The sequence below is a fragment of the Novosphingobium sp. CECT 9465 genome (assembly GCF_920987055.1).
Taxonomy (GTDB): domain Bacteria; phylum Pseudomonadota; class Alphaproteobacteria; order Sphingomonadales; family Sphingomonadaceae; genus Novosphingobium.
Map to the genome: position 1 here is coordinate 3,000,412 of NZ_CAKLBX010000001.1, position 55,737 is coordinate 3,056,148.

Annotated in this window: 57 protein-coding genes (2 of these 57 cut by a window edge); 24 read left to right on the forward strand and 33 right to left on the reverse strand. The window is 60.3% G+C overall.

The window, feature by feature from the left end:
- From recQ to LUA85_RS14670, 5 genes are all read right to left on the reverse strand, one after another.
- Positions 1-235: the start of a DNA helicase RecQ gene (recQ, locus tag LUA85_RS14650; RefSeq protein ID WP_256448251.1), read on the reverse strand. 1,664 nt of this gene lie to the left of the window's left edge; the window shows 235 of its 1,899 coding nt (coding positions 1-235); its start codon is at positions 233-235; its stop codon lies off the left edge, out of view.
- 307 nt (positions 236-542) lie between these two features.
- A complete protein-coding gene (metH, locus tag LUA85_RS14655; RefSeq protein ID WP_231471009.1) occupies positions 543-3,182 on the reverse strand; it encodes a methionine synthase in 2,640 nt (879 codons plus the stop codon).
- A gap of 145 nt (positions 3,183-3,327) precedes the next feature.
- Positions 3,328-4,392 carry a homocysteine S-methyltransferase family protein gene (locus LUA85_RS14660; RefSeq protein WP_231471010.1) on the reverse strand — a complete coding sequence of 355 codons (1,065 nt, stop codon included), beginning with the start codon at positions 4,390-4,392 and terminating at the stop codon, positions 3,328-3,330.
- Complete coding sequence (metF, locus tag LUA85_RS14665) at positions 4,389-5,330, reverse strand: methylenetetrahydrofolate reductase [NAD(P)H] (RefSeq protein ID WP_231471011.1); 942 nt, start codon at positions 5,328-5,330, stop codon at positions 4,389-4,391. The genes LUA85_RS14660 and metF overlap by 4 nt, the downstream gene beginning before the upstream one ends.
- Positions 5,331-5,336: 6 nt before the next feature.
- Entirely contained in the window at positions 5,337-6,344 is a 1,008-nt protein-coding gene (locus tag LUA85_RS14670; protein ID WP_231471012.1) for a metalloregulator ArsR/SmtB family transcription factor, read from the reverse strand.
- A gap of 204 nt (positions 6,345-6,548) precedes the next feature.
- On the opposite strand from LUA85_RS14670, the gene LUA85_RS14675 reads away from it, so the two are divergent.
- Both LUA85_RS14675 and LUA85_RS14680 read left to right on the forward strand, forming a co-directional pair.
- Positions 6,549-6,845, forward strand: a complete 297-nt coding sequence (locus LUA85_RS14675) for a hypothetical protein (RefSeq protein ID WP_231471013.1) — start codon at positions 6,549-6,551, stop codon at positions 6,843-6,845.
- A 41-nt stretch (positions 6,846-6,886) separates the two neighbouring features.
- Positions 6,887-7,087 (forward strand): hypothetical protein, encoded by a 201-nt coding sequence (locus LUA85_RS14680; protein ID WP_231471014.1) that lies wholly within the window; start codon positions 6,887-6,889, stop codon positions 7,085-7,087.
- Here the strand turns inward: LUA85_RS14680 and LUA85_RS14685 are convergent.
- The 3 genes from LUA85_RS14685 to LUA85_RS14695 form a co-directional block, all read right to left on the reverse strand.
- Entirely contained in the window at positions 7,057-7,317 is a 261-nt protein-coding gene (locus LUA85_RS14685) for a ribbon-helix-helix domain-containing protein (protein ID WP_231471015.1), read from the reverse strand. The two genes, LUA85_RS14680 and LUA85_RS14685, sit on opposite strands and share 31 nt — an antisense overlap.
- Positions 7,318-7,380: 63 nt before the next feature.
- Positions 7,381-8,103, reverse strand: coding sequence for an acetoacetyl-CoA reductase (gene phbB, locus LUA85_RS14690; RefSeq protein ID WP_231471016.1), 723 nt, complete (start codon positions 8,101-8,103; stop codon positions 7,381-7,383).
- 140 nt (positions 8,104-8,243) lie between these two features.
- Complete coding sequence (locus LUA85_RS14695; protein ID WP_231471017.1) at positions 8,244-9,074, reverse strand: hypothetical protein; 831 nt, start codon at positions 9,072-9,074, stop codon at positions 8,244-8,246.
- Between the two features lie 405 nt (positions 9,075-9,479).
- Between LUA85_RS14695 and LUA85_RS14700 the strand changes: the two genes are divergently transcribed.
- The 5 genes from LUA85_RS14700 (at position 9,480) to LUA85_RS14720 (ending at position 15,573) form a co-directional block, all read left to right on the forward strand.
- Positions 9,480-9,875 carry a DUF3576 domain-containing protein gene (locus LUA85_RS14700; protein ID WP_231471898.1) on the forward strand — a complete coding sequence of 132 codons (396 nt, stop codon included), beginning with the start codon at positions 9,480-9,482 and terminating at the stop codon, positions 9,873-9,875.
- Positions 9,876-9,929: 54 nt separating this feature from the next.
- The gene (gene leuS / locus LUA85_RS14705; protein WP_231471018.1) at positions 9,930-12,461 is read left to right on the forward strand and encodes a leucine--tRNA ligase; all 2,532 of its coding nucleotides are present in this window, start codon (positions 9,930-9,932) and stop codon (positions 12,459-12,461) included.
- A 58-nt stretch (positions 12,462-12,519) separates the two neighbouring features.
- The gene (gene lptE / locus LUA85_RS14710) at positions 12,520-12,951 is read left to right on the forward strand and encodes an LPS assembly lipoprotein LptE (RefSeq protein ID WP_231471899.1); all 432 of its coding nucleotides are present in this window, start codon (positions 12,520-12,522) and stop codon (positions 12,949-12,951) included.
- 10 nt (positions 12,952-12,961) lie between these two features.
- A complete protein-coding gene (gene holA / locus LUA85_RS14715; RefSeq protein WP_231471019.1) occupies positions 12,962-13,984 on the forward strand; it encodes a DNA polymerase III subunit delta in 1,023 nt (340 codons plus the stop codon).
- Between the two features lie 185 nt (positions 13,985-14,169).
- Entirely contained in the window at positions 14,170-15,573 is a 1,404-nt protein-coding gene (locus tag LUA85_RS14720) for a sugar transferase (RefSeq protein WP_231471020.1), read from the forward strand.
- 41 nt (positions 15,574-15,614) lie between these two features.
- Here the strand turns inward: LUA85_RS14720 and LUA85_RS14725 are convergent, their stop codons facing one another.
- Positions 15,615-16,505 carry a M48 family metalloprotease gene (locus LUA85_RS14725; RefSeq protein ID WP_231471021.1) on the reverse strand — a complete coding sequence of 297 codons (891 nt, stop codon included), beginning with the start codon at positions 16,503-16,505 and terminating at the stop codon, positions 15,615-15,617.
- A 259-nt stretch (positions 16,506-16,764) separates the two neighbouring features.
- Between LUA85_RS14725 and LUA85_RS14730 the strand changes: the two genes are divergently transcribed.
- The 6 genes from LUA85_RS14730 (at position 16,765) to LUA85_RS14755 (ending at position 24,339) form a co-directional block, all read left to right on the forward strand.
- Complete coding sequence (locus LUA85_RS14730; RefSeq protein ID WP_231471022.1) at positions 16,765-18,030, forward strand: nucleotide sugar dehydrogenase; 1,266 nt, start codon at positions 16,765-16,767, stop codon at positions 18,028-18,030.
- On the forward strand, positions 18,027-19,280 hold the full coding sequence (locus LUA85_RS14735) for a glycosyltransferase family 4 protein (protein ID WP_231471023.1): 1,254 nt from the start codon (positions 18,027-18,029) through the stop codon (positions 19,278-19,280). Before LUA85_RS14730 ends, LUA85_RS14735 begins: the two co-directional genes overlap by 4 nt.
- Positions 19,281-19,395: 115 nt before the next feature.
- Entirely contained in the window at positions 19,396-20,070 is a 675-nt protein-coding gene (locus LUA85_RS14740) for a hypothetical protein (RefSeq protein ID WP_231471024.1), read from the forward strand.
- Entirely contained in the window at positions 20,063-20,776 is a 714-nt protein-coding gene (locus LUA85_RS14745; RefSeq protein WP_231471025.1) for a polysaccharide biosynthesis/export family protein, read from the forward strand. Before LUA85_RS14740 ends, LUA85_RS14745 begins: the two co-directional genes overlap by 8 nt.
- A gap of 43 nt (positions 20,777-20,819) precedes the next feature.
- Positions 20,820-23,018, forward strand: coding sequence for a polysaccharide biosynthesis tyrosine autokinase (locus LUA85_RS14750; RefSeq protein ID WP_231471026.1), 2,199 nt, complete (start codon positions 20,820-20,822; stop codon positions 23,016-23,018).
- Positions 23,019-23,136: 118 nt separating this feature from the next.
- Positions 23,137-24,339 (forward strand): glycosyltransferase, encoded by a 1,203-nt coding sequence (locus LUA85_RS14755; RefSeq protein ID WP_231471027.1) that lies wholly within the window; start codon positions 23,137-23,139, stop codon positions 24,337-24,339.
- A 39-nt stretch (positions 24,340-24,378) separates the two neighbouring features.
- Here LUA85_RS14755 and LUA85_RS14760 read toward each other — a convergent pair whose 3' ends face one another.
- From LUA85_RS14760 to LUA85_RS14775, 4 genes are read right to left on the reverse strand one after another with little or no spacing between them, the layout of a single operon-like run.
- Positions 24,379-24,966: a DapH/DapD/GlmU-related protein gene (locus LUA85_RS14760; RefSeq protein ID WP_231471028.1), complete on the reverse strand. Its 588-nt coding sequence runs from the start codon at positions 24,964-24,966 to the stop codon at positions 24,379-24,381.
- A complete protein-coding gene (locus LUA85_RS14765) occupies positions 24,948-25,904 on the reverse strand; it encodes a glycosyltransferase family 2 protein (RefSeq protein WP_231471029.1) in 957 nt (318 codons plus the stop codon). The genes LUA85_RS14760 and LUA85_RS14765 overlap by 19 nt, the downstream gene beginning before the upstream one ends.
- 43 nt (positions 25,905-25,947) lie before the next feature.
- The gene (locus LUA85_RS14770) at positions 25,948-27,021 is read right to left on the reverse strand and encodes an acyltransferase (RefSeq protein WP_231471030.1); all 1,074 of its coding nucleotides are present in this window, start codon (positions 27,019-27,021) and stop codon (positions 25,948-25,950) included.
- Positions 27,022-28,365 (reverse strand): O-antigen ligase, encoded by a 1,344-nt coding sequence (locus tag LUA85_RS14775; RefSeq protein ID WP_231471031.1) that lies wholly within the window; start codon positions 28,363-28,365, stop codon positions 27,022-27,024.
- Between the two features lie 157 nt (positions 28,366-28,522).
- On the opposite strand from LUA85_RS14775, the gene LUA85_RS14780 reads away from it, so the two are divergent.
- The gene (locus LUA85_RS14780) at positions 28,523-28,789 is read left to right on the forward strand and encodes a hypothetical protein (RefSeq protein WP_231471032.1); all 267 of its coding nucleotides are present in this window, start codon (positions 28,523-28,525) and stop codon (positions 28,787-28,789) included.
- On the forward strand, positions 28,789-30,834 hold the full coding sequence (locus LUA85_RS14785) for a hypothetical protein (protein ID WP_231471033.1): 2,046 nt from the start codon (positions 28,789-28,791) through the stop codon (positions 30,832-30,834). The genes LUA85_RS14780 and LUA85_RS14785 overlap by 1 nt, the downstream gene beginning before the upstream one ends.
- An 84-nt stretch (positions 30,835-30,918) precedes the next feature.
- Here LUA85_RS14785 and LUA85_RS14790 read toward each other — a convergent pair whose 3' ends face one another.
- Positions 30,919-32,193, reverse strand: a complete 1,275-nt coding sequence (locus LUA85_RS14790; RefSeq protein WP_371823694.1) for a hypothetical protein — start codon at positions 32,191-32,193, stop codon at positions 30,919-30,921.
- Positions 32,194-32,242: 49 nt separating this feature from the next.
- Complete coding sequence (locus LUA85_RS14795; RefSeq protein ID WP_231471035.1) at positions 32,243-33,715, reverse strand: flippase; 1,473 nt, start codon at positions 33,713-33,715, stop codon at positions 32,243-32,245.
- A 223-nt stretch (positions 33,716-33,938) separates the two neighbouring features.
- Between LUA85_RS14795 and LUA85_RS14800 the strand changes: the two genes are divergently transcribed.
- Positions 33,939-35,066 carry a glycoside hydrolase family 99-like domain-containing protein gene (locus LUA85_RS14800; protein ID WP_231471036.1) on the forward strand — a complete coding sequence of 376 codons (1,128 nt, stop codon included), beginning with the start codon at positions 33,939-33,941 and terminating at the stop codon, positions 35,064-35,066.
- A 122-nt stretch (positions 35,067-35,188) separates the two neighbouring features.
- Here the strand turns inward: LUA85_RS14800 and LUA85_RS14805 are convergent, their stop codons facing one another.
- The gene (locus LUA85_RS14805) at positions 35,189-35,932 is read right to left on the reverse strand and encodes an SGNH/GDSL hydrolase family protein (RefSeq protein ID WP_231471037.1); all 744 of its coding nucleotides are present in this window, start codon (positions 35,930-35,932) and stop codon (positions 35,189-35,191) included.
- Between the two features lie 44 nt (positions 35,933-35,976).
- Entirely contained in the window at positions 35,977-36,432 is a 456-nt protein-coding gene (locus LUA85_RS14810) for a DapH/DapD/GlmU-related protein (protein ID WP_231471038.1), read from the reverse strand.
- A gap of 138 nt (positions 36,433-36,570) precedes the next feature.
- Here LUA85_RS14810 and LUA85_RS14815 point away from each other — a divergent pair, with 138 nt between their 5' ends.
- A complete protein-coding gene (locus LUA85_RS14815) occupies positions 36,571-36,879 on the forward strand; it encodes a DapH/DapD/GlmU-related protein (protein WP_231471039.1) in 309 nt (102 codons plus the stop codon).
- 83 nt (positions 36,880-36,962) lie between these two features.
- Here LUA85_RS14815 and rfbB read toward each other — a convergent pair whose 3' ends face one another.
- From rfbB to rfbA, 4 genes are read right to left on the reverse strand one after another with little or no spacing between them, the layout of a single operon-like run.
- The gene (rfbB, locus tag LUA85_RS14820) at positions 36,963-38,021 is read right to left on the reverse strand and encodes a dTDP-glucose 4,6-dehydratase (RefSeq protein ID WP_231471040.1); all 1,059 of its coding nucleotides are present in this window, start codon (positions 38,019-38,021) and stop codon (positions 36,963-36,965) included.
- On the reverse strand, positions 38,014-38,871 hold the full coding sequence (gene rfbD, locus LUA85_RS14825) for a dTDP-4-dehydrorhamnose reductase (protein ID WP_231471041.1): 858 nt from the start codon (positions 38,869-38,871) through the stop codon (positions 38,014-38,016). Before rfbD ends, rfbB begins: the two co-directional genes overlap by 8 nt.
- Entirely contained in the window at positions 38,868-39,413 is a 546-nt protein-coding gene (gene rfbC / locus LUA85_RS14830; protein WP_231471042.1) for a dTDP-4-dehydrorhamnose 3,5-epimerase, read from the reverse strand. The genes rfbD and rfbC overlap by 4 nt, the downstream gene beginning before the upstream one ends.
- A 5-nt stretch (positions 39,414-39,418) precedes the next feature.
- Positions 39,419-40,315 carry a glucose-1-phosphate thymidylyltransferase RfbA gene (rfbA, locus tag LUA85_RS14835; protein ID WP_231471043.1) on the reverse strand — a complete coding sequence of 299 codons (897 nt, stop codon included), beginning with the start codon at positions 40,313-40,315 and terminating at the stop codon, positions 39,419-39,421.
- Between the two features lie 549 nt (positions 40,316-40,864).
- Here rfbA and LUA85_RS14840 point away from each other — a divergent pair.
- From LUA85_RS14840 to LUA85_RS14855, 4 genes are all read left to right on the forward strand, one after another.
- Positions 40,865-41,047 (forward strand): hypothetical protein, encoded by a 183-nt coding sequence (locus LUA85_RS14840; protein ID WP_231471044.1) that lies wholly within the window; start codon positions 40,865-40,867, stop codon positions 41,045-41,047.
- Positions 41,048-41,148: 101 nt separating this feature from the next.
- Entirely contained in the window at positions 41,149-41,406 is a 258-nt protein-coding gene (locus tag LUA85_RS14845) for a hypothetical protein (protein WP_231471045.1), read from the forward strand.
- 256 nt (positions 41,407-41,662) lie between these two features.
- A complete protein-coding gene (locus tag LUA85_RS14850; RefSeq protein ID WP_231471046.1) occupies positions 41,663-43,006 on the forward strand; it encodes an O-antigen ligase in 1,344 nt (447 codons plus the stop codon).
- Entirely contained in the window at positions 43,003-43,713 is a 711-nt protein-coding gene (locus LUA85_RS14855) for a hypothetical protein (protein ID WP_231471047.1), read from the forward strand. Before LUA85_RS14850 ends, LUA85_RS14855 begins: the two co-directional genes overlap by 4 nt.
- A gap of 28 nt (positions 43,714-43,741) precedes the next feature.
- Here the strand turns inward: LUA85_RS14855 and LUA85_RS14860 are convergent, their stop codons facing one another.
- The 3 genes from LUA85_RS14860 to LUA85_RS14870 are packed head-to-tail and all read right to left on the reverse strand — an operon-like array spanning position 43,742 to position 45,576.
- Entirely contained in the window at positions 43,742-44,293 is a 552-nt protein-coding gene (locus LUA85_RS14860) for an LptA/OstA family protein (protein ID WP_231471048.1), read from the reverse strand.
- Positions 44,290-44,934 (reverse strand): LPS export ABC transporter periplasmic protein LptC, encoded by a 645-nt coding sequence (locus LUA85_RS14865; protein ID WP_231471049.1) that lies wholly within the window; start codon positions 44,932-44,934, stop codon positions 44,290-44,292. The genes LUA85_RS14860 and LUA85_RS14865 overlap by 4 nt, the downstream gene beginning before the upstream one ends.
- 24 nt (positions 44,935-44,958) lie before the next feature.
- Complete coding sequence (locus LUA85_RS14870; RefSeq protein WP_231471050.1) at positions 44,959-45,576, reverse strand: ribonuclease D; 618 nt, start codon at positions 45,574-45,576, stop codon at positions 44,959-44,961.
- A 172-nt stretch (positions 45,577-45,748) separates the two neighbouring features.
- Here LUA85_RS14870 and LUA85_RS14875 point away from each other — a divergent pair, with 172 nt between their 5' ends.
- Together LUA85_RS14875 and ung are read left to right on the forward strand one after the other, a co-directional pair.
- On the forward strand, positions 45,749-46,033 hold the full coding sequence (locus LUA85_RS14875) for a DUF2061 domain-containing protein (protein WP_231471051.1): 285 nt from the start codon (positions 45,749-45,751) through the stop codon (positions 46,031-46,033).
- Between the two features lie 46 nt (positions 46,034-46,079).
- The gene (gene ung, locus LUA85_RS14880) at positions 46,080-46,763 is read left to right on the forward strand and encodes a uracil-DNA glycosylase (protein WP_231471052.1); all 684 of its coding nucleotides are present in this window, start codon (positions 46,080-46,082) and stop codon (positions 46,761-46,763) included.
- A 109-nt stretch (positions 46,764-46,872) separates the two neighbouring features.
- Here the strand turns inward: ung and LUA85_RS14885 are convergent, their stop codons facing one another.
- The 3 genes from LUA85_RS14885 to ileS are packed head-to-tail and all read right to left on the reverse strand — an operon-like array spanning position 46,873 to position 50,854.
- Complete coding sequence (locus LUA85_RS14885; protein ID WP_231471900.1) at positions 46,873-47,289, reverse strand: DUF3035 domain-containing protein; 417 nt, start codon at positions 47,287-47,289, stop codon at positions 46,873-46,875.
- A complete protein-coding gene (lspA, locus tag LUA85_RS14890; RefSeq protein ID WP_231471053.1) occupies positions 47,289-47,822 on the reverse strand; it encodes a signal peptidase II in 534 nt (177 codons plus the stop codon). Before lspA ends, LUA85_RS14885 begins: the two co-directional genes overlap by 1 nt.
- Positions 47,819-50,854, reverse strand: a complete 3,036-nt coding sequence (gene ileS / locus LUA85_RS14895) for an isoleucine--tRNA ligase (RefSeq protein ID WP_231471054.1) — start codon at positions 50,852-50,854, stop codon at positions 47,819-47,821. The genes lspA and ileS overlap by 4 nt, the downstream gene beginning before the upstream one ends.
- A gap of 101 nt (positions 50,855-50,955) precedes the next feature.
- Here ileS and LUA85_RS14900 point away from each other — a divergent pair, with 101 nt between their 5' ends.
- Entirely contained in the window at positions 50,956-51,420 is a 465-nt protein-coding gene (locus LUA85_RS14900; protein WP_231471055.1) for a cupin domain-containing protein, read from the forward strand.
- On the opposite strand, the gene LUA85_RS14905 is transcribed toward LUA85_RS14900, so the two are convergent.
- The 6 genes in view from LUA85_RS14905 to gpmA are tightly spaced (at most 30 nt apart) and all read right to left on the reverse strand, a layout consistent with a single transcriptional unit that may run on beyond the window.
- Entirely contained in the window at positions 51,417-52,340 is a 924-nt protein-coding gene (locus LUA85_RS14905) for a bifunctional riboflavin kinase/FAD synthetase (RefSeq protein ID WP_231471056.1), read from the reverse strand. The two genes, LUA85_RS14900 and LUA85_RS14905, sit on opposite strands and share 4 nt — an antisense overlap.
- Positions 52,337-53,521 (reverse strand): dipeptidase, encoded by a 1,185-nt coding sequence (locus tag LUA85_RS14910; protein ID WP_231471057.1) that lies wholly within the window; start codon positions 53,519-53,521, stop codon positions 52,337-52,339. Before LUA85_RS14910 ends, LUA85_RS14905 begins: the two co-directional genes overlap by 4 nt.
- A 6-nt stretch (positions 53,522-53,527) precedes the next feature.
- Entirely contained in the window at positions 53,528-54,022 is a 495-nt protein-coding gene (locus LUA85_RS14915; protein WP_231471058.1) for a dihydrofolate reductase, read from the reverse strand.
- Positions 54,019-55,077 (reverse strand): 5-(carboxyamino)imidazole ribonucleotide synthase, encoded by a 1,059-nt coding sequence (locus LUA85_RS14920; protein WP_231471059.1) that lies wholly within the window; start codon positions 55,075-55,077, stop codon positions 54,019-54,021. The genes LUA85_RS14915 and LUA85_RS14920 overlap by 4 nt, the downstream gene beginning before the upstream one ends.
- The gene (gene purE / locus LUA85_RS14925) at positions 55,074-55,562 is read right to left on the reverse strand and encodes a 5-(carboxyamino)imidazole ribonucleotide mutase (protein ID WP_231471060.1); all 489 of its coding nucleotides are present in this window, start codon (positions 55,560-55,562) and stop codon (positions 55,074-55,076) included. Before purE ends, LUA85_RS14920 begins: the two co-directional genes overlap by 4 nt.
- A 30-nt stretch (positions 55,563-55,592) precedes the next feature.
- A protein-coding gene (gpmA, locus tag LUA85_RS14930) for a 2,3-diphosphoglycerate-dependent phosphoglycerate mutase (RefSeq protein ID WP_231471061.1) crosses the window boundary here: on the reverse strand, positions 55,593-55,737 show its end. The gene runs 542 nt beyond the window's last position; only the last 145 of its 687 coding nucleotides appear in the window; its start codon lies beyond the right edge, outside the window; it ends in the stop codon at positions 55,593-55,595.

Here is a 55,737-nt window from a genome sequence, read left to right on the forward strand (position 1 = left end):
CGAGCGTCGATTGCGCGGCGAGCACCCGGTCGACGACTTGCGCCTGGACGCCGCGAAATGCGGGAAAGCCGAACACCGCGTGAAGCGCATCGGCAGTGTCGGCATAGACCGGGCGCGGCTGCGCTTCGGGCCGGGGCGCTGCTTCAGCCTCGTCGGGGAAGCCCGAATGGATACCGTCTTCAAAGGCATCGTCGGGCAGGAAATCGAGTTCGTAGGGTCTGTCGCCGGAAGTCACGCCGCCTCCTATGCCAGATCGGCGGGGCACGGCAAAGGCTGGCCCTGCGCAAATTATGGGTTACCGCTTAACCATCCCCGCGCTCTGCCATCGCGCATCGTCGCGCTTGGGTAGGTCTTGGGCGCATTCCCGCACGATTGTATGCGGCGGCGGGCACAATCCCGGATCATGGCAAGCGGGTTGCGGTGATGCACCTCACTCCCTCCTCTGTTTCTGGCAGGGGAAGGGGACCAATCGTGCGCGTGGGGTGAAGTCGAGAGCCACCACCCCCAACCCCCTCCTCTGAAGAGGAGGGGGCTTTTCAGGTTCAATCCAGGTTCGGGCGGAGCCAGCGTTCCATCACGGGCAAATCCATGCCGCGACGGCCTGCGTAGTCTTCCAACTGGTCGCGGCCGATGGTGGCGACGCCGAAATACTGGCTTTCGGGGTGGGCGAAATAGAAGCCGGAAACCGCTGAAGTGGGCAGCATGGCCTGCGATTCGGTCAGCGTGATGCCCGCCGTGTTGGTGGCATCGAGCAGATCGAACAGGATCGGCTTGAGCGTGTGGTCGGGGCACGCGGGATAGCCCGGCGCGGGGCGGATGCCGCGATACTGCTCGCGGATCAGCGCTTCGTTGGTCAGCTGTTCGCCCGGCGAATAGGCCCACAGCGTGGTGCGCACGTACTGGTGCAGGCGCTCGGCGAAAGCTTCGGCGAAGCGGTCTGCGAGAGCCTTCAGCAGAATGTCCGAATAGTCGTCGTTGTCCGCCTTGAAGCGGGCGAGGTGTTCTTCGATGCCGTGGATGCCAACGGCAAAGCCGCCGATCCAATCGCCTTCAGGATCGATGAAATCGGCGAGGCAGAAGTTCGCGCGGCCACGGCTCTTGATCACCTGCTGGCGCAGGAACGGCAGGCGCAGCGAGCGTTCATCGTCGTTCGGGTGAATAACCACATCATCGCCATGACGGGCGCAAGGCCAGAACTGGGCGACGCCCCTGGCGGTCAGCCACTTTTCGCTGACGATCTTTTCGAGCATCGCGCGGGCATCGGCATAGAGGCTGCGCGCGGATTCGCCGATTACTTCATCTTCAAGGATCGAGGGCCAGGTTCCGGCCAGCTCCCACGCGCGGAAGAACGGGGTCCAGTCGAAGCAATCGACCAGATCATCGAGGCTCCAGTCTTCGAACACGTGGCGGCCCGGCTGTTGCGGGGGCGGGACCTTTTCCGAAAAGTCCGGCGCGAAAGCATTGAGGCGCGCGTCTTCGAGGCTGAGCAGCTTTGACGCGCCCTTGCCCGCGCGCGCATCGCGGACGTGCTGATATTCGGCAGCGGTTGCCTTGATGAACGGATCGGCCTGGGTATCGGACAGGAGTTGCGAGGCCACGCCCACCGCGCGGCTGGCGTCGAGCACGTGGACGACCGGGCCGTCATAGGCCTGATCGATGCGCAGCGCGGTGTGGACCTTGCTGGTGGTGGCCCCGCCGATCAGCAGCGGGATCGACATTTCCGCGCGCTGCATTTCTTCGGCCACGGTGACCATTTCATCCAACGACGGCGTAATCAGACCGGACAGGCCGATGATATCGACGCCTTCCTTCTGCGCGGTATCGAGGATCGTGGACCACGGCACCATCACGCCCAGATCAAGCACTTCGTAGCCGTTGCACTGGAGCACGACGCCGACGATATTCTTGCCGATATCGTGAACGTCACCCTTGACCGTGGCCATGATGATCTTGCCCTTGGCCTTGGCACCGGGCTGTTTGGCGGCCTCGATGAAGGGGATGAGGTGGGCGACGGCCTTTTTCATCACGCGGGCCGATTTCACCACCTGCGGCAGGAACATCTTGCCCGAACCGAACAGGTCGCCGACCGTGTTCATGCCTTCCATCAGCGGGCCTTCGATCACTTCGATGGGGCGGCCACCGCGCGCGTCAATCATCGCGCGGGCTTCTTCGGTGTCCTCGACGATATACGCGTCGATGCCCTTGACCAGCGCGTGTTCAAGGCGGCGGACAACGTCCCAGCCGCGCCATTCCTCGGCGGCCTTTTCAGCAACGGTGTCCTTGCCCTTGTAGCTTTCGGCCAACTCGATCAGACGCTCAGTGGCGGTCTGTTCGCCGCCTGCGGCAGGTTTGCGGTTGAGCACGACATCTTCGCAGGCTTCGCGCAGCACCGGGTCGATCTGGTCGTAGATATCAAGCTGGCCAGCGTTGACGATGGCCATGTCCATGCCCGCCGGGATGGCGTGGTAGAGGAACACCGAATGCATCGCGCGGCGCACGATTTCATTGCCACGGAAGCTGAAAGAGAGGTTGGACAGCCCGCCCGAAATGTGGACGTGCGGGCAGCGCGCCTTGATCAGCCTCGTGGCTTCAATGAAATCCAGACCATAGTTGTCATGCTCTTCGATGCCGGTGGCGACGGCGAAGACATTGGGATCGAAGATGATGTCTTCCGGCGGAAAGCCGATACCAACAAGCAGGTCATAGGCGCGGGCGCAGATTTCGACCTTGCGCTCCTTGGTGTCGGCCTGGCCCTTTTCGTCGAAGGCCATGACGACGACGGCCGCGCCATAATCCATGCATTTTCGGGCGTGGGTGAGGAACGCTTCCTCGCCTTCCTTCATCGAGATCGAATTGACGATGGGCTTGCCTGATACGCACTTCAGGCCCGCTTCGATCACGTCCCACTTGGAACTGTCGATCATCACCGGCACGCGGGCGATGTCTGGTTCTGCCGCTATCAGCTTGAGGTAGGTGGTCATCGCCTCAACCGCGTCGAGCAGGCCCTCGTCCATGTTGACGTCGATCACCTGCGCACCGTTTTCCACCTGCTGGCGCGCGACTTCGACGGCCTTGGCATAATCGCCCGCAAGGATCAGCTTCTTGAACGCGGCAGAGCCGGTGACGTTGGTGCGTTCGCCGACATTGACGAAGCGGGAGCCGGATGGGGTGGACTTGGTCATTTTTTGCTCTTTCTGGTCCTCCCCAATCTGGGGAGGGGGACCGCCGGAACGGTGGTGGAGGGGGCTATCGATCTGGCGCTGCGCTTGTGGAGAGTCCCCTCCACCACGCTGCGCGCGGTCCCCCTCCCCGTTCCGGGGAGGATAGTCAGGCGGCCATGATGAACGGTTCGAGGCCTGCCAGCCGCGTTGCCGTTTCGGGCACGGCTATCTGGCGGGCGGGCAGGCCCTTCACCGCTTGTGCCATCGCCGCGATGTGCGCGGGCGTGGAGCCGCAGCAGCCGCCGAGGATGTTGACCTGCCCGTGATCGGCCCATTCCTTAACGAGACCAGCCGTGGTGGCGGGCATTTCGTCATATTCGCCCAGTTCGTTGGGCAGGCCGGCGTTGGGATAGACCATGATCAGCGTGTCGGCGATTTCGGACAGTGCCTTCACGTGCGGGCGCAACTGGGTGGCGCCGAACGAGCAGTTGAGACCGATGGTCAGCGGCTTGGCGTGGCGAATCGCGTACCAGAACGCTTCGACCGTGTGGCCCGACAAGTTGCGGCCCGAAAGATCGGTCAGCGTCATCGACATCATGATCGGGATTTCGCGGCCAAGCTCCTTCTCGACCTGACGGACGGACATGACGCCTGCCTTGGCGTTTAGCGTATCGAACACGGTTTCGATCAGGATGAAGTCTGCGCCGCCGCCTTCGACCAGCGCGTGGACCTGCTCGGCATAGACATCGACGAGATGGTCCCAGTCGATCTCGCGGAAGCCGGGGTCGTTGACGTCCGGTGACAGCGAGAGAGTCTTGTTCGTCGGCCCAATGGCTCCGGCGACGAAGCGGGGGCGGCCGTCCCTGGCGGTGAACTCATCGGCGACGCGGCGGGCAAGTTGCGCGGATTCCACGTTGATTTCGCGCACGAGGTGTTCGGCGGCGTAATCGGCCTGGCTGATGCGGTTGGCGCTGAAGGTGTTGGTTTCCGCGATATCCGCTCCGGCGTTGAAATAGGCGCGGTGAATCGATTCGGGCACTTCGGGCTTGGTCAGCGCGAGGATATCGTTGTTGCCCTTCTGGTCCTTGGTCAGACCCAGCGTTCCGGCATAGTCAGCCTCGGACAGCTTGAAGTTCTGGATCTCGGTGCCGAACGCGCCATCGGTGATGAGAATGCGCTGGCTGGCCTGTTCAAGGAAGGCGAGACGGGCGGTTGAAGGGGTGAGAGTCACGCGGCTTTCTCCAGCGCTGGCTTTGTCGGGCGAAGGCCAAGGAGGTGGCAGATCGCGTAGGACAGTTCAGCGCGGTTGAGGGTGTAGAAGTGGAAATCGCGCACGCCACCGGCATAGAGGCGTCGGCAGAATTCGGCGGCGATGGTCGCGGCGACAAGCTGGCGCGAGCCGGGATGCGTGTCCAGCCCTTCGAACAGGCCGTCCATCCACGCGGGGATCGCAGCACCACAGGCAGCGGCGAACTTGCGGGTTTGTGCAACATTGGAGACAGGCAGGATGCCGGGCAGGACGGGCGCATCGATGCCCGCAGCCGCCAGCTTGTCGCGGAAGCGGAAGAAGGTTTCGGGTTCAAAGAAGAACTGGCTGATCGCGCGCGTCGCCCCTGCATCGAGCTTGCGCTTCAGATTGTCGATATCGGCCTGCTGGCTGGGCGAATCGGGATGCGATTCGGGGTAGGCGGCGACCGAGATCTCAAACGGGGCGATCTGCTTCAGGCCAGCAACAAGTTCGGCGGCGTTGGCATAGCCATCGGGGTGCGGGGTGAAGGGAACGCCCGGTGCGCCCATGTCTCCGCGCAGGGCGACGATGTGGCGCACACCCGCTTCCCAATAGCTTTCCGCCACTTCGCGGATTTCGGCCTTGGTGGCATCGACGCAGGTCAGATGCGCGGCGGCGGGAAGCTTTGCATCCTTGATGATCCGCGCAACGGTGCCGTGTGTGCGATCGCGGGTGGAGCCGCCCGCGCCATACGTGACCGAGACGAACTTGGGCTGGAGCGGCGCGAGGGTTTCGACCACATCCCACAACTGAGCCATCAGCGCATCGGTTCTGGGCGGGAAGAATTCGAAGGACACGGCGATATCGCCCGGCAAACCTGCGAACAGCGGGGTGTCGAGCGCGGTGCGGGCTTCGCGGAGTTGATCGTAGCTGGCGTTCATTTCGGGTCAGGTCTTCCGGGCAAGCTGGCGGGGTTCAAATTGTGCGACGCTGTCCTGGCGGCGGACGCCGGTCCACAGCTTTACCACGAGTTCGTGCCCTGCAAGGGCGCGCGTCGCGTGGGGGACAAAGCCGCTGTCGAGCAGCATCGCTTCGATCTGGGCATCGGAAAAGCCAAGGCGCGCATGGGCGTGGGACTGGCGCAGGTCTTCACGATCATGCGCGGCAAAATCGACGATGGAGACGCGGCCTCCCGGTGCGGTGACGCGGGCTGCGCCTGCCAGCACCGCTTCAGGGGCCTGCGCATAATGCAGCACCTGATGGAACAGAACCGTATCGAAGCTGCGCGCGGGAAACGGCAGTTGCGCGAAATCGCCCTGAACCAGTTCCACCCGTTCAGCAGGCAGGTGCTGCAAGCGGGCGCGAGCGATGCGCAGCATGTCCGGGCTTTTGTCGAAGGCGACAATCCGGTCGGCGTGTGGACCGAACAGTTCGGCAATCCGTCCGGTTCCGGTGCCCACATCAAGCAGCCGTCCGAGCGAACCGCCGCCCGCCATGTCTGCCAGCATTTCAGTGAGCGCAGCTTCAACCGGACCATCGGCGATGTGCAGCGAGCGCAACTCGTCCCATTCCTCGGCGTGGCGCGAGAACCAGTCGAGGGCATGCGCTTCACGGGCTGCGCGGATCGCATCGAGGTGCTGGCGATCTTCGGCGCAGCGCCGACCGAAGGCAACATCCTCATGCTCTGCCACCGCCAGCAATCGCGCGATGGCCGCGGCAAGCGGCTGGTCCGAGGCTTCGCCAACGGAACTGCGCAGGAACACCCACGCGCCTTCCTTGCGCCGTTCGGCCAGACCGGAATCGCACAGGATACGAATGTGGCGCGATACGCGAGGCTGGCTTTGCCCCAGCACTTGTGCGACTTCACCCACCGCAAGCTCCATGCTGGCGAGGAGGCGCATGATGCGCAGGCGCGTGGGGTCGTCAAGCGCGCGAATGGCGTCATGGATCGTCATCTGAAACTACATATAAAGAAACCTTTATATGCGTCAAGAGACTTAACGCCGGCCTTATGTCATGTGCCGGCGATGAGTGGGCGCGTGGGGAAAGGATGCATTTGCGTTCGGCTTAACCCCCCGATAGTAAAGGCGCATGTGTGTCGCCGGTAAGGCGCGCTGCCATGTTGCCGTCACGGCACTTTACCCATGAGAGGGATTTTGATGAAGAAGTATGCAAGCCTCGCCATCGTTGCCGCAGCAGCCCTTGCGCTCAGCGCTTGCGGCCGTTCGGACGACGCTTCGGAGGCCGCTTCGGAAGACACCGTGGAAATGCCGGCCGACGAACTGCCCGCAATGGAGCCTTCGGCCGCCGCTGCACCGCTTGCTCCTGAAGCAGATGCCTCGGCCGCTGCCGATTCGCAGGCTGACGCCGCGCGCGATGCCGCCAACAACGCTGCCGCCGTCGCTGCTGCCGTGCAGGCCGCAGACGCAGAAGATGCCGAAGCACCGGCGCAATAAGCCCCGCAGGCTCTAGCGCCCCGCCGTTGAAAGACCACACGATGCGCTCGATCCCCGTCCTTGCCTTCGCCCTTGCCCTGGCTGCCTGCAGCGCTGGCGAGGAGGAAAAGCCGGGCGGGGTGACGCAGGACGAGGCCCGCGCACTGGATGCCGCGGCCGAAATGCTCGACAAGCGCGAGATGCCGGCTCTTCCCGAAGCGACGCTACCGGCTCAGGCGGTGCCCGCGCCGTCGGCGTCCTGACCCAAGGCGGTCACGACCAGCCAGATGCGGATCGCTCCGGCCAGGCCGGGCGGCGTGGAGCTGGCAATCCGGGCGGCGTCGATCCGGGCGACCAGCGCATTGATCGGCACACCCTCAACCGCAGCAGCTTTGCGCAACATGTCCCAGAACAGCGGTTCGAGGCTGATCGAAGTCTTGTGCCCGGCAATCTCGACCGAACGCTTCACCGGGGGATGGTAGGGGACGATCATGGCGGGCGAGACTGCCTTGCGAAAAATGGCAGGGCGGACGCCAGTGCATCCGCCCGAAACCCATCAGTACATATGCTGGCCACCATTGAGCGACATCGTCGATCCGGTGACGAAAGCCCCTTCGTCAGCTGTCAGGAACGCGACGCCGCGCGCGATCTCCTCTGCGAAGCCGAGGCGGCCCACAGGGATTTTCGCAACGATCTTTTCCAGCACGGCAGGCGGAACTGCGGCCACCATGTCGGTATCGACATAGCCCGGCGCAATCGCATTGACAGTGATGCCGAACTTGGCCCCTTCCTGGGCCAGAGCCTTGGTAAAGCCGTGTATGCCGGATTTGGCGGCGGCATAATTGACCTGCCCATACTGGCCGGACTGGCCGTTAACCGAGCCGATGTTGACGATGCGGCCCCAGCCCCGATCACGCATGCCGGGAAATGTCGCCTTGGCCATGTTGAAGCATCCGCCAAGGTTGATCCGCATCACCTCGTTCCAGTCATCGAAGCTCATCTTGTGAAGTACGCCGTCGCGGGTGATGCCGGCATTGTTCACGACGATTTCAATCGGACCCACTTCTGCAGCGATACGTGAACATCCCGCAAGCGTCGCTTCGTGATCGCCAACATCGAAGCGGTATGCCGGAATGCCGGTTTCGGCAGTGAAGGCGCGCGCCTTTTCTTCGTTCCCGCCGTAGTTTGCCACCACCGTACGCCCTTGCGCTTTCAACGCGAGACAGACGGCTTGGCCGATCCCGCGGGTGCCCCCGGTGACGACTGCAACTCTTGACATGGCATACCTCCCAAAGGTCCCTCAGCGACCTACGGTAGGTGCATGAATCTCATGCGGCAAGTTACAGAATGTGCAAATGCTGCGGGTGCAGCAACGAATTGGTGCAGAGCAACTTGCGATAAATGCAAGTGAAGACACTGTCAGAAGCGGAACTGGGTTCCGACGTAGACGGCCTGGTTGTCCTGCTTCCCATCAGTGAGCGGAAGCAGGCGGTCACGCTCTGGCGAATAACGTACACCCGCAGTGACGTTGAGATTCCGGGTCAGGCGATAGCTGCCGCCGAGATCGAGTTGGTAATCGCCCTGCCCTTCCAGCGTCCGCGGTGCACGGCCGGTGCGATCGCGACCGTCCATTTCCACCCGCGGCGCAAACCGTGCGGGTGTGGATGCCGTGGACGATGAAGATTTGATCTTTGCCAGATCCGGCATGTCGATCCGCTGCAGATCATGCAGCGTGGACGAGGAGCCACCCGCAAAGCTGGAGAAGCCGCGCGCCATGCCAAGATTGTAGGCCATCGGCGCGATACGCACCGGCGCGGCGCCCGCCTGAAGCGCCCCATCCGCCAACGAGCCACGCACCGAGAATGCACGCGCGCTTTGCGAATCAAGGCGAACAGCAACGGTTACTGCGCGATTGGCACGGGTTTCATTGCCGGCAGGGGTGAAGCGGAACAGCCTGCCGCTTTTCAAAGCGCGAACGGTGATTTGCGAGGCGAGGCGTTCATCGACCGAAGCCGGCGTAAACGATCCGATGCCGCCACGGGCTGCAAGGCTGACGGGTACTGAATCGAAACCGCTGGAGAATGCACTGCTGACGGTTGGGGCCAGAAACAGCCCCACGGCTACCGAAGCGGCGATGGCGAATGGCGCACGCAAGCGATGATGCAATGCACCGTCCGCTTTCGAATTTTGCCCACGTCCCGCCATGGCAAGCCTGTTTCTTCCCCGGTTGAGCACCATATCCAGTGCCACGATTGCCTGCTTCCTGTCCGGCGTTGCCAAGTGCGACTCTGCCACGCGGAAGCGTTCATCCGTCTAATACGTTCGACGGCGTGAAATTTCCATAGGCCAGAGCACTTTCTGACTGTTCCTTTGCAGGTGTGGCGCAATATCCACAGTGCAGCGCACATTCAGGAAGGGTTCAGTGCCATCACGCGCATCTGCCCGGCCATGGCCTTAACGCTTCACCAGGCAGATTCATCACGCTTGCCGCACCGCGCGCCGGGGTGATAGAGGCATTTCAAACGCCCCATCGCACTGATGCGGCATGACGCGACCGGGCGGGACACCAGCCGCCACCAAGCCAAGGACTGTGACGTAGTGATCAAGACCGCCAACACACGCAAACTGATCGTTCGCGGCATTGTCATCGCGACCATGGCCGTGCTGGCCACCGGCTGCGGCAAGAAAGAACGCCCCAGAGCAGACCTTGCCGCCAGCCAGGTAACGACGATCGGGGTCAACGCCTATCTGTGGCGCGCGAGCCTTGATGCGCTGTCGTTCATGCCCCTGCTCCAGACGGACAGCAACGGCGGCGTGATCGTGACCGACTGGTACGCCAACCCTAAGAACCCCGGCGAGCGGATGAAGGTGACGGTCTCGATCGTCGATCAGGACTTGCGCGCCGATGCACTGCGCGTTGCCGCCAGCCGCCAGGTTTCGACCAGTGGCCAGTGGGTCGATGCCCCGGTTCAGGCCGTGACCGTGCAGAAACTGGAAGACATCATCCTGACCAAGGCGCGCGACCTGCGCCGCGCCGCGATTGCCGGATAAGCAACCCGCAGGCGAATCTTGCGCGTCATGGCTGCGCTGCCTAGAGGAGCGGCCATGACCGCGATTATCCCTGAACGCTTCGATCCTTCCATCGCCGACACCCGCTGGCAGCAGGTGTGGGACGAGCAACAATCGTTCCGTGCCGATGATTCGAGCACGAAGCCGCGCAGCTACGTGCTGGAGATGTTCCCCTATCCATCGGGACGCATCCACATTGGCCATGTGCGCAATTATACGATGGGCGATGTGCTGGCGCGCTACAAGCGCATGCGCGGGCATGAAGTGCTGCATCCGATGGGCTGGGACGCCTTCGGCATGCCTGCCGAAAACGCGGCGATGGAAAAGGGCGTCCACCCCGGCGGCTGGACCCGCGACAATATCGCCAACATGAAGGCGCAGTTGAAGCGGCTGGGCTTCGCGCTCGACTGGAGCCGCGAAATCGCGACTTGCGAGCCGGAATACTATGGCCACGAACAGGCGCTGTTTGTCGATCTTTACGCGGCAGGGCTGGTCTACCGCAAGGAATCGACAGTCAACTGGGACCCGGTGGATCACACCGTGCTGGCCAACGAGCAGGTGATCGACGGGCGCGGCTGGCGGTCAGGCGCGCTGGTGGAAAAGCGCAAGCTGAACCAGTGGTTCCTCAAGATCACCGACTTTGCCGACGAACTGCTCGAAGGGCTTTCGACGCTCGACAAGTGGCCCGAAAAGGTCCGCACGATGCAGGAAAACTGGATCGGGAAGAGCCAGGGCCTGCAATTCGCGTTCGATCTTTCGAGCGGGGACAAACTGGAGGTCTACACCACCCGCCCCGATACGATCTTTGGCGCAAGCTTCGTTGCCGTGGCTGCCGATCATCCCGTGGCGCAGGGTGTTGCTACCGGCAATCCGGCGGCGCAGGACTTCATCGCCCTGTGCAAGCAGGGCGGCACGACGGCTGCCGAACTGGAAACCGCCGAGAAGCTGGGCTTCTATACCGGGATTACCGCCAGGCACCCGTTCACGGGGGCCGACCTGCCGGTCTACATCGCCAACTTCGTATTGATGGAATATGGCACCGGCGCGATCATGGCGGTGCCGGGGCACGATCAGCGCGACTTCGATTTTGCCACCAAGTACGGCCTGCCGATCCTGCGTGTGGTGGCCACCGATCCTGCCGATGCGGACAAACCGTTCGGCAAGGAAGCCGAAGCGGGTGACGGCGTTCTGGTCAATTCGGGTTTCCTCGATGGCATGACCGTGGCCGATGCCAAGGCCGCGATCATCGACCGCGCGCAAAACGAAGGCTTTGGTGAAGGCAAGACGGTGTGGCGCCTGCGCGATTGGGGCGTCAGCCGCCAGCGCTATTGGGGGACGCCGATCCCATTCATTCACTGCGAGGTCTGCGGCGTGGTGCCGGTGCCCAAGAAGCACTTGCCGGTAACACTGCCCGAAGACGTGACCTTCGATGTGCCGGGCAATCCACTCGACAGGCACCCCACATGGAAGCATGTCGGCTGTCCTCAGTGTGGAAACCCGGCGCGGCGCGAGACCGATACGCTGGACACCTTCGTCGATTCATCGTGGTATTTCCTGCGCTTTGCCAGTCAGCCCGCGGACCGTCCGTTCGACCCGGAAGAGATCAAGCGCTGGCTGCCGGTGGAGCAGTATATCGGCGGAATCGAGCATGCGATCCTGCATCTTCTCTATGCCCGCTTCTGGACACGCGCCCTCGCCCGTATCGGCAAGATCGAGGTGGCCGAGCCTTTCGCCAGCCTGTTCACGCAAGGCATGGTGACGCACGAGACGTATGAGCGGAAGAACCCCGAAAACGGGCAGCCGATCTTCTTCTCTCCGGCCGAAGTGGAGCGCACGAGCGAAGGCGCGACGCTGAAGGCCGATGGCACGACGGTCGAAGTCGGCCGCGTGATCAAGATGTCGAAGTCCAAGAAGAACGTGGTGGACCCGGACGAGATCGTGGCAAAATACGGCGCGGACGCGATCCGCTGGTTCATGCTGTCCGACAGCCCGCCCGAACGCGACTTGCCGTGGTCCGAAGCGGGAATCGAAGGCTGCGCGCGGTTCGTGCAGCGGCTTTGGCGCTTGTTCGGGCAGTACGACGCCGCTGCGACGGGCGAGGACAAGGCGCTGGATCGCAAGACTCACCAGACCGTTCACGCCGCCGCGTCCGATATCGAGGCGCTGGGCTTCAACAAGGCAGTGGCGCGCATCTATGAACTGACCGGCGCGATCGAGAAGGCCGCGCCTTCGGCCAGCCGCTCTGCCGCGATCCGCAGCCTGTTGCTGCTGGTCGCGCCGATGATGCCGCATCTGGCCGAGGAAGCCTTTGCCCGGCTGGGTTCGGGACTGGTTGCCGATGCTGCTTGGCCCGAAGTCGATCCGGCGCTGCTGGTGGACGATGAGGTGACCGTGGCGGTTCAGGTCAAGGGCAAGCTGCGCGATACCCTGACCGTGGCCAAGGGAACCGCGAAAGAGGAACTGGAGCGCCTTGCCCTTGCATCCGAGAAAGTGCAGCGTGCCCTGGAAGGGGCGGAGGTGAAGAAGGTGATCGTTGTGCCTGACCGTCTGGTGAACCTTGTCGCTTAAGCGGCTCCTCCCGCTCGTCTGCCCGCTAGTGCTGCTGGCGGGCTGCGGCCTGCAGCCGATGTATGCCGGTGGCGGCAGCGGAGGCGTGGCGCGGGCGCTTTCGGACGTGAGCATTTCACCAATCGAGGGACAATCGGGCTGGCTCGTGCGCAATGCCCTGGCCGACCGGCTTGGTGCAGGACGGCAAAACGGCGGATCGCGCTACCGGCTCGACATCCGGCTGGATGACCGCGTGGAAGGTCTGGGTCAGCTTTCGAATGACACGATCACGCGTGAACGGCGGACCTTGCGCGCGCGTTACCAACTGGTCGATGTACAGTCGGGCGCCGTGCTGGTGGACGCCACCGCCGGATCGGACGCCGGTTTCGATGTGGTGAACAGCGAATATGCGGTGATCGCGGCCGAACAGACCGCGCTCGAAAACCTGTCTCACGAAGTGGCAGACCAGATCGTGACGCGCATCTCGGTACAGTTGCGCGACGCCGAGTGAGGCATCGCGAGTGAAGCTGACGCAGAAAAACTTCCTGAGCAGCGCCGCAAGAGCCGCGCGCGAATGCCGGGTGTTCTATTTCTGCGGTCCCGACGAATCGGGCGCGAGCGATGCCGCCAATCGTATCGCCGGCCTGCTGGGCGATGCCGAAAAAGTGGAGATGAGCGGTGCCGAATTGCGCCGCGATCCGGTCCGTCTGGCAGACGAAGCGCGTTCGGTATCCCTGTTCGGCGACAAGCGGATCATTCACGTCCGCGCGGCAGGCGACGATGCGTTCGATGCCGTAGAGACACTGATGGCAAGCCCTGTCGATGGCTGGCCGGTGCTGATCGTGGCGACATCGGCCACGGACAAATCGCGGATCGCCAAGCTGCTGGACGGCAAGCCCGGTGCGATGGTGGCCATGTTCTATCCGTCCGATCTGAAAGCCGTGGCCGATGCCGTGCGCGACATGGGTGGCGCTCTGGGCGTGACGATCGACGGTGCCCTTGGCGAACGGATTGCGCGTTCGACCGGCATGGACACGCGCATGGCGCGCAGCGAGATCGAGAAGCTGGCGCTTTATCTGGATGCCACGCCGCAGGCTCCGCGGGTGGTGACGGCAGCGATCCTCGATGAAATCTGCGCGGTGAGCGAGGACGACAGCCTGATGCCGATGGTCAATGTCGTGCTGGGCGGCGATGCGCGCAAGCTGCCGGGCGAACTGGCGCGGATGCGCGAAATGGGTCTTAACCCGGTGGGCCTGCTGCTGGCTTTCGAACGTCGCGCCGCGCAACTTGTGCAGCTTGCTGCGCGCATGGGCGAGCGCGCCGACATCAATGCTTTCATGGAACAGGAGACCGCCGCAAGGCGCGTCTTTTTCCGGGACCGCGCTGAACTGACCGCCCAATTGCGACGTTGGCGAGGCGCAAGACTCGTTCGCCTTACCGAACGGTTAACTATGCTGCACCGCACACTCATTTCCGATAATCGCAACGCCGAGCTAATGCTGGCGCAAGGTCTCGCCGAAATCGCTCGTGCTGCAGTGCGATAAAACGTGAGGGAAATGAGCCGTTCCGAGTGAGGATTCTCACTTTGGAACAGCGCGTGACTTGCTAAGTCCAAAATGGTAGGTATTTTCCCGCAGTGCAATAAAACAACCCGGTCGCACGAAATTCCGAACTATCGAAGGCAAGCCCGCATAACGGGCTGATGAGGCATTTGGCAGCGAGACACGTGATGACCAAGCACGTTCCCATGGGCGAGATGCGCCAGTCGCAAGACAGGCGCAGGATAACGCTCCCGCTGGCACCGCCGTTGGAACAGCGTCGGCTGCAGCTCTATATCGGACTGCTGCTGATCGATGGCGCGGCGATCATGGGCGGGCTGTGCATCGCAAGCTGGCTGTACCTTGGGCGCTTTCTCGATACGGAATCGCTGGTTCACGGGCAGGTTCTGCTGCCGATTTACTGGACCATCGCGCTAAGCCTTCAGGTCTACACACTTCAGGCATTGCGCCGCATAAACTTTGCCCGCGCGCGCGCCGTACTGTCTTTGATCGGAGCGGAAAGCGCGTTGCTGTTCGTCGGATTTGCCACGAAGAGCACTGAAGATTTTTCGCGCGTTTCGGCCTTTCTCGGTCTTGCCCTGGCGATGCTGCTGCTTGTGTGGCTGCGCAGCCTTTTGCGCCCGTTGATCAAGGCGCGCTGCGGGGATGCCGGGATCAACATCCTGCTGATCGATGATGGCGGTGCTGCGTTGCGCGTCCCCAACGCATACCACATCGATGCTCGCGAACATCATCTCGCACCCGATCTTTCCGACCCCCACATGATGGACCGGCTTGGCCTGTACATGATGAATATGGATCGGGTCATGGTCTCATGCCCGACCGACCGCCGCTCTTCATGGGCGCTGGTGTTCAAGAGTGCGAATGTATCGGGCGAAATCGTGGATACCGACGTGAACCGCCTCGGCGTTATCGGTGCACGGCGGGAGCGCGATTACGGTGCCCTGATCGTGGCAAGCGGGCCGCTTGGCCTGCGCGCCCGTGCTGTCAAGCGCGGGCTGGACCTTGCCCTTGCCGGCAGTGCGGTCCTCGCCCTGTCTCCGCTGCTGCTGATCGTGGCCTTGCTGATCAAGCTAGAGGACGGCGGGCCTGTGTTCTTCGTGCAGAAGCGTACCGGGCGTGGCAATCGCTTCTTTCCGATCTTCAAGTTCCGTTCGATGCGGGCGGAAAAGCTGGATGCGGCAGGCGCGCGCTCTGCCAGCAAGGACGATGACCGGATCACGCGCATTGGCCGCTTTATCCGCGGCACGAGTATTGACGAATTACCACAGATTTTCAACGTCATACGTGGTGAAATGTCGATCGTTGGCCCGCGCCCCCACGCCATCGGATCGCTGGCTGGCGACAAGCTGTTCTGGGAAGTCGATCACCGCTACTGGTTGCGCCATTCGCTCAAGCCGGGGCTGACCGGCTTGGCGCAAGTGCGTGGTTTGCGCGGCGCGACGGATACCGAGACCGATCTTGCCAATCGCCTTCAGGCCGATCTGGAATATCTTGATGGCTGGACGATCTGGCGGGATATCAAGATCATCGTCAACACGGTGAGCGTGCTCGTTCACGACCGCGCATTCTGAAGCGGACGAGCGGGCCGGCCATGCTCCCGACCTTCGGCAACTCAGGGTTTGGCAATCGGGCAACCGGAATGGTCCGGCAGCGCGCGCAACCGGGCAATCCGCGCAGGCCACGAACGATGCGTCGGCGCGCGCAGGAAACCGAGCCAGTCGCGTTTGTCGAGCCGGGCAAACAAGGCGATGCCAAGATCCCTGTCATAGCCTGCACAGACCATCAGGCGCAGCCCCAGCTCGTCCGCCCTGTCCTCCATGGTGCGCCGCGCGGAAATGCCGGAGCCGCGACGATCGCGATTGATGACATGCGCAAGTTCGTGTCCCACGACGAGCGCGAGTTCATCGTCGGTGCGGGCAAATGCAACCATCCCCGTGGAAATGGCTATGTTGCGATCATCGCTATGGGCATCGATGCTGCGATCAGTGGCCAACACGATGCGGGCGGCGCAGTGGCGGACAGGCCGCAGCGTTGCGGGAATGGTAACACCGTTGCGGCGTACAACGACAGAAAACTCGGAATCCGGTATTGCTTGCGCAATGGTTTCGAGCAGCGCGTCAGCCACAAGCGATTCCGGTTTGCGCTGCTTTTCGATGGTTTCCACAGAAATGTTGGCGAGCGAAAGGACTTCATCACCCTCACGCAAGCCTGCAAGGCTGGCAGGGCTGCCTGGCGCGATGCCGACGATAACGGGGTACTCCCGCATGCCGAGCGTACGTTCAAGCAAGGGCCAGTCGCGCTTCTGGTAAGACCGGCGATCATCAATGATCAAGCCCGCATCAGCAGCATTGACGGGGCACGAATTGCCAGCCGCCTTGCGCAGGCGCCATTCGATGCGCGCCACTCTTGCAAGATCCTGGCGCAACAGCCGGGGCCATTGCGGTGCGCTTTCCTGCGCCATCGCAGCCGGGGGCACAGCGAGCAGAACAGGAACGACCAACATTCGCGCAACATGATTGCCACCAGCGCGCACGCACCGAAGCAAAGCACCTGCACACTTTGGCAAACGCGCCTTGGAAGCAGCGATTTTCCTTTCCATATTGCATTGCACCATTACAGCCCCCTTGCTAGACCCCGGTCGGTTCAAATCGGAGGTTTCTCGGTTCAGGGCGAGAAACATTTCGGGATGAAGGCATTGGCTGATTCGTCCTCATTGTCGAGCCTTGCTGGGATCGCGGCATGACAGGTTTCAGGAGATAACATTGAAGATTGCCATTCTCGGCCTTGGTTACGTCGGCTGCACTGCAGCAGGATGCATTGCCAGCCAAGGCCACCATGTGCTGGGTATCGATGTGAGCAGCGCGAAGGTCGAGACGCTCAATTCGGGCAAATCCCCTGTTTACGAGCCGGGCCTTGACGAACTGATCTCAAAGGCCCGCGCGGATGGAGTGCTGGAAGCAACCACGGAAATCGGCGACAAGCTTGACGACTGCGACATCGCGATTGTCTGCGTCGGCACACCAAGCGGCGTCGATGGCGCACACAACATGAGCTATATCGTGCAGGTTACGCGCGCGATCGCGGCCTCGATCAAGCCGGACCGCAAGAACCCGCTGACGGTCGTCTACCGCTCGACGATGCGCCCCGGAACAACGGAGCAGATGATCCTGCCGATCTTCCGTTCGCTGATCGGCGATGCTTCGGACGGCCTGATCGAACTGGTCTACAATCCCGAATTCCTGCGCGAAGCCACGGCAATCGAGGATTATTTCAATCCGCCCAAGATCGTGCTGGGCACGATCGACGGCGTACCATCGGAAAAGATGGTCGCGCTGCACGAGGGAATCGAGGCGCCGATCTTCCATGTCGGCATCCGTGAAGCCGAAATCACCAAATTCGTCGACAACACCTGGCATGCGGTCAAGGTTGCCTTTGCCAATGAAGTCGGCCGGGTCTGTCAGAACCTGGGCATTTCGGCGCGGCAGGTGCATCAGATCTTCGTGTCCGATACCAAACTCAATATCTCGCCCTACTATACGCGACCTGGCGGTCCGTTTGGTGGATCGTGCCTGCCCAAGGATGTCCGCGCATTGCAGCATATTGCGGCCGACACCGGTTCGCAGACGCATCTGTTCGATTCCCTGCTGCGCAGCAACGATGCGCACAAGCACCACCAATTCCTTCAGGCGACCAAGAATCTGGAGCCGGGTGCCCGCGTATTGCTGGTAGGCCTTGCCTTCAAGGCCGACACGGACGACCTGCGTGAAAGCCCTGCCGTGGACATGGCACGCAAGCTGCTTGACGCAGGGTTTGCGCTGGACATCTACGATCCGCAACTGAAGCCCGAAAGCCTTGTCGGTCAGAACCTTGGCTATGCCTATGCCATCCTGCCATCCATCGACGGCTTGCTGGTGGACAAGGCCACGGCGGAATCGCGCGAATATGGCGCAGTGATTGCAACCAACCGGCTGATCAAGGATCTTGCGCTGGGCGACTGTCCGATAGTGGACGTGAGCGCGATTGCATGACCATGCCCGTGCCCGCTGCCGACTTCGAGTTTCCCACTGACATTCCCGGACACCCGCTGGCGGGCAAGAAAGTGTTGATCGTGGTCGAGAACCTGCCTTTGCCGTTTGACCGGCGGGTGTGGCAGGAAGCCCGCACACTGAAGGCTGCGGGCGCACAGGTGGCCATCATCTGCCCGACCGGCAAGGGCTATGAAAAGCGCTTCGAGGTGATCGACGGCATCGATATTCACCGTCACCCACTGCCAATCGAGGCGAGCGGCGCGCTGGGGTTCCTGCTGGAATATGGCGCGGCGCTGTTCTGGGAAACGGTGCTGGCGTGGAAAATCTATTTCAAGCGCGGGATCGACGTGATCCAGGGCTGCAATCCACCCGATCTGATCTTTCTGGTGGCCCTGCCGTTCAAGCTGCTGGGCGTGAAGTACATCTTCGATCATCACGACATCAACCCGGAACTGTATGAAGCCAAGTTCGACAAGCGCGGCTTCTTCTGGAAGCTGATGGTGCTGTTCGAGAAGCTGACGTTCAAATCGGCCGACGTTTCGATGGCGACCAACCATTCCTACCGCAAGATCGCGATAGAGCGTGGCGGCATGGACCCGGACAAGGTGTTCGTGGTGCGCTCCGGCCCTGATCTCAGCCGGTTGAAACGCGTACCTCCGGTGGATAACTGGAAGAACGGGCGCAAGTATCTGGTCGGTTACGTTGGCGTGATGGGCGATCAGGAGGGTATCGACCTGCTGATCGATTCGGTCGAACATATCGTGCGCGTCCAGCGCCGCGAGGACATCCAGTTCTGCCTGGTGGGTGGGGGACCAAGCCTTGCCAAGCTCAAGGAACTGGTCATCGCAAAGGGCCTTGCCGATTTCGTCCACTTCACCGGCCGGGCACCCGATCAGGACCTGTTCGAAGTGCTCTCTACAATGGACGTGGGCGTCAATCCTGACCGGGTGAACGCGATGAACGACAAGTCGACCATGAACAAGATCATGGAATACATGTCGCTTGAAAAGCCGATCGTGCAGTTCGATGTGGCCGAAGGACGCTTTTCAGCGCAGGAGGCATCGCTCTATGCTGCGGCGAACGATCCGGTGGATTTCGCCGCCAAGATTCTGGAGTTGCTGGAAGACCCTGCGCGGCGCGCGGAAATGGGCGCATTCGGCCGGAAGCGCGTGGAAAGCGAGTTGAACTGGGGCCATCAGATCACGCCGCTGATCGCGGCTTATCGCAAGGCGCTGCGGCTTGATGCCTGACAGTGTCGTATCCTTGCGAAAATCAGCGCCTGCGGGATGCCAGCAAAAGCTGTCGGTAACGCAGTGCGGCCCAGATCATTGCTGCGGAACAGCCGATGTCGATAATCCAGTTAAGATGCGGTCCGCGGAACAGCAGCGCATCGACCGAATGCAGGGAAATCAGTCGCAGGCCGACCAGGCTGATCATTCCAAATGCGGCCAGATCGGCGGCCATCAGCGCCTTGCCCAATCGGCCCGGCAGCCGGTGCTTACGCTGAGCAAGCAGGACAAGCGCAATCGAGGCCGCAGCCATGAGCGCGAAGGCTGCGCCGGCCACGGGCGCCTGGTATTCCCAACGCCCCTCGTAGCTCCTGCTGTCGAAAAAGAAATTGCGTGCCGTGGATCGAAGCTTCTCCTCGATGTTGAAGATTCGCGACAGGCCAAGTATTGCGAACAAGGTGCCGAAAAGTATCCATCGGGCAGGCTCCTCAATCGGACGCTTTGCACGAAATGCAATCCCGCTTGCGATCCCGCAAGCCAGAATGACGGCAATGTAGACGGCTGCTGCAGCAAGATTGAACATGAATTTTCCGGCATCGCTGGATCGGATTCAAGCGTCTTTGCAAGACTTCTGCAAAAGCGCGACGGTCCAATACCGGCAGCCACACAATTGGTCCAGATTTTTACGGGTGATGCACCGATCTCGCTGACTCTGCAAAATGCCAAACAGGGCTTGCGAGGGTTGCAGGTATTTTTTGCACCCGCTATGCGGAAATCAGCGCTCAATCAGGATATTTTTCATCATGCTTAAGTCGATGTGCGCACGAACCAGTTCACTGACGATCGCTATCGCGCTTTCTGCCGGACTGGCTGGTTGCGGATCGGCACCTGTGCAGGTTGGACAGGTCAGTTCCACGCGAATCGCCGATTACGGCCAGTCTGACTACAGTGCCAAGGAGGATACTGATTATATCCTGCGGCCATCCGACGTAATCAATGTGACCGTTTTTCGAGAACCTGACCTTTCGGTTGCAGGTTTGCCAGTCGGGTCCGATGGCGTGATCTCCCTTCCGCTGATCGGCGCGATCAAGGCTGAAGGGCTGACGGCACGGGGCCTGAGCGAGAAAATCACGCAGAAACTTTCGGTCGATGTGCTGCGCAATCCCAGTGTCGCGGTCAATGTCGTGCAGTTTGGATCGCATCTGGTCACTGTGGAAGGCTCGGTCGAAAAGCCCGGCATGTATCCGTTCCGTCCTGGAACGCGCCTGTCGGGCGCTATTTCCCTCGCCTCAGGGCCATCACGTGTGGCGAAGCTCAAGGAAGTTGCCGTCTTCAGGCAGACTTCAGAAGGCACGTTCATCGCAAAGTTCGACTATGCAGCCGTAAGGGCGGGAACAATGCTGGATCCGGTGATGCAGCCCAATGACCGGATTGTCGTGGGAACGTCGGGCCTGTCGCAGTTCTGGCAGGATCTCCTGAAGACGCTTCCTGCCCTAGCCTTGTTCACCCAGATCTGACCTGCCAGTTACTTGCGCGCTGCAACATAAGGTTCCTCCAAGCATGACAGATGCAATTAGTCGCGGCTCATGGTCCGACCAGTTTCTCCCCGGTGCAGATCCGCTGCCCAAGGATGCCTCGGAAAGCATGATCAGCCTTGCGACGATCCGGGGGCTGATCTTCCGTCAGCGGCTGGTGCTGGTTGGTATCATCTCGATCGTGCTGGTGATCGCCCTCGCCTTTACGCTGCTCACGCGTCCGCTTTACAAGGCCAGCGCCACGGTGCGGATTGAACCTGAAGGCGTGAACATCGTCGAGGGCCAGGATCTGGCGCCGAGCGTTCCGGGCAACCAGATCGACATGTACATGAACACTCAGGCGGCCGTGATCAAAAGCAAGCGGATGGCCTATACCGTGGTCGATGCGCTGAAGCTTGGCTCAGATGCCGATTTCCTGGGTGAAGAATTCGCCGGGCCACGTCCACAGGGCATCTCCGAGAAGCGCTGGATGGAAATCCGGCGCGATGCTGCGGCAGATATGGTGCGCGGCGGCCTTTCGGTTGACGTTCCGTCTGACAGCCGGATTGTTTCGATCAACTATGTGTCGCTGTCGGCAGAACAAGCAGCACGGTTGGCCAACGCCTTTGCTGACGCGTTCGTGAAGGAAGACGTGCGCCGCAGCATCGAAGCCAACGACTATGCCCGCACTTACTTGCAGGAACAGATCCAGGTAATTAGCGGCAAGTTGCAACAGGCTGAGACGACCGCCAACACTTATGCCAAGCGTAACGGCATCGTCGGTGGCGCGCTGGGGACCGCGAAGGAAGGCGACACCAGCGGCACGGCACAGACGATGACGGCCGCAAACCTGACAAGCGTCAACGAAGCACTGACGAAGTTGCGCGGCGATCGGATTTCGGCACAGCAGCGCTGGCTCGCCGTTGTCAATGTCCCGGCCCTGCAATTGCCCGAAGCGCAGACCAATGGCGCGATGCAAAGCCTTTACGGGCAGCGTTCTTCGGTAACGGCCCAGCTATCGCAAATGCGGCAGCGCTATGGCGACAGCTATCCCCAGGTCGTCGAACTGAAGGCGCAACTGGCTTCGCTGGACAGCCAGATCAACCGCCTTGGCACCGAAATAAAGAATGGAATCCGCGACCAGTACGAAATCGCCCTGCGCCAGGAGCAGGGTCTTGCAGCGGAACTGCAGAACGTATCGACGCAGACGCTCGACGAGCAGGACCGCCGCGTACAGTATAATCTGCTGGACCGTGAAGCACAGGCTTTGCGGACGCAGATGGCTGCACTGCTTGACCGTTTCAACCAGCTTTCGGCCGCTGCCAGCATCAACAGCGGCACCATCACAAAGCTGGATTCCGCGGAAATACCGGGCGCTCCGTATTCGCCGAACCTGTTGAAGAACATGCTGGTTGCTGCCGTGATCGGCATTGGCTTGGCCGTAGGCATCGCGGTATTGCGCGAAGCGTTCGACGATCGCCTGCGATCGACCGACGATGTGGAGCGCAAGCTGGGCGTCAGCCTGCTTGGGTTCACGCCGTATCTTTCGGACGAGGAAGTGGCGCAGCAGCAGGCCGATCCTTTCAGTGCGCTGATGGAAGCCTACGCGAGCTTGCGCACATCGGTGGACTTTGCGGTTCCCGGCGATCACCGCATCGTGCAGGTCACCAGCAGCCAGCCATCGGAAGGAAAGTCGCTCACCTCCAGCGTTCTGGCCCGCAAGTACGCGCAGCTGGGCCTCAAGGTCCTGCTGATCGACAGCGATCTTCGCAAGCCGACGATCAATCACCTGTTCGGCGAAAAGCGGCCGAAGGTCGGCTTTGTCGAAGTTCTGCTGGGCGACGTGCCGCTGGCTGATGCCCTGCTGCCGAACATGCCGGAAAATCTGGACGTCCTGCCAGTTGGCAGTATCCCGGCACGCCCTGTGGAACTGCTTTCTTCGAAGCGGTTCAGCGACTTCCTTGCAATGGTCCGAAACCAGTATGCCATTATCATCATCGACAGTTCGCCCGTCATGGGGATTGCCGATGCGCCGTTGATCGCACGCCATGTCGATGGACTGGTGTTCGTGGTCGAGGCGAACCGGTCGCACTATGGCCAGGCGAAGGCAGCGCTGCGGCGCCTGCAGTCTGCCGGTGCACGGGTCAGCGGCGCGGTGCTTACCAAGTACCGTTCGGCCGAAGCAGGCCTCGCGTATGATTACATCTACAACTATTACTCGTACAGCAGCGATCAGAAGGGTTGAGGCAGCGCTTCCCTCGAAAATAGCGGCCCAAGGCCCAGGGCGTGACGATCCCTGGGCCTTGGCGCTAGACTGCGGCAACATAAATTGGCGCTGACCAAACATACGACCGAGGATGATCGTGCCGCAAAAAGCCCCTCACGTCATCCATATCAGCGCCGACTTTCCCGATTGCATAGAGCCGTTCAAGACTCCGGTGATCAAGACGCTGGTGCGCATGACGCAAGGCGATTTCTCCCATGAAGTCCTGTCACTCAACCGGGTGACGCCAAGGGTGTTGCCCTTCGTTGCACGGTTGATGCGGGGCTTTGGCAGACCACAGGCCGCAATCAGTTTCGAACCGTTTGAACAAGGGACCGCGATCAGATTCGTGGCGCCGCCCAAGGGCCTGTTCCACGCAACGATGCTGCATCAGCTGGCAGACGCCCTGGCCGACCGGATCGCCCGGCAGGGCCGCCCGCCAGCCCTGCTCATCGGCCACAAGCTGACGATCGAGGGCGTGGTGGCAAGACGCGTGGCCAAGCGCCTGAACGTGCCCTACGCCGTTTCCATCCAGGGCGACACCGACACCAAGATCCTGCGGGTACGCCCTGATCTGGCCGCCGAGTTCCGCAAGGTATTTCAGGAAGCCGCGGTGGTGTTTCCATTCAGCCCCTGGTCGTTGCGCAAGGTCGAAGCAAAGCTGGGGCAGCGCGGCGGGCGTGTGATAATGCTGCCCTGCCCGACCGACATCGACGCGCCTGTTGCCCCTGTGCCGGGCGGGAACGGATTTGTAAGCTGCTTCCATCTCAAGAATCACAAGCGCAAGAATCTGGCCGGAATGGTTGATGCGATGCGGATTCTCAATGCGGATCAGGCAGGTGCCCGACTAAGCATCATCGGTGGCGGCAGCGACGGGGATGTAAATGACAGCCGGGCGGCCATCGGCGAGGTTGCGGGCATCGAACTTGCCGGTCCAATGAACCGCGACCAGTTGCGGGAAAGCTTCGGGACCGCCACCGCATTCGTGATGCCATCTCACCGGGAAAGCTTCGGCCTGGTGTTCATCGAAGCGTTGTTCTGCGGCCTGCCGATCATCTATCCCGCTGACCAGGCGGTGGATGGCTATTTTGACGGAGCACCTTTTGCGATCAAGGTCGATGCGCGAAATCCGGCGGCGATCGCGGCGGCCATGCGCAACGCGATGACGGACGAAACTGCGATCAAGCGCGCGCTGGCGCAATGGCAGAACAGCGCCGACGCCCGGCGGTTCATGCGCCCGGCGATTGCCGCAAACTTCGCGCTGGGCATGAACAGCGCCATCGCGGCGGCGGAACCGCGCTGATCGCGTCCATTGGGCCGCGACTGCGAGGTTGCCGTGTGATTACGCGATGCAACGCATGCTGACGACGCGGGCGGGCGAACCGGCGACAATCGCCATCGCCGGAATGTCCCCCTTTACCACGGCCCCTGCGGCAATAATTGCACCATCGCCGATAGTCGTGCCGGGAAGCACCACGGCCCTGGTTGCCAGCCAGACATCGTTGCCGATCACGATATCAGCTTCGCGCATCGGCTGATCGGTGACGGGCGAGCCGTTGTTGAAATCATATGTGGCGGCGGTGAGCATAACTTCGGGACCGAACAGGACATCATCCCCGATGATGACCCGACCATCGCGGGGACCGGCCCAGATGTGGCAGCGCGAACCGATCCGCGCCCGATCGCCGATTTCGATGCGTTCGGGATTGGAGAACACCGCATCGGGGCTGATCCCGGCGGCCGCCCCGATCTTCATCCGGCGCAATGGCTGGACGTGGGTGTAGTTGTAATAATTGACGATCTTGAACAGGTGCAGCCACGCCCGCGGATCAAACACTGACAGCACGAGCCGGGCGAGCTTGCCCGCCTTGCCCAGCGCGTTCTTGCGCGGTGGATCGGCAGGTGCAGCGTTCAATATCCCTTCAGCCATTCATGGCGCTCCTGCCAGATCTTGCGCCAATGGCTCTGCTGTCCGCGCTTGCCCGAAACCAGCGCGAATGCCCCCGATCCAATGCGGCGCGTACAGATCCACAGCCACAGCAAACCGATGCCGAGCGGCGCGCGGACGCTGCCCCAGTGATCGCGGATCAGGGTTGCCTTCGACCGCATGAGGCGCAGCACCTTGTCTTCGCGCTTCGAACTGGAAGCGCCCACAAGGTGCATGATCTGCGCATCGGGCGTGATCATCGGGCGATAGCCGAGGCGCGCGGCGCGCAGGCAGAGATCATGTTCCTCGCCATACATGAAATAGCGCGGGTTGAAGCCATCCAGCTGTTTCCACAGTTCGGTGCGGATCAGCAGGAAGCAGCCCACCACGACATCGACCTGCCGCACTGTATCCCGTTTCCACCCGCCGATGCCTTCCGGGTTGAAGAATGTCGTGTTCGAAAAGAGACGCGAAAGACCGGTTGCCGAACAGAACAGGCTCCACACCGACATCGTGTTCCAGCAGGAGGCGATATTGAGCGAACCGTCGGGAAAGACCGTGCGCCCCCCGACGATTCCGGCCCTGGGGTTGGCCTTTCCGAAACGCAGAATATTTTCGATGGCGCCGGGATGAGTCTCTGTATCGGGGTTGAGCAGGAGCAGCCACTCGCTTTCAGCCGACGCTGCGATCACGTTGTTGGCTTTGGCAAATCCGACATTGTCATCGGACCGGATCAGTTCGACCCCCGGAAAGTGGGCAGCGACGGCGTCGGCAGAGCCATCGTGCGACGCATTGTCCCAGACGACCACACGCATGGAGACGTTGCCGGCATTGGCGAACAGCGTTTCAAGCGCCGTGAGCGTCAACTCTCGCGTGTTGTAGCTCACCATGATCACGGTCACCTCGTGATCCTGAGCGCCGGTTGCCTCAAACGCTGTCATTCGTGTCTCATTCCAGTATGAGCAAACCCTAGAGCAAATCTAATCACTTACCAGCATCCATTTTGGACAGGAGCTTTCCTCGCCAGACGCGGATCGGCATCTCGACAAAGTGATACATTGCCGCAGAATAGCCGAAGCTTAATATCGCCGCAATCAATGCGATGGCAATTTCAGAATTCAATGGAAAATTATAGTTTAATACGCCAATTATAATGTAATGTGACAAGTAAAATGTATAAGAATAAATTCCTATTTTCTTTATAATCCATCCATTCATTAACCGGTACGAGATCCCGCTACGAAAGTTTATCAAAAAATAAAATATCGGAAACAAAGCGACTCCTTGGACAGTATAGCGCAAAGTCGATCGAAAAATCTCATCCCGTATCAAAAACGTCAAAACGATCAACAAAATGCCACCAACCGCTAGCGATCGCCACTGGTTGCGAGAAATTTTCTGCAATAATTCAGATTTTTGATTCATCAAAATTGCAAGAAGACACCCCCACAGCATTGAATCAAATCGCGTATCTGTAAGAGCATAGATTTCCCATTCGTTTGCGCCAAAAATAGTGAACTTTATGAAGCGCCACACAAGAACAATTATCGATAATACGATTACCCACAAAATCGGCCATTTTTGCCGAAGGGCGAGCAAAAGTACAAACGGATAAACAAAATAAAAATGCTCCTCAACCGACAATGACCAGAATATCTTTGTTCCTGAAATGACATCACCTTGGCTGACATAAGCATCCCAGTAGTTAAAAAAGAAAAAAATCTGGCTGATCAAACCGATAGTATTTAGAGTACCTTCTGTAAGGTTTGCCAAAACCAATATTACACCAATTGCCATGGTTATCAATAGAGGTGGCGCAAGGCGAAACAGGCGCCTGATATAAAATGCCCTGAAATCAACCTTACCAGTTTGCCCGTACTCTTTGACGAGCAAGCTGGTAATAAGATATCCGGAAATAAAGAAGAATATCGTCACGCCAAATCCACCCGGAATGGGCAACGAGTGCATGGAATGCGCAACGAAAACTATAATGATTGAAACCGCCCGCAGACCATCAAGCGATGGAATATGCCCGGTATTATCGGCACTAGGCTTCATTTATCGCATACCTCGGACCACGTCACCAGCATGTCGGCCTAATTGATTTTTCCAAGATGGCAGGCAAACTGCCGCACCAATCATAAAGTAGTATAAACTCAACGTCTGCCCAAAAAATGTTACTGTAAAACCTGAAACTAGGAATGCAAAGAGCGCAGCAGCTATCCCAATATAGAAATACCGCTCAGTTCCACTTTTTTGCGAAGCCGTTTTTGCGATACCAAAAATTGCCCATAGCAGGACATATAAAAATAGCAGGGAAACAATCACTCCATGACGCATAGCCAAAAGAAGCCAATTGTTATCCACACTACTCCCCATCCAATTTAACCTTTCCCATTCACTAAGGCCAATACCAATAAGCGGATGTTTTTCAACGGATGCACTTCCATATTTCCAAATATATTGACGATAACGTCCTGTCGCCGGATCGAGCGTGTATCGTATAAGTATGGAGACAAGCCCATTTTGGGACCCAATTTGAATCAATGTGCCTAGAAATACCGCCGATAAAATAATAAGCTTCCATCCGAAAAATTCAAATTTCTTCTGGATCTCGTCCAGCGCCAGAACTCCAATCCCCAAAATTAAAACAAGGAATGCTCCAGAACTGAGTGAGAAAAAGGCGCAACAACCCGCAGTTATTCCCGCAATTTTCGGCCATCCTCGTAAGCCAGAAGATATATAAATGGGCACAAAGCTACCGAGAAAAATTCCACCAAGAATAGGGTGAGCGAATGGTCCCGATGCACGCAGAAATCCCAATCGCGTTTCCTCAATAAACTTAGCAGCCCCAATCGCAACACCATTTTCGTATAACGCTAATCGGCCAAATATGCTGGCGGCAAAGGGCTTTATAATCGGCCTACCAGACAGACTTTCGATGGCCATGGTGGCACCAGCAAGCATCAGACCTGGCGCAGCATAAACGAGAAAACGCCTGAAATCAGTTATGTTTCTAATACACATCCGCCCGATGATGTACGGGACGAAAATATCAAATGCCAGTGGTGCCGCGCGCATAAAGCCCGTAATGGGATCATAAAAGGCCATGAATGAAATAATCATCCAGCTTAATCCTGCGAACATTGCCCCATCAACAGCACGATACCTGAGTCCCCCGCGCGACAATTTACTAAGCAGCCAAGGTAACAACAAAAACGCAGCCATACGCGGCGGATAGATGGTTTGCTCTGCCACAACAAAGCGCACCTCCATGGGCATGAACATTGCATAAAAAAGTATCAAGGCTGGAAGCAGAGGCCTGTAACCTGCAGATGCAGATACCGTCCTTGCCGGACCTTGCGGGCCGAAGCGGCCGGATGATGCGATCGGAACATTCATGGCGCTGGACTGTCCTGCTTGAGGTCTCCGAGTAGCCCTTCGAACTCGGTGGTGGCAAGGACGAATTGCCGCGCTGCAGCAACCAAGATTCCATTTTCCTACACGATAGCGCTCATGATAATCGATGTTCTCCATTTGTTCAAAATGAGGCCTCGCCATGATCACCGACAAATTCAGTGCGACAACCGACAGCATCATTGCTCCTGCAACCACCTGCTTTCCGATCACGCCAAGCGATGTCGATGATTTGTCCGTGGCGACGAAGGCCATCTATATCGGCGAGACCGGCAATCTTGCCGTGCGCAGCCTTGGTGGCGATCTGGTGACGTTTGCCAACGTACAGGCAGGTACGATTCTGGATGTGCGTATCCGGCAGGTGCGGCAAACCGGAACTACCGCCGGTTCGCTGGTGGGGCTTTCGTAATGGGTCGCTACGGATTCGGCTTTGGCGCGAGGCACCGCGCCGTGCGCAATGCCGGCGCAAGCGCTCCGCCCGTGTCTGCTTCTCCCGGCCAAGCGTGGAGCGGCATTGCGGGAAGCGGCTTTGCCACTATCCCTGTCGATCCCGTAAGGACCACGGCAAAGCCCGCAATGCGCCTGATGGTGCCACCCGGCCAGGCATACACGGATCACCTGCTGGTGGGCGCCTATGCCGCTGCAAACAATGGCGGCACGCTGTTCGGCGACATGGGACTTGAGAAGGTTCGCGTGCATTACGAGGGCACCATCGTGGACATCACCGCGCCCACGTTCGCGACGTTCGACGATGCCAACGGCAACCCGGTAACCTACTATGGCTGGTGGGCACGCCTTGCGCACGACGGACGCAATGGTGACGCCAACCTCTACCTTGAAGCAATCCCCAAAGACGCCACGATGCAGGCCCGCGTGATGGGTCCCTACCTGTTCATGCCATCGGCGACGCTTTACGATCTGGAATTGACGGTTGCGCCTTCACTGTCGCAAATCACCGGATCGCGATACCAGTCGATCACTGCCGCGCTGACGTATTGCGCGCAGCAAGCCCGCCATCACCCCAGGATCACGATCACGGAGGCGCGAACCGACTATACGCTTGCCAATATCGGATCGCCTTTTTCGTACAACACCGGCAAGGGGTTTGCCACGATCGAGGCTGCGGTGCCCGTAACGATCATCGGCACGGCGACGTATGTGGACAGCACTCCGCGAACCAAATATTGCGGCATGCGCTTCAAGGGTTCGAACATCACGTTCGACTTCGCCAATGCATCGGTGATTTTTGCCGAAGCGACCGGCAACAAGAACTGGCTGGATGGCATTACCGTCATCAACTCTCGCGGCCGGGGCGGCCTGTTTCCCGGCCTTGGCGGACCTCGCCCCTATGGCACCGGCTGCCACTATGCCACCGAATGCACCATATCCGACCTGCCGACCGCATTGAACGGTGCCTTTCTTGCGCGGGGCAACACGGTGACCAAGGGCTTCAGCGACGCGCTGACGGATTGCGTCTGTGCAGTTGGCAACCGACTGGACGATCACGATTCCTATGTCGACTGGGCGAAGGAAGTACCAGCCTTTACGGTGACCTACACAGGCACCGGCACGACGGCCACGCTTGAACTTTCGGGTTTCAACGACAATACCACGCGTGTGTTCACCGCCAAGGTCAATGGCGCTTCGGTCGGAAGCTTCACGGTCAACAAATACTACAGCGTAGCCAACGGTCGCAATTCGTCGGTCGTTGCCTGGCTGAACGGCTTGCCCGGATGGGCGGCGACCCTGCAGGATGACACGCGTCGCGTCACGTTCTGTTCGAACGTGGGCGGAAAGGGCACTGCGTTTGGTCCGATCAACTGCAAGAATACGGAACTGCAGATCGTCACCATGTTCGATCAGCATGGCGATGTGTGGCAGCACCTGATCAACGGCGTGCCCGAAAACGTGATCGTGGCAGACAATGTCATCACCAACTTTGCCGGGCAGTGCTTCTTCATTGCATCGACCACCCCTGCCAGGGACTTCATCTTCCTGAACAATTGCTATCACGGCAAGCCGACCGTGCCCGGAAGCTACAACATCAAGGAAAACTTCTATTCGCAGTTGGACAGATCAGGCGTGAAATCGCATGTCGTCATCGCCCACAATTCCTCAACGCAAGGGTGGTGGTTGCGCCCGGCTTCAGGTTTCGATGCCGACGCCTACTGCATGTGGGCGAACAACGCGATGCTGCAATTGAGCTGGCTGGGAACGCCGGACGCGGACATACGGATCACCAATAATCACATCATGTCATCTGCTCCAAGCCCTGGCCCGGATACAGCCACAGTGATCGGCGGGTCCGAGGCATCGCTTTGGCAAAATGCATCGGCGGGCGATTTCAGCCCGGCGGGAGAATTGCTGGCGAATCCGAAGGCTCCGGTGCTCAAATTCGATCGGACGGGCAAAAAGCGCGGCAATGTCGATAGCGTCGGCGCTATCGCCAACTGATACGCGGGCCAACCGATATCGCAGGCTGGCAGGGCGGTAGATGAGGACGGGGGTGCCCGGCTTGACCGGCACCCCCCTTTTCCATCACGAGGGTTCCAGGCCGAGTTCCGCGCGCATTTCCGCAACAAGCTCGGCGAGGAAAGGGTACTGATCCTGGCGGACGTAATCGTCGTTGGAACAGGCCGTCACCGGCGCACCGTATTCGTTGCAGGCGCGCGCAAGCGCTTGGGCCAGTTCGATGTCTGCAATCGAGCGAATCGAGCGAATGTTGGGATGGAACGATGAAAGGTCCTTCCCGAAGTAACCGTTGGTTATGGTCCTGAGACCCATGTGCGCCATTTCGAGAGGCGGGTAGCTTGGGTGTGGCGAGGCCATCAAGCTCAAACCGACGGAACTCGACAGGAGCATGGCGGCATAATCGTCGAGCGACAGCTTCCCAACGGAATTGACGGTTCTGCCGACGCCAAGATCGATCGGCTTGTGCGCGGTTCCTGCTGAAACCAGTTCCCAGTCGGAAAACTCAGGATAATCACGCACCCAGCGCCGAAGCCCGCGCACGATAGCGGGGAAGCAATTGCGCGCAATTCCCGGACGACCGTAGATGAGGATGCGTTTCTGCCGCTCACTCTTCGCCACGCCATCAAGATAAGGGCGCAGCTTGTCGCTGATCACCGGTTCGAACACAAAGGCACGCTCTGCCCGGTGCCCCAGTTTTTCGAAGTACCAATGCAGATTCGAGCTGTTGAAAACGCCCCACAGACGTTCGGTCAGATCATACGCCTCACGGGTCAGCATGTGCGCCGATGAGAACGGATAGAGGTGCGGCTCGTACTCCTGGATGAGAAAAATCATCGGTCGCACCGGTTGGCGATAGTGTTCTGCCTGCTGCCTGATCAGACGCTGAAGATTCAAGGTCATCCATGTGCTGTAACTGATGAACAGATCATGTGTCCGGACCGGAATAGCCTGATCCATGGCGCTGACCTGCAACAGTGAAAACCGACCCGCAGGCAAGCCATGGCGCTTCGCACGCTCGGTCAATATTCCGAAATCAGTTTCACGATCCGGCTCAGCCAGAATGACCCGGAGATCGATATCGGTAGTCCCGCACAGACTTGCGGCAAGTTCGAGGAAGATGTCGATGCCGGTCACCACGCCTCCAAAGGCCGTCGATGCAGTGAGGTTCGGAATGACAAAATTGAGCCTCGGCCTTGCAGACCGATCTTCGACCAATCGATAGACAGCCAGCACGATATCGTCGATCGGCGGTGGCAAGGTGCGCTCCCGGACGTCCTTGACGAACTTCTTCAACCGAACCGGCATTAGCCGTTTCATCGACGCCCGGACCGCCCCACTCATTGCTCGACTCCATCAACGTATTGGAATGCTGCACTTAGCAGCAACTGTTTCACAACGATCTCGCGCGGAGCACCGGGATGCTGCGGATTATAGGCAGGGCCTGAAGCTGAGACCGCACGGCAAGTGGCATCTGCACGAGCGCGAAGACCGCTGCGACCGACGCAATTGAAACACCCGTTGCCAATGAAGAGACCCACGTCTGAAACGCCTGCCCTGCGAAAATCGAAGAGAGAACCAGAAGGCCCGGCACGCCAAGGCGTATCAGAAGGTCTTTGCTCCAGATCCTGGCAGACAGCATCAGCAAAAGGCAATCGACAGCGCAGCGCAGCGAAAACGCAGCCGCAATGCCGATCAGCCCGAACTTCATGTGCAGCAGATAAAGCGCCGCTGTATAAAGCGGCAGTTCGATCACATGGAGAAGCGCCGTGTATCTGGGGTTTCCGCGTGCCTGGATATAGGCGTAAGGGACGCTGGCGATTGCGTTCGTCCAGAAACCTGCCAGTACGATCTGGCCAATGATGATCGACTGCCGATCAAGCGCGTTTCCGATCCACACATCGAGAAGCGGCGCGGCAAGACAGGCAAGACCAATCACCATCGGGGCGTAGATCTGCCCGATTAGCACGGTCGAATCCCTGCACCGGTCAAGCGAACGCTCTACCGAATCCGCCGCGAATCGGGGGAACAGGACCTGCGAAATCGCCAACGGAAACATCACCGTGCGGCTGGCGATCTGGAAGGGTACCGCATAGATCGCAACGGCTGCAGTGCCAATCGTCGCGCCGATCACGAAGCGATCTGCCATCGTCATCATCGGGCCGACGATCATGGTCAGCATGATCCAGATGCCGAAAGTAAACAGGTGGCGAAACTCGCTCCATGTGGCTGAAAACGGCTCGTCACGCAAGAAAGTGATCCACGCCCCAGCACCTACGATGACAAGTCCGATGATCCGGCCCGCCAGTGCGGCGGCGATGAGGTCCGTCAGGTTGCCGCCGATGAAAAAGGCAACGCCCAGCGGCAGGACCTGCATTGCGATCGAACTGGTGAGATTCCCAAAGGAAACCAGCTTGAACCGTTCCAGACCCATCAGCGCCCCTGCGAATGTGCTGGAAATGGCGATGACCGGAATGCACAATGCAAGATACCAGCGTGACGCCATCATCTCTGCCCGCAGGCCAGCCTCCACCTTGAGAGGGCCTGCAAAGAAGTAACTGGACGCGGCATAGACAAGGGCCCCGCTGACCAGACTGAACAGGATCACGCCACAGACAGCGGACCATACGGCAGCAACGCGTTCCTTGCGCGCATCCTGTCCGAGTGCTGAAATCCTTTGGGTGATGGCGCGGGCAATCCCGAAATCGGCCTGCCCGAAATACCCCAGGAGCAGCCATCCGATCATCAGTGCACCGTAGCGCTCGCTACCGATGAGCTTAAGGTAAATCGGCACGGTTACGATGCTGACAAATGCCGGCACTGCTGCACTGATGATGCTGTAGACGGCATTCATGGCCAACCGCATGGAGTCTCCTGTAAATCCCGACGCAGCACCGCAACTGTCAAAGCACCTGCAGCAAGAGCATCCGAGGTTTCCACCCATTCTCGTAACGCATTGCCGGTCCGCAGCATTTGACAGCCAAAGCCACGGCTCAATCGCAGCTTTCACGTGAAATCCCTATGGGTTTTTCCAATACCTTGTGCTAGCCCTATTTTGCAATGCAGCATGCGGGGCAGTCTCAGAAATCATGGATCCGAACATTGCCAACGACGACGTCAAAGCCATCGCGATTCACCTCCCGCAGTATCATCCGGTGCCAGAAAACGATGCCTGGTGGGGCAAAGGCTTTACCGAATGGACGAATGTGACGAGGGCCCGTCCCCTGTTTCCCCGACATCCGCAGCCTCATCTCCCCGCAGACCTCGGCTTTTACGACATGCGCCTGCCCGAAACGCGCGATGCCCAAGCAGCGCTGGCACGCGAGTATGGCATATCTGCCTTTTGCTACTATCACTACTGGTTCGGCGGCAAACGCATTCTGGAGCGCCCCGTCAACGACATCGTCGCATCGGGCAAGCCGGATTTTCCGTTTTGCCTGTGCTGGGCAAACGAGAACTGGACACGGACCTGGGATGGTCAGGACACGTCGGTCCTGCTGGCCCAGAATTACGGACCGGAAGACGACGCCGCGCACTTCGCCGCATTGCTGCCGGTCTTCTCGGATTCCCGTTACCTTCGCGTGGACGGGAAGATTGCGTTCTTCGTCTATCGCCCCGATCAACTGCCCGACGCAAGATCGACCACGGACAACTGGCGTGATCTTGCGCGCAAGGCCGGATTGGGCGAAATTTTTCTGGGCGCATTCATGACGTCGCCCTTCGATATGGAAGCGGGTGGTTTTGACGTCGCGGTCGAATTTGCGCCAAACAAATATACAGCGCCTTCTTCGACCGGAATACGGCGTCTGCTGACACGTATCTGGTGCCGCATGTTCGCGAGGATTCGTGGCGCACGGCAAGCAGCAATCCATCTGTACGATGATCTCGCCAGCAGCATGGCCTCCAGTTCGCCGCCGACAGGAGTCGCGCCCGATCGCTGGCTGCGTTGTGTAACGCCTGGCTGGGACAATTCGGCACGCAAGAAAATCCGCCCGCTGATATTCATCGGAGCCACGCCTGAGCGCTATGGTCGCTGGCTGCGCGAGATGGTTTCATGGACAAGGAAGAATGCACCGGCAGGGCGCCGCTTCGTCTTCATCAACGCGTGGAACGAATGGGCCGAAGGGAACCACCTTGAGCCGGATCAGCGTACAGGCCATGCCAATCTCAAAGCCACGGCGCAGGCAATAGCTGATGGAAATCGCGAAGATATCTGAAGCGGCAGTGCAGGGATTCTCCAAGTCAGTCAAACTGACCCTTTGCCATTAATCAGCACGCCATCGCATTTTCAGATGCTGGCTTGCTGGGAGCTGTGACGGCGCTGCGCCTCACCGGCAAATCAGTCGGCAGGATCGTGCGTTGAGACGTCCACTGCAATGTCGTTATGCCGAACGCCGATCCTGATGTTTTGGATCAGCCAGGCACTCAATTGCTCATGTCCCGAAACGCTTAGATGCAAGCCATCATAACCGAGCGCGGGTTTCTTGATCCCGTTACGGTTGAATGCGGCAACGGGATCAAGGAAACTTACATTTGCGTCAATCGCCGCTTGCCGCGCAGCAAAACGGTATGGGGCGACCCGGCGTTCCATCGCGGACGAACCAGTCGGCAACGGCGCCAGGATCAAGGTGCGCGCACCTATGTTTTCGAATTTGCGGGCAAGTTCGGCAAGCTTCATCTGATAGACGTGTGTCGGTACTCGTTCTCGCTTTGCCATCCACCCTCGGGGAGCGGCATCGTTGGTCCCGTAAACCAGGATGACGAGATCACCGGGATGTGTTCCTGTCAGCCAGCGTTTCATACCTAGGGAAATCGTATCGCCGCCGAAGCTGCGAACTACAACTTCGACGGTCGGCCCGATGCTTCGTCGGAGCAAGGTTGGCAAGGAGCGGGCATCATCGATCGGTGGCCGACTGCGCACGTTGCTGTCGCCTTGGAGGATGAGGCTCGCTCCCTTGGGGACAATAAGAGGAAATGTGCCTGCCGGCGGCAAGGATGCATGCCCAACTATCTGGCTTCCGCCAACCTGCCAATGCGGTCTCTCGCCAGATTGCCACCCGACAAAGGGCAATGCGATTGCCATGCCCACAGCCATGACCGACATACGCCGCATCTCGCCCTGAAATCCTATATCTCGTTCTTCCGCATATTCAATGTTGCGTATGACAGGCGCCCGTACCGGCCAACTTCTATATCCCGCTTGACGATCCGGGCAGGGTTCCCCGCCACGGCACATCGATCGGGAACGTCATCAAACACGACCGATCCCGCACCGACAATCACTTCGTTTCCAATCGTCACACCCGGCATAATGATAGAGCCTCCGCCGATAAAGCACCGTCGGCCGATGGTGATGCGCTTGGCAGTTCCGAAAGTATCGCGTGCAATGATAAGGCATTTCAGTGCCACTAGTGTTTCGGCTCCGATCCTGATGTCACCCTTCCCGCCTCCGACAAGCGTTGCCGAAGTTGAGACCGTGCTGGTTCGATCAATTATTGCCCCATGGCGCCACTGCAACCAATTCTGGCGTAGATTAAGGACTACGGCCCGCACTGTCCAAAAATCATTCAGATCAAGCGCCATACATGAAAAGCCTGTTGTCTGTTGCTTCTGGCCTGCCCTGAAGATACATCAGTTTCCTGCATGTCAAAGACTTCAAAACACAGGCGACGCAGCTTCAGCCAGAGGTTGCGGCATGTTTTTCAGACACGGTTCTGGAAAATGGACATTCATCCATCCGCCTGGATTTCAACGTCGGCCTATGTCGACCGCACCAACCCGCGCGGCATCCACATTGCCGCCGGTTGCGTGATAGATCACGCGGCGGTAATCCTGTCACACGACATGACGCGCGGCATCCGCCCCCATACCCGAATTGGTGAAAATGCAGTCATCGGCGCCCGCGCGATCATCATGCCCGGAGTCAGCATCGGTGCGGATTGCGAAGTGCTGCCAGGCGCGGTCGTTACCAAGGATGTGCCCCCTGGCAGACGCGCGCTTGGCAACCCGGCCACTCTTTCGGAAGACTGAAACCTTCCGCCGGCACGGTCGGGTACGATTGCTTGCCTTGGTGCGCGGGATGATGCCCGATGCGCCACAAGGCGACACTTTCTTCAGCTTTTTTTGAGCAGCGGCACCCACCAGTCTTCATTATCGAGATACCAGCGCAGGGTGCTACGCAGGCCGGTTTCGAAATCATGCTGCGGCACATAACCCAGTTCCGTGCGGGCTTTCGTCTCGTCAATGGCATAGCGGCGATCATGCCCCTTGCGATCTTCGACAAACGTCTTCAATTCAGACGTCGGGCGCCCTTTGGCTGCCGGAGCATCGGGGTAGCGTGCGGCAAGACCCGGAATTTCTACAAACGCAAGATCGACTTCGGCACAGATGCGATCAATGACTGCCATGTTGCGGAGTTCTTCACCTCCGCCGATGTTGTAAGTCTCGCCCGCCTTGCCATTCATCAGCGTCGCTTCGATGCCACGACAATGGTCTTCGACGTAAAGCCAGTCGCGCACATTCATCCCATCGCCGTAGATCGGCAGAGACTTGCCCGATAGCGCGTTCAGGATGAACAGCGGAATCAGCTTTTCCGGGTAATGATAAGGCCCGTAGTTGTTGGAGCAGTTGGTGGTGGTTACCTGCAGCCCGTAGGTATGGTGATAGGCACGGACGAGGTGATCCGACGCCGCCTTGGACGCCGAATAGGGCGAATTCGGCTGGTACTGCGTCGTCTCCGAAAATGCCGCATCATCCGGTCCAAGCGAGCCATAGACTTCGTCGGTCGAGATATGATGGAAACGATGTTCGCGCCCGCCGTTGGCGCCCAGCCAAACCGACCGGGCCGCCTTGAGCAAGCTGTTCGTGCCCAGGATGTTGGTATCGATGAATGCGTCAGGGCCACTGATCGAACGATCGACGTGGCTTTCAGCAGCAAAATGCACGATGGTGGCGATGTCGCGCTCGCGCAGCAGCTTTTCGACCAGATCGGTGTCGCGAATGTCGCCAACAACCAGTTCGGCCTGCTCGACATCGGCAATTGTCGATTCATTGCCTGCATATGTCAGGCAATCCAGCACGATCACGCTGTCGTCCGGGTGGGATTTGCCCCAGTAGTGAACGAAGTTGCCGCCGATGAAACCGGCGCCGCCGGTGACAAGCAGGTTAGCCAAGTGCCTTTTCCTCTTCGAGCATGAGCCGCAGGTTCGTGCGCCAATGAATGTTTTCGTCACCCAGCGCCGCGCGTGTTTCGGTCACGTCCAGGACGGAAAATGACGGTCGTCTGGCCGGAACGGGATATTCGGATGTTGAAATCGGGACTATCCGTGGCAACCGGGCGAGCAGCCCCGCCGCCAATGCTTCCTCGCCGATCGCCACGGCAAAATCGTACCAGCTGGCAACGCCGGCATCGCGGTGATGCCAGATCCCCGGCCTGTCCGCCAAGGCAAGCCCCCATAGTGTGCGCGCAAGCCCGGTGGCCCAGGTCGGCGAACCGATCTGGTCTCCTACGACCCGCAGTTCATCGCGCTCACGCATCAAGCGCAGCATGGTCCGCACAAAATTTGCGCCACCCGCAGCATAGACCCAGCTGGTCCGCACGATTATGGAATCTTCACCCGCAGCAATCTCGCCATCGGCCTTGCTGGCACCATAGATGGATTGTGGGTTGCGCGTATCGCCAGGCTTGTAGCCGGTCCCACTGGTGCCGTCGAAAACGAAGTCGGTCGATACAGTGACCAGCCGCCCGCCGGTTTTGGCCAGCGCCTCGGCAAAAGCACCCGGTGCACGTGCATTGATGGCATAGGCCAGGTCTTGCTCGCTCTCCGCCCGGTCAACCGCAGTGTAGGCGGCGGAATTAAGCACGAGATCGGGCTTCTCGGCATCGACGATCCGCGCAATCGCATCGGCATCGCTCAGGTCCAGAGCGGCGCGGTCCAGCGCCACGCAAGTCCAGCCTTCCGGGCAAGTGCGCAACAGTGCACTGCCGACCTGCCCGTTAACCCCGGTGACTAATGCCTTCATGCGAAAGCCTGAACCTTGTCCAGCGAAAGACCTGCGGCATCCTTTGCGGAGATCTGCGGCTGAATGTCGCCAAGCGGCCATTCAATACCCACTGCAGGATCGTCCCACGCAAGGCTCGCTTCATTCTGCGGCGCATAGGGCGCAGTGCATTTGTACAGGAAATCCGTGTCGTCTTCCAGAGTCAGGAAGCCGTGAGCGAAGCCTTCGGGCACCCAGAACATCCGCTTGTTTTCAGCAGACAGGGTCACCCCGGTCCATTTTCCGAACGTCGGCGAGGAACGGCGCAAATCCACAGCCACGTCGTAAACGGCACCTCGCACCACCCGCACCAGTTTCCCTTGCGGCTCAGGATTCTGAAAATGCATTCCGCGCAGAACGCCCTTTTTCGAGCGGCTGTGGTTATCCTGCACAAATTGCAGATTCAACCCGGCTTGCGCGAAGGCTGCGTTATTCCACGTTTCAAGAAAGAACCCCCGCTCATCGCCGAAAACCTTGGGCTCAATGATGAGAGGGCCGGGAATGTTGCATTCAATGATGTTCATCGAATTTATCCCTGAACAATCAGATTCAAAAGATATTCACCGTAGCCCGATTTGCGCAAAGGCTGGGCGATCGCCTCAAGCTTGGCGTCATCAATGAAGCCCTGCCGCCAGGCGATTTCTTCAGGACAGCAGATTTTCAGGCCCTGCCGCTCTTCGGTGATGCGGACATAGGCCGCAGCATCGAGCAACGATCCGTGCGTTCCGGTATCCAGCCAAGCGAAGCCTCTGCCCATGATTTCGACCGACAACTGGCCTTCTTCCATGTACAGCCGGTTCAGGTCAGTGATCTCAAGTTCGCCGCGCGGCGAAGGCTTGAGATCACGAGCGCGATCAACCACCGTTTCATCATAGAAGTACAGGCCCGTAACCGCGTAGTTGGATTTGGGCTGCGTCGGCTTTTCCTCGATCGACATCGCGCGACCGCTCTCGTCGAATGCCACCACACCATAAGCCTGAGGATTGTTGACCCGATAGGCAAAGACACTGGCTCCGGTGCTGTTTGCGTTAGCATTGCACAGCAGTTCGGGAAGGCCATGGCCGTAGAAAATGTTATCGCCCAAGACCAGTGCGCTTGGGTTTCCGCCCACGAAATCCGCACCGATATGAAATGCCTGAGCAAGGCCATCCGGTGTCGGCTGCACAGCGTAAGTCAGCGAAATGCCGAAATCCGACCCATCGCCAAGTACACGCTGAAACTGCGCAGCATCATCAGGCGTGGTAATGATCAGGATATCCTGAATTCCGGCGAGCATGAGCGTGCTCAAAGGATAATAGATCATGGGCTTGTCGAAGACCGGCATGAGCTGCTTCGATACACCACGCGTCAGCGGATAAAGGCGTGTGCCAGAGCCGCCTGCAAGAATAATCCCTTTCCGTGGCGAACGGGCTGTGGTGATATTCACTTTCCGCGAAACTCCTGCTCAACACCAAATGAAGCCTGATATTTCAAGCCCTTGAAAATATGCCACCACCAGGCCCAAGATGCATTACCTGCATCGATCCCGGCAGACATATTACCGAAAATCCGCCTGAATCACTCCAATATGGGCGCTGCATTGCAGTATAAATTGCGCAGGTCAACCTTGAACCGTAGGGCCACAAACGGCCTGTCGGCCGAGCTACGGCAAGCTGCCGTGCGGGTGGTTCAGGCAAGGTATGGAGAAGTCGGCATATCGTATTTTTCAGCCTTTTGGCGGATTATTCCAAAGACATTTCATCGCCCTCGCATCCGTTCGCGAGTTTAAACTCGCGATTGCGACAACCCGATTATTGCGCAGCGTCCGTCTTCACGTTTTCCATGCATCCCGCCCCCCCACATCCGAAACGCGGCCATAAACGCGGCCTTTGGTTTCGAGCGCCCAACACCCGATCACAACCTGACGCTGCAGCGCAACATGTAATGGCTTGATGCTGCAAATGACGATGCAAAAATTCATGCAGCGCAACAGCCAATGACGAATTTCGCCCGCCAAAGTGCAAAAGTGAATGCTTCATTAACCAAACCATTGCGAGCCGAAGTGCACGCGAGGGTTGCAATTTCCCCGCCGCTCGATTGCCACAATGCAATTAAGATATTGTTTTTATGTCATTTTATTGCCACCATGCGTCCCACTGCGATCTCAGAAAATGGCTAAGTGGTTCTACTTATCTTTTAGTTGCGAATCATTTTGCGTTGCGGTATGACTGTCAGTCGAGAGGGCGGTACACGGAAGCGATACTGCTTAGGAGATTGACCATGAAGTTTTCTAACATTGCTGCGGCACTCGTTGCTTCGTCGCTGCTGATGGCCCCGATCGCTGCCCAGGCCGGCACTCGTGCAAGCGAATCTGCTGTATATCCTGCTGCCAGCTATTCAGCGAACCGTGCTTCGGCTGCTGTTTCTGAAGAAAACGAGCTTGCTCCTTCGGCCCTGATCATCATCCTGCTGGCCGGCGGAGCTGCTGCTTTCGGCATTGCCAAGGCTGTTGACTCGAAGTCGAACGGCGCAGACTGATCCGCGCTTGACGGAATCAAACCCGGTCACCAGCAATGGTGGCCGGGTTTTCCGTGTCTGCACTTATCGCAGGCACATCCCACGCGGTGGGTTCTCGATGCAGGTATCGTGGTTTTGACCGCCAGGTCGATCAATCCTCACCGGATGCCCCTTGATACACTCCGCAGCAATCGCACATCGCGCCCGCATCGGTCGATCGGCCCGCTTCTGGCCAGATTTCCTTGACCACGCGCGCTAAGCCGGTCAATCACGCGTCATGTTCAAAACTCGGGTCAGCCAGCTAGTCGCTCTATTGATCCTGGCAGCTTTGTTTGGCGGTGGCGGTGTCGCTTACGGCCTTTCAAACCTCGTCGTGCAGCTTGCCGCATTGCTGGTGCTGTCCCTGAATTTCACATCAGTGCGCGACTTTGCCGTGTACGGTCCGCGCGCGTTGACAGCGCTTGTCGTCGTCTCGCTCGCCGTTCCTCTTATCCAGCTTTTGCCGCTTCCGCCCTCCATCTGGACAGAGATGCCTGGACGAGCGCTGGTCAGGGACGCCCTTGCCAGCGTCGGCGCTGGCGACATGTGGTTTACGACGACGGTCAGTCCCTATCGTACACTTGTCGCCCTCATCGGCCTGATCGCGCCATTTGCCGTGATTACCACCGGCTGGCGCCTCGGTGGAGACAGACTTCACCGGGTCATGCAGGTGGTGGTTGCGCTTGGCCTCCTGAATGTCACTCTGGGCGTGGTGCAAGTACTGGGCGGCGGCGGAACTGGTGTCCTTTATCCTGAAAACGAGATGCCCGGTGTATTGTTCGGATTCTTCGCCAATCGCAATTCTACCGGCCTGTTCCTTGTCTGCTGCCTCATCCTGCTAGCAGCCCTGCCATCAGGCAAATCACGAACGATGGGTGGTCTCACGCATCTGCTCGCTGCGGTCATGCTCGCGCTCGGTGTAATCCTCACCCAGTCGCGTACCAGCATTGTCATGCTTGCGCTCCCGCTTGCACTCGCCATCTTCCGCGCCATATCGGGGCGGATGGGGAAGTCCGATGCCGGATCCGTCGCCACCTCGCGCGCGCTGCTCGTTGCAGGCCTCGCGATTGCGGCACTGGCGTCAGTGATACCAATGATTGGCGAATCCCGCTTGGGAACGGCGCTGGCGCGCTTCGAAAACGTGGATGACCAGCGCGCCCTGATCTGGGACGACGCGACTTATACCGCGCAGCGATATTGGCCGATCGGTTCGGGCATGGCCACGTTCGACGAAGTGTTTCAAGCCGACGAATCGCTTGAATACATCTCCCCGCGCAAGGCCGGACGTGCACACAACGATTATCTCGAACTGGCAATCGAAGCTGGCGTCTTCGGGCTGGCTGTTGTCGCCGCGTGGGCGCTATGGATCGCATTTTCGGCATGGCGGGCAATTTCGACGGCACAACGCTGGCCTGCTCTGGCAGGAACCGGGGTGATGCTGGCCATCGCCCTGCAATCTGCACTGGACTATCCCTTGCGCAACCACACCATGCTTTGCATGGCCGCCTTGGCCATCGTGCTGATCGCCCCTCCGGGCAGGCGCAAGCCTTCCGACGCGAACGGGCAGGAGCCAGTGACATGATCCGCTATATCTGGATCGCAGTTATGGTCACGTTGGCTGTTCTTGCCGCCGGCTTGCAGCTTGACCGGCAGGCGCGTCGCCAGCCGGAACTCGCACCGCTGGTTCCGGCGCCATTCCGCAGCTTCGCGCTTGAACGCCAGACGATTTCGACAGTCCGCGCCGACTCCCCTGTCAAAGCACTGCGGAACGCGCGCCTGCTGGTCGAACGACGCCCGGTCCCGTCCGAACATCTTTCGCTGCTCGCGATCGCCGAAGTGCGCAACGGCAATGAAGCAGGGGCGGCTTTGATCGTGCAGCAAGCCGCCCGGCGCGGCTGGCGCGATTCGATCGCACAACAGGCCATGTTCGACATTGCACTGAACGCCGGCGATATGGCCGAAGCATCGCGCCGTGTTGCCGCACTATGGGCGATGCGCGAAGATCAGGTTCCGGTCGCCGATTTCACCGCCCGACTGCTTGCCACACCACAAGGGCGTTCGGCCATGGCCGAAATGCTCACCACCGGAGGCCGCTGGGAACGAGCATTTCTGGCAGGCGGGATCGATCTGCCGCCCGCCACCTTCGCGGCGACCATCAACGAAGCTGCGGCGCGTGGCGCGCGGCTCGATTGTCTGATGCTGGATCGTCTGAAAGGCGCCTATGTGCCGAAACATTTGGAAAACGAAGCCGCGATTATCGAAAAGGCCCGGTTGACCTGCCAGCGCTGACTGTTCGGTTCGGCCAGCACCACGCGCGTCAGTTGCGCTTGCGCACGTTGAACGTGCCCGAAACCCGGCCCGCGGCAGAACCCGCGCCCGAACCTGACCGTCCATCCACGCTGGAAAGACCGGAATCGAGATCGATGACCAGACGTCCGCCGTTCAAGGTATCCCCGCCACGCCGCAGCGCGACGTTTCCGGTCATGGTGATGATGTTGCGATCGAAATCATAGACTGCCACGTCACCGCGCGCGCTTTCGCTGCCGCGCGTCACCTGAACGCCGCCGGTCGCGTCGATCCGGTCGATCTGAATGCTACCAGCGTCGGTATAGGCGACAGTGGTGCGCGCAGCCCGCATGCGCAGGTCGGTTTGGGAGATATCGACATTGCCGGAAAGCACCACGCGCTTGGCCTTGTCCTGCACTTCGATACGATCGGCCAGATAATTGACCGGGGCGTCGCTGTCATGGCTGGCAATGCCCTGCGCCGAAAGGTGCTGCGCCCCGGCCACCAGCGCGGTCGATACGGCAAAACCCAATGCGGCCATGCGCAACGGGCGGGCGGAACGGATGATTTCGATCATGGTCATGGCATCTTCATCCTGCCCGGCACCATGCGGAGGCGGGCATTTCCTTCCAGTGTAACGGATCGTTCCGACAAGTCTGCGCTTATCGTGTCGGCCGAGAATGTTCCAGCCGGAATGCGGCCCTCCACCGGCCCGCGGCTTTTCAGGCGCTTCGCACCTAAATCGATGTCGACATTGGTTGCGGTCATACGATAGCCGTCTGCCGTCTGGAAATTGATCGGGCCGACGATGTCGACGATCTCCTTGCCAAAATCGTAGTTGCCCTTGCCCGCCGTCAACAACGCGGGGCCATCATCAAGGAGGATGCGCGCGGTCAACTGGTCCAGTTCGATCGTCGGCACGGTCCGCGTACGTTGCACGGCCGAACCGGCCGTAATCGAAAAGCTGCGGCCATCATCGTCCTGACCGCGATACATCGCGCTGGAAAGCTTCATGCGATCTTCCAGGACCGCCACCTTGCGACGATCGAGCAGGAAGCTGATCTCTCCGCGCGGCGAAAGCGGTGAAATGATCATGATTGCCAGCATCGCGCCAACGGCAGCGGGCAGCGCACGCGCCAGAAAATGGACCAGACGATCGTGAAAGCCCCCAGGCGCGGCTGAGCCTTGACGCTTCGAACGGATGATGTCGGCCTGCACGGTCATCGTGGGGGGGTTATCCCTAGCGCATTACTCGTGGCTGAAGATGTCACGCTCGGCCCAGCCTGCAAGATCCAGGCGGGCGCGCATCGGCAGGAAATCGAAGCAGGCCTGCGCGATGGCGGTGCGGCCTTCGCGTTCCAGCCGCTCGACAAGGATAGCATGCATCGCATGCAGGTGCCGCACGTCGGATGCGGCATATTCCTGCTGTGCATCGGTCAGTGTTGGCGCGCCCCAGTCGCTCGATTGCTGCTGCTTGGAAATTTCCTTGCCCAGCAATTCGCGCACAAGGTCCTTGAGGCCATGGCGGTCGGTATAAGTGCGCACCAGCTTGGATGCGATCTTGGTGCAGAACACCGGCGCCGCGGTCACGCCAAGATAATGTTCGACGGCTGCAAGATCGAAGCGTGCAAAATGATACAGCTTCAACCGTTCGGGATCTGCCAGCACTGCCTTGAGGTTCGGTGCAGCGAAATCGTTGCCGGGTGAAAAGCGCACAAGATGTTCGTCGCCCCGTCCGTCCGAAATCTGGACCACGCAAAGGCGGTCACGCGGGGTGATAAGGCCCATCGTTTCCGTATCTACAGCCACCGGGCCAGGAGCAAGAACGCCCTCAGGCAGATCATTTTCATGCAAGTAAACAGCCATGCCTAGCGCTTAGGCGCTCACCGGGTGTGTCGCAAGCGTTCAGTCCCCCGACATGGGCCGAACTGCGTGTGCGGCACGAAATCAGGGTGGACAGACCCGGCAAAACGCCCGAAACGACAGCCGGGCGCTGCCGCAATTGCTCAAACGCGGCGCGCAATGGGGGAATGTCTGGATGATCCTGTTCAACGGGCACGAAGCGCACACCCGCTCGGTCGTCAAGGCGATCAGCTGGCGGACGCTCGGCAGTATCGATACGTTCGTGCTGAGCTGGCTGTTTACCGGCAGCGCCAAGGCCGCAGGCGCCATCGCCGGAACCGAGGTCATCACCAAGATCGGCCTTTACTACTTCCATGAACGCGTGTGGAGTTCCATCCACTGGGGAACCCGGCGCGAATCCATCGCCGTAAGCGACCTGCCGGTTCGCGACGAACCGGACGCCGCAGTCTTGCCCGGCTAACGCCGCCCTTGCTTCGTGCGACCACAACCGCCAGATCTGCCATGCGATGACAGCCTCCACCCTGCCTCCATCATGGCGTCCGGCGCTCGAACCAATCCTGCGATCGCCACCGCTGCGCGCGCTTGGCGCCTTCCTTCAGGCCGAAGAGCGCAGCGGGAAGACAATCTATCCTCCGCGCGGGCAAAGGCTGGCTGCGCTGGAACTGACCCCGCTTGACCGGGTGCGCGTGGTGATCCTGGGGCAGGACCCCTATCATGGCTCCGGGCAGGCCCATGGTCTTGCCTTCTCGGTCCGCCCCGGCATCAAGGTGCCGCCCAGTCTCGTCAACATCTACAAGGAGCTTGAGAGCGATCTCGGCCTGCCGCGCCCTGCCCATGGCAACCTGACGCATTGGGCGGAGCAAGGTGTGCTGCTGCTCAACAATGCGCTCACGGTGGAAGCCGCCAACGCAGGCGCGCACCAGAACCGGGGGTGGGAACACTTTACCGACGCCGCCATCGCCGCCGTTGCGGCGCGCGCCGAACCGAGCGTATTCATGTTGTGGGGCAGCCATGCGCAGAAGAAGGCGGCGCGTGTTTCAGGGCTGTCAGATGGACCGCACCTTGTGCTCAAGGCGCCCCACCCCAGCCCGCTTTCGGCCTACAACGGCTTCTTCGGGTGCCGCCATTTCAGCCAGGCCAATGCATTCCTCGAAGCCCACGGGCGCGGGACCATAGACTGGCAGGTCTGACCAAGGGAAAAGGCGGTCCTATCGATTGCGAACGACATAGCCGCCAAAGAAAAACCCCGCCGAAGCGAGGTTTTCCGGTATTCTTCGCGGTATATGCATTCCAGATCGGTCAGCCCGATACTGCCGCGGTTGCGGCCTGGCCATCGCCTTCGGGCGCAGCAAGAATATCGCGCACGACCTGGCCCTTGGCCACGGTCTGGGTATCGGGATCACCCACGGTCGAGCGGATCGATGCGGCAGCCGTACCTGCGCGGTTGATCGCATCGGTTTCCACGCCCGAACGCGCCGAAGGGCCGCCGAACAGCGCATCGAGCGCCTGGCGTCCGGCATCGGTATCCTGCGGGCGTGGCGCACCGGGGTTGGGCGGGGTAAGGCCGAAATCGGGCGGCACCACCAACGGCGCGGCGCGGGTCACCGCCATTTCATCAGGCCGGTCACGGTTAAGCAGCGAGCCGCCGCTGCTACCGCAGGCGGACAGCAATGTCGCCACCGGAACGACGAGGGCGAGGGCGGCAGCTTTACGCATCATGCATTCTCCGTGGCGGTAGTATCGCCGTTGTTGGGGCCGCCATCGTTCGGCTTTTCGCGCGATTTGAACGAACGGGCAAGCAGTATCAGGACGCCGAAGGTGATGGCAACGTCGGCAAGGTTGAATATCTGGAACGGTCGCCATGCGCCGATATGCAGATCGGCATAGTCGATCACATAGCCGTAGCTCAGCCGGTCGTAGATGTTGCCCAGCGCCCCGCCGAGCACCATTCCCAAGCCAAGAATATCGCCGCGCGCGGTCTCGCGCAGCATCCACACGAACACGCCCGCCGCGATCAGCCCGGTCATCACGATCAGCCCCAGTCGCATTTCCAGCGAAGTGGCCGAAAACATCCCGAATGAAACGCCGTAGTTTTCCGCATAGCGCAGATCGAACATCGGCAGCAGATCGATCACCCCGCGTTCGGGCAAGGCGAGTGTGCCGATCATCAGCAGTTTTACCGCGCGGTCGAGGGCGAACATGGCAAACGCCAGCGCCAGACCTTCAAGACGCGCGCGCCGGAGGATCATGCCGCCACGCCCGCGTCGATCTGCGTCACCACGTCCTCGCAGCGGCCACACAGGTCACCGTCCGCCGCAACTTCGGGCAGGAGCCGCCAGCAGCGGCCGCACTTGTGATCGGTGGAGCGTTCGACAGTCACATCACTGCCCTGCCCGCGCGTTACTGTCGCGGTGATGAACAGCTCTGCCAGATCGGCTTCCGGCGCGGATTCGGGCACGGTAACAACGGCTTCAAGACCCGAACCCAGCACCTTTTCACGGCGCAGCGGTTCGATGGCTTCGTTCACCGTCTGGCGCAAAGCGCGCAATTCGTTCCAGCGCGCTTCATCGACGCTGACCGCAGGAACATCCGGCCATTCCAGCAGATGCACACTGTCACTGCCCGGATAGCGCGAAGCCCAAACCTCTTCCGCCGTGAACACCAGTACCGGCGCGCCATAGCGCACCAACGCGTGGAACAGCATGTCGAGCACGGTGCGATAGGCCCGGCGCTTCGGATCAGTCGGCGCGTCGCAATAGAGGCTGTCCTTGCGGATATCGAAGAAGAACGCCGAGAGGTCCTCGTTGCAGAAATCGGTCAGCGCGCGGACATAAGTGTTATAGTCGAAGTCATCGACCGCCTGCCGCAGCGTGGCGTCCAGCTTGCCCAGCAGACCCAGCATGTACTGCTCAAGCTCCGGCATCTCTGCCACCAGCAGCCGCTCGTCCTCGCTGAAACCTTCCAGCGCGCCGAGCAGATAGCGATAAGTGTTGCGCAGCTTGCGGTACTGGTCGGCAACCCCCTGGAGGATCTCTTTGCCGATGCGGTGGTCTTCGGTGAAATCGACCGAGAGCGCCCAGAGCCGCAGGATATCCGCGCCATAATCGCGCATCAGATCAATCGGGCTGATCGTGTTGCCGAGCGACTTGGACATTTTCATGCCCTTCTGGTCCATCGTGAACCCGTGCGTCAGCACCGCATCATAAGGCGCGCGGCCCCGCGTGGCGCAGCTTTCCAGCAATGAGGACTGGAACCAGCCGCGATGCTGGTCCGACCCTTCGAGATAGAGGTTGGCAGGCCACGAAAGATCCGGCCAGCGTCCCGATTCCAGCACGAAGGCATGGGTGGAGCCGGAATCGAACCACACGTCGAGAATGTCGGTGACGCGCTCGTAATCGTCGAGCTTGTAGGCATCGCCGAGATAGTCCTGCGCGTGTTCTTCGTCCCACGCGTCCACGCCGCCCGCCATGACAGCCGCGACGATGCGCGCGTTGACTTGCGCGTCGGCGAGGTACTGCCCGGTCTTGCGATCAACGAACAGCGTGATCGGCACGCCCCACGCGCGCTGGCGCGACAGCACCCAGTCGGGGCGGCCTTCGACCATCGCACCGATACGATTGCGGCCCTTTTCGGGAACGAAGCGGGTGTTGGCGATGGCCTTGATCGCAACGTCCCTCAAAGTCCCCCTCCCGCTTGCGGGAGGGGTTAGGGGTGGGCTTGTTTCAGAGGCATCGCTGGCCGCCAGGCCCACCCCCGACCCCTCCCGCAAGCGGGAGGGGAGTTCACGATCCATCGGCACGAACCACTGCGGCGTGCAGCGATAGATCACCTTGGCCTTCGAGCGCCACGAATGCGGATAGGAATGCTTGTAATCCGCCGACGCCGCCAGCAGCCCGCCAGCCTCGCGCAGGGCCTCACAGATCGGACCATCGGGCGCGTTGAACTTGGGGTTGATGACCGAGCCCTGCCCGCCGAGCCAGCCCCAGTCCTCCCGATACTTGCCGTCGCCCAACACCGCGAACACCGGCTCGATCCCGTGCGCCTTGCACAACGCAAAGTCGTCCTCGCCATGATCGGGGGCCATGTGGACAAGGCCCGTGCCGCTGTCGGTCGTGACGAAATCGCCGGGGAGGAAAAGACGCGGCTTTGCGAAAAAGGCGAGGCTGCCCTCCCATTCGACGTCCCGCCTTACTTGTTCGTCATCCCCGCGAAGGCGGGGATCCAGTTCAGACGTTGCAACTGGATTCCCGCCTTCGCGGGAATGACGAAGGTAAGTGTAGATGGGGTGTTGTGCGATTGTCCCTGCGAGGTCGGAGCCTTTGCCGCGCCAGACACTCCCGTGATTAACCCAACGGCCGGGTTCCATGCGCTCAAGGCGTGAATAGAAAGCTTCTTGTAGCGCCGATGCAATTAAACATTTGCGCTCGTGAGTTTGCATAACCGGCACCGATTGACCGGGTTGCAACTCTGGCGCCAACGGGACGCGCGCAAGATCGAGCACAACATACTCAACCTCAGGCCCATAAGCCAAAGCTTGGTTCACCGGGATCGTCCACGGCGTCGTCGTCCAGATGACCGCATAAGCGCCCTTGAGCGCTTCAATCGGCGACTCAACAATCTCGAACGCCACATCCACCTGCGTGGAGACGATGTCCTCGTACTCGACCTCGGCCTCGGCCAGCGCGGTCTTTTCGACCGGCGACCACATCACCGGCTTGGCCCCGCGATAAAGCTGGCCGCTTTCCGCAAACTTCAGCAGTTCGCGCACGATGGTGCCCTCGGCTTGGCTATCCATCGTCAGGTAGGGGTTGTCCCAATCGCCATTGATGCCGAGGCGCTTCAATTGCTCGCGCTGCACATCGACCCACTTCTGAGCATAGGCGCGGCATTCGGCGCGGAATTCCTTTGGCGGAACCTCGTCCTTGTTCTTCTTTTTCTTGCGGTATTCCTCCTCGACCTTCCATTCGATCGGAAGGCCGTGGCAGTCCCAGCCGGGCACATAGGGCGCGTCCTTGCCCAGCAGCGTCTGGGTGCGGCAAACCATGTCTTTCAGGATATGGTTCAGCGCATGGCCGATGTGCATGTCGCCATTGGCATAGGGCGGGCCATCATGGAGGATGAACTTCTCGCGGCCTTTGCGCGCCTCGCGGACCTTCCGGTAAATGCCCTCATCCTGCCAGCGTTGCAGGATCACCGGCTCCTTCTGGGGCAGGCCAGCCTTCATCGGGAAATCGGTCTTCGGCAGGAAGACGGTCGGGCGGAAGTCGCGTGGTTCGGTCATGACGGCTGCGCACTAGAGCAAATGCGCGGCTTGTGGAAGTGGCGACGCCCTTGGCAAACCGCTATCGTGCGCGGGAATCCCGCGACCCTGAAGGAAAGCCTGTGCCGAAGATCGATCTCGACGCCATCCCGCAACGTAACACCACGGGGTATCCCGCGCCGTTCAACGCCGACGTTCAGGGCCGCTGGTATCGCAGGCTCGCGCCCGTGGCCGGGCTGACTGCGTTCGGGGCCAGCCATGTCGTGCTGAAACCGGGTGCATGGTCCAGCCAGCGCCACTGGCACCGCGACGAGGACGAACTGCTGGTGATGATCGCGGGCGAGGCCGTGCTGATCGAGGACGAGGGCCGGACCATCGTGCGCCCCGGCGATGTCGTCGCCTGGGCGATGGGCGTGGAAAACGGGCACCATCTTGTGAACGAAAGCGCCGAAGACTGCATGTTCGTGTGCATCAGCGGCGGGAACCGCGACGGCAGCGGTTCCTACCCGGATATCGACATGAAATTCGAAGGCGATGGCTACTTCCACAAGGACGGTACGCCCTACCCAACCGAGCGCATTCCTTAAGCCAGCAGCCGTCGCGCTTCTTCGCAATCGCGGGCGATTTGCGCCACCAGCGCGTCCAGCCCGTCGTACTTCGCTTCGGGGCGCAGGAAGTGGTGGAAGGCCACTTCGATTTCCTGCCCGTAGAGATCGCCGGAAAAATCGAAGAAGTGCGGCTCCAGCAGTTCCTTGGGCGGATCGAAAGTGGGGCGGATGCCGATATTGGCCGCGCCTTTCAGAATGCGCCCATCGGGCAGCCGCCCCGTCACCGCATAGATGCCATAGCGCGGGCGCAGATACGTGCCGATATCCAGATTGGCGGTCGGGAAGTTGATCGTGCGGCCCAGTTTGTCGCCATGCTGCACAAGGCCCCGGATCGCAAAAGGCCGCGTCAGCAGCCGCGAGGCGGTTTCGCAATCGCCGGATTTCAGGGCATTGCGGATGCGGCTGGATGAAACCGCCTCGCCCGCCAGCGTCACCGCGCCTACCGCCTTCGCGCGCAGGCCCACGGTAGCGCCATGCTCCGCCAGCACTTGTGGATTGCCGCTGCGGCCCTTGCCGAAGGTGAAATCGTCCCCCGTCACCACGCCCACAGCGCCAAGGTGGCCGACCAGTCCCTGCTCGATCCAGTCCTGCGCGGTCATCCCCGCCACGTCTGCGCCGAAGTGGATCACCAGAATCGCATCGGCCCCCGCCGCTGCGAACAGTTCCTCGCGCTGGGCCAGCGTGGTCAGCCGAAACGGGGCTGAATCGAGCACGAAATATCGCACCGGATGCGGATCGAACGTGGCGACGATGGCCGGGCGGCCTTCCGCCTTTGCCCAGCGGATCGCTTCACCCACCACGGCCTGATGGCCAAGGTGAAACCCGTCAAAGTTGCCGAGGGCAACGATCCCGCCGCGCAGATGCGCGGGCACGGGTTCCAGACTGTTAAGCCGAATCACTCTTGCTCGCCCCCCTGCGGCAGGATTCCGGCGCGGATTACCCGCAAGGCGTTTTGTCCCATCACCAGGCGTATGTCATCTTCGCTGAAACCTTCGTCAAGCAGCGCTTGCGTCACCTGCTCAAGCTGTGCGGTATCGAAGCGCGTTGTCACCGCCCCATCGAAGTCGCTGCCGAGCGCCACGAACCGTACGCCCACAAGATCGCGGACATGCCTCATCGCCCGTGCCACCGCGCGCGGCGAGGTATCGCAGATCGCCGCGTCCCAATAGCCGATGCCCACCACGCCGCCGCTGCGGGCAATGCCGCGGATCTCGTTGTCGGTCAGGTTGCGGTTGACCTTGCAGGTTGCCTGCACCCCGCCGTGGCTGGAAACCACCGGCCTGCGCGCCATCGCCAGCACTTGTGCAACGCCGGGGTGTGAAAGGTGGGCGATATCCACGATCATGCCCTTCGCTTCCATCGCGCGCACGATCTGCTGTCCGAACGGCGTCAGCCCGCCCTTGCCCAGCCCGTGCATGGACCCGGCCAGTTCATTGTCGAAGAAATGCGTCAGGCTCGCCATACTGAACCCTGCGGCATACAGCCGGTCAAGGTTTTCCGCCTTGCCTTCCAGATCGTGCAGCCCTTCGACCGATAGCAGCGCGCCCACCGGCCCACCGTTCGCGCCGCGACTGGCCAGCAGCCTGTCCAGCGACGACCGATCTGCGATCTTGAGCAACTGGCCCTGCGATCCGGCCACCGCCCGGTCCAGCTTGTGGCCGTGCCACAACGATCGCTCGACCAGCGAATTCCACGTACGGACCGGCTGCATCTGCGCCACCGCCAGCGGCGTAATGGTATCGCTGTCAGCGCCATTGGCGTCGTAATTGAGGCCCGAAGGCGATTTGGTGACTGACGAGAACACTTGCAGCGCGACGTTCCCGTCGATCAGGCGCGGCAGGTCCATATGGCCGTGGCTGGCACGGTCGGTCAGGTTGCGCCGCCACATCAGCGTATCGGAATGCAGGTCCACGATGGTCAGCGTGCCGTGCAGCGCCTTCGCCTGCGCGCTGACGGCAAGCAGCGGCTGGCCATCGATCACGTTCATCCGCTTTTCAACCATCGCGGGAAGCGGGCCGACCACGAACAGCACGGCAAAGCACACCGCAAAGACCACGCCCCAGCCGATCTTGCCGCGCATCGCCGGTTACCCCTTCCTGCGCCGCAGGGTCACGAAAGCGTGGGCAGGCCTGTCGTCCACTGCACCGTGCTCCTCGCGCATGACCTCGTTCCATTCGGACCCAAGCGGCGGCATCACGGTATCGCCCTCGAAATTCCCGCGAACTTCGGTCAATTCCACGGTTTCGGCAAACGGCAGAAACTGGCGATATATCTCTGCCCCGCCGACCACCGCCACCGCGCCGGGTCCGGCAAGCGCCAGCGCGCCTTCGACGCTGGTGGCAACTTCGGCGCCTTCGGCCCGCCAGCCTTCGTCGCGCGTGAGCACGATATGGCGGCGCCCCGGCAGGAGGCCAGGCAGGCTTTCGAACGTCTTTCGCCCCATGATCATCGGCTTGCCAAGGGTCAGCGCCTTGAAGCGCCGGAGGTCTGCCGGGAGCCGCCAGGGCAGGGCATTATCCCGCCCGATCACGCCATTATCAGCGCGGGCATAGATCAGGAACAGGCCTTCATGGACCGTCACAACGCCAGCCGGGTGACGTGGCCCATCTTGCGGCCCGGACGCACCGCCGCCTTGCCATACAAGTGCAGGTGATTGGCCGGGTCCGAAAGGATCGCAGGCCAATCGTGGGCATCGTCGCCGATCAGATTGTCCATCACCACGCCCTTTGCCGCCAGCGCGGTCGATCCCAGCGGCAGCCCGCAGATCGCGCGAACGTGATTTTCGAACTGGCTGGTGAGCGCGCCCTCGATGGTCCAGTGCCCCGAATTGTGCACACGCGGGGCCATCTCGTTGAACACCGGGCCGTCTGCCGTTGCGAAGAATTCGAGCGTCAGCACCCCGACATAATCCAGCGCATCGGCCACTCTGGCGGCCAGCGCGCGGGCGTCGTCCACTTGATCGAGGATGACCTGTGATGCGGGCACAGTCGACCGATCGAGAATGCCGTTCTTGTGCACGTTTTCCGCCGAATCCCAGAACCGCACTTCACCCGCCGAGGTACGCACCAGAATCACCGAAAATTCCGCCGCAAACGTGACGAAACCTTCGTAAATCTGCGGGACTTGCACCAGTTCCAGCGCATCGGCATCCGCGGGAGCCATGATCCGCCACTGGCCCTTGCCATCATAACCATCGCGCCGCGTCTTGAGGATGCCCGGCGCACCGATCTTTGCCACCGCGGCTTTCAGGTCATCCAAGGTTTCAACCGTCGCCCACGGTGCAGGCCGTCCACCCAGCGCTTCAACGAAGGTCTTCTCGTTCACCCGGTCCTGCGCCACTTCCAGCGCATAGGCTGGCGGGTGCAACCGTGCGTGCGGCGCAATCGCGCCCAGTGGCCCGGCGGCGACGTTCTCGAACTCGTAAGTCACCACAGCGCACTGGCTTGCGAACGCAGACAGTGCGGCCTCGTCGTCGAACGCGCCTTGCGTGAAGGCGGCACAGACATCGGCGGCAATCGGATCGCCTTCGGGGGCATAGACGTGGCAGCGATAGCCAAGGTTTGCCGCCGCCAGCGCGATCATCCGGCCCAGCTGGCCGCCGCCCAGAATGCCAATCGTCTCGCCAGGAGGGATCATCCGACGGGCTTCTCCGCAACGGAATCGGTCTGCGCTGTGCGGAAGGCGATCAATCGCCCAGCCAGTGCCTCGTCAGAGGTTGCCAGGATCGATGCCGCCAGAATGCCCGCGTTGGTCGCGCCCGGAACGCCGATGGCCAGTGTGCCTACCGGAATGCCGCCGGGCATCTGGACGATGGACAATAGTGAATCCATGCCCTTCAGCGCCTTGGATTCCACCGGCACACCCAGCACCGGCAGATGCGTCATCGATGCGATCATGCCCGGCAGGTGCGCCGCGCCGCCAGCACCCGCGATGATGACCCTGAAGCCTCCAAGATGCGCGCCCTTGGCAAAGCTCACCAGCCGGTCGGGCGTGCGGTGGGCCGAAACGATGCGGCATTCATGCCCCACGCCCAGCTTTTCCAGCACGGCGGCGGCATTCTTCATCGTTTCCCAGTCAGACTGGCTGCCCATCACGATGGCAACTACCGGCTTTTGCATCATTCCCGCCCCTTCAAGGCCTTTTCGCAGAATTCAGCGCTCCGACAGGTAATAGCGCTCGATCTCGGCCAGATTGTCGTCAAGTTCATAGACGATCGGCTGTCCGGTCGGGATTTCAAGCCCGGTGATGTCCTCGTCGGAAATGCCGGAAAGGTGCTTCACCAGCGCGCGCAACGAA

What these genes read in the sequence shown, in the direction of transcription:
- LUA85_RS14785 (WP_231471033.1), top strand. Translation starts at nt 28,789, where the DNA reads ATGGGTCGCTACGGATTCGGCTTTGGCGCGAGGCACCGCGCCGTGCGC.
- lptE (WP_231471899.1), top strand. Translation starts at nt 12,520, where the DNA reads ATGTATGCCGGTGGCGGCAGCGGAGGCGTGGCGCGGGCGCTTTCGGAC.
- LUA85_RS14855 (WP_231471047.1), top strand. Translation starts at nt 43,003, where the DNA reads ATGATCCGCTATATCTGGATCGCAGTTATGGTCACGTTGGCTGTTCTT.
- LUA85_RS14920 (WP_231471059.1), bottom strand. Translation starts at nt 55,077, where the DNA reads ATGATCCCTCCTGGCGAGACGATTGGCATTCTGGGCGGCGGCCAGCTG.
- leuS (WP_231471018.1), top strand. Translation starts at nt 9,930, where the DNA reads ATGACCGCGATTATCCCTGAACGCTTCGATCCTTCCATCGCCGACACC.
- LUA85_RS14860 (WP_231471048.1), bottom strand. Translation starts at nt 44,293, where the DNA reads ATGACCATGATCGAAATCATCCGTTCCGCCCGCCCGTTGCGCATGGCC.
- LUA85_RS14805 (WP_231471037.1), bottom strand. Translation starts at nt 35,932, where the DNA reads ATGGCAATCGCATTGCCCTTTGTCGGGTGGCAATCTGGCGAGAGACCG.
- LUA85_RS14720 (WP_231471020.1), top strand. Translation starts at nt 14,170, where the DNA reads ATGACCAAGCACGTTCCCATGGGCGAGATGCGCCAGTCGCAAGACAGG.
- LUA85_RS14750 (WP_231471026.1), top strand. Translation starts at nt 20,820, where the DNA reads ATGACAGATGCAATTAGTCGCGGCTCATGGTCCGACCAGTTTCTCCCC.
- LUA85_RS14910 (WP_231471057.1), bottom strand. Translation starts at nt 53,521, where the DNA reads ATGCGCGGCAAGATCGGCTGGGGCGTGGTCTTTGCGGTGTGCTTTGCC.
- LUA85_RS14725 (WP_231471021.1), bottom strand. Translation starts at nt 16,505, where the DNA reads ATGTTGGTCGTTCCTGTTCTGCTCGCTGTGCCCCCGGCTGCGATGGCG.
- ung (WP_231471052.1), top strand. Translation starts at nt 46,080, where the DNA reads ATGACAGCCTCCACCCTGCCTCCATCATGGCGTCCGGCGCTCGAACCA.
- LUA85_RS14865 (WP_231471049.1), bottom strand. Translation starts at nt 44,934, where the DNA reads ATGACCGTGCAGGCCGACATCATCCGTTCGAAGCGTCAAGGCTCAGCC.
- LUA85_RS14810 (WP_231471038.1), bottom strand. Translation starts at nt 36,432, where the DNA reads ATGGCGCTTGATCTGAATGATTTTTGGACAGTGCGGGCCGTAGTCCTT.
- LUA85_RS14780 (WP_231471032.1), top strand. Translation starts at nt 28,523, where the DNA reads ATGATCACCGACAAATTCAGTGCGACAACCGACAGCATCATTGCTCCT.
- LUA85_RS14875 (WP_231471051.1), top strand. Translation starts at nt 45,749, where the DNA reads ATGATCCTGTTCAACGGGCACGAAGCGCACACCCGCTCGGTCGTCAAG.
- LUA85_RS14790 (WP_371823694.1), bottom strand. Translation starts at nt 32,193, where the DNA reads ATGAGTGGGGCGGTCCGGGCGTCGATGAAACGGCTAATGCCGGTTCGG.
- LUA85_RS14845 (WP_231471045.1), top strand. Translation starts at nt 41,149, where the DNA reads ATGAAGTTTTCTAACATTGCTGCGGCACTCGTTGCTTCGTCGCTGCTG.
- LUA85_RS14770 (WP_231471030.1), bottom strand. Translation starts at nt 27,021, where the DNA reads ATGAAGCCTAGTGCCGATAATACCGGGCATATTCCATCGCTTGATGGT.
- LUA85_RS14885 (WP_231471900.1), bottom strand. Translation starts at nt 47,289, where the DNA reads ATGCGTAAAGCTGCCGCCCTCGCCCTCGTCGTTCCGGTGGCGACATTG.
- LUA85_RS14795 (WP_231471035.1), bottom strand. Translation starts at nt 33,715, where the DNA reads ATGCGGTTGGCCATGAATGCCGTCTACAGCATCATCAGTGCAGCAGTG.
- lspA (WP_231471053.1), bottom strand. Translation starts at nt 47,822, where the DNA reads ATGATCCTCCGGCGCGCGCGTCTTGAAGGTCTGGCGCTGGCGTTTGCC.
- LUA85_RS14760 (WP_231471028.1), bottom strand. Translation starts at nt 24,966, where the DNA reads ATGGCTGAAGGGATATTGAACGCTGCACCTGCCGATCCACCGCGCAAG.
- LUA85_RS14700 (WP_231471898.1), top strand. Translation starts at nt 9,480, where the DNA reads ATGGCCGTGCTGGCCACCGGCTGCGGCAAGAAAGAACGCCCCAGAGCA.
- LUA85_RS14675 (WP_231471013.1), top strand. Translation starts at nt 6,549, where the DNA reads ATGAAGAAGTATGCAAGCCTCGCCATCGTTGCCGCAGCAGCCCTTGCG.
- rfbC (WP_231471042.1), bottom strand. Translation starts at nt 39,413, where the DNA reads ATGAACATCATTGAATGCAACATTCCCGGCCCTCTCATCATTGAGCCC.
- LUA85_RS14765 (WP_231471029.1), bottom strand. Translation starts at nt 25,904, where the DNA reads ATGACAGCGTTTGAGGCAACCGGCGCTCAGGATCACGAGGTGACCGTG.
- LUA85_RS14670 (WP_231471012.1), bottom strand. Translation starts at nt 6,344, where the DNA reads ATGACGATCCATGACGCCATTCGCGCGCTTGACGACCCCACGCGCCTG.
- LUA85_RS14745 (WP_231471025.1), top strand. Translation starts at nt 20,063, where the DNA reads ATGCTTAAGTCGATGTGCGCACGAACCAGTTCACTGACGATCGCTATC.
- metH (WP_231471009.1), bottom strand. Translation starts at nt 3,182, where the DNA reads ATGACCAAGTCCACCCCATCCGGCTCCCGCTTCGTCAATGTCGGCGAA.
- LUA85_RS14680 (WP_231471014.1), top strand. Translation starts at nt 6,887, where the DNA reads ATGCGCTCGATCCCCGTCCTTGCCTTCGCCCTTGCCCTGGCTGCCTGC.
- LUA85_RS14870 (WP_231471050.1), bottom strand. Translation starts at nt 45,576, where the DNA reads ATGGCTGTTTACTTGCATGAAAATGATCTGCCTGAGGGCGTTCTTGCT.
- LUA85_RS14685 (WP_231471015.1), bottom strand. Translation starts at nt 7,317, where the DNA reads ATGATCGTCCCCTACCATCCCCCGGTGAAGCGTTCGGTCGAGATTGCC.
- LUA85_RS14840 (WP_231471044.1), top strand. Translation starts at nt 40,865, where the DNA reads ATGACGAATTTCGCCCGCCAAAGTGCAAAAGTGAATGCTTCATTAACC.
- LUA85_RS14735 (WP_231471023.1), top strand. Translation starts at nt 18,027, where the DNA reads ATGACCATGCCCGTGCCCGCTGCCGACTTCGAGTTTCCCACTGACATT.
- rfbD (WP_231471041.1), bottom strand. Translation starts at nt 38,871, where the DNA reads ATGAAGGCATTAGTCACCGGGGTTAACGGGCAGGTCGGCAGTGCACTG.
- purE (WP_231471060.1), bottom strand. Translation starts at nt 55,562, where the DNA reads ATGATGCAAAAGCCGGTAGTTGCCATCGTGATGGGCAGCCAGTCTGAC.
- LUA85_RS14815 (WP_231471039.1), top strand. Translation starts at nt 36,571, where the DNA reads ATGGACATTCATCCATCCGCCTGGATTTCAACGTCGGCCTATGTCGAC.
- phbB (WP_231471016.1), bottom strand. Translation starts at nt 8,103, where the DNA reads ATGTCAAGAGTTGCAGTCGTCACCGGGGGCACCCGCGGGATCGGCCAA.
- LUA85_RS14775 (WP_231471031.1), bottom strand. Translation starts at nt 28,365, where the DNA reads ATGAATGTTCCGATCGCATCATCCGGCCGCTTCGGCCCGCAAGGTCCG.
- metF (WP_231471011.1), bottom strand. Translation starts at nt 5,330, where the DNA reads ATGAACGCCAGCTACGATCAACTCCGCGAAGCCCGCACCGCGCTCGAC.
- LUA85_RS14740 (WP_231471024.1), top strand. Translation starts at nt 19,396, where the DNA reads ATGCGGTCCGCGGAACAGCAGCGCATCGACCGAATGCAGGGAAATCAG.
- LUA85_RS14850 (WP_231471046.1), top strand. Translation starts at nt 41,663, where the DNA reads ATGTTCAAAACTCGGGTCAGCCAGCTAGTCGCTCTATTGATCCTGGCA.
- ileS (WP_231471054.1), bottom strand. Translation starts at nt 50,854, where the DNA reads ATGACCGAACCACGCGACTTCCGCCCGACCGTCTTCCTGCCGAAGACC.
- LUA85_RS14800 (WP_231471036.1), top strand. Translation starts at nt 33,939, where the DNA reads ATGGATCCGAACATTGCCAACGACGACGTCAAAGCCATCGCGATTCAC.